Origin of the sequence: Streptomyces sp. MJM8645, from assembly GCF_001625365.1 — a bacterium.
In the GTDB taxonomy this organism is placed as follows: Bacteria; Actinomycetota; Actinomycetes; order Streptomycetales; family Streptomycetaceae; genus Kitasatospora.
In genome coordinates, this window is sequence record NZ_LJJF01000001.1 from 5,325,515 (window position 1) to 5,381,923 (window position 56,409).

At 71.3% G+C, this 56,409-nt stretch carries 54 protein-coding genes (2 of these 54 only partly in view); 35 read left to right on the plus strand and 19 right to left on the minus strand.

Annotation, left to right across the window (positions count from 1 at the left end):
- Together A6F73_RS22870 and A6F73_RS22875 are read left to right on the plus strand one after the other, a co-directional pair.
- A protein-coding gene (locus A6F73_RS22870; protein WP_063349497.1) for a TerD family protein crosses the window boundary here: on the plus strand, positions 1–105 show its 3' end. The gene continues 474 nt to the left of window position 1, outside the view; only the last 105 of its 579 coding nucleotides appear in the window; its start codon lies off the left edge, out of view; the stop codon is at positions 103–105.
- A 266-nt stretch (positions 106–371) separates the two neighbouring features.
- Positions 372–1,352 carry a TerC family protein gene (locus A6F73_RS22875; protein WP_063349498.1) on the plus strand — a complete coding sequence of 327 codons (981 nt, stop codon included), beginning with the start codon at positions 372–374 and terminating at the stop codon, positions 1,350–1,352.
- A 115-nt stretch (positions 1,353–1,467) separates the two neighbouring features.
- Here A6F73_RS22875 and A6F73_RS22880 read toward each other — a convergent pair whose 3' ends face one another.
- Positions 1,468–2,121 carry an MBL fold metallo-hydrolase gene (locus tag A6F73_RS22880; RefSeq protein WP_063349499.1) on the minus strand — a complete coding sequence of 218 codons (654 nt, stop codon included), beginning with the start codon at positions 2,119–2,121 and terminating at the stop codon, positions 1,468–1,470.
- Positions 2,122–2,169: 48 nt separating this feature from the next.
- A complete protein-coding gene (locus tag A6F73_RS22885; protein ID WP_063349500.1) occupies positions 2,170–2,904 on the minus strand; it encodes a maleylpyruvate isomerase family mycothiol-dependent enzyme in 735 nt (244 codons plus the stop codon).
- Positions 2,905–3,172: 268 nt separating this feature from the next.
- Between A6F73_RS22885 and uvrA the strand changes: the two genes are divergently transcribed.
- The 11 genes from uvrA to A6F73_RS22940 all read left to right on the plus strand — a co-directional run bounded on the left by uvrA (position 3,173) and on the right by A6F73_RS22940 (position 16,223).
- Positions 3,173–6,082, plus strand: a complete 2,910-nt coding sequence (gene uvrA / locus A6F73_RS22890) for an excinuclease ABC subunit UvrA (protein ID WP_063349501.1) — start codon at positions 3,173–3,175, stop codon at positions 6,080–6,082.
- A 111-nt stretch (positions 6,083–6,193) separates the two neighbouring features.
- Positions 6,194–6,646 carry a Rieske (2Fe-2S) protein gene (locus A6F73_RS22895; protein ID WP_063349502.1) on the plus strand — a complete coding sequence of 151 codons (453 nt, stop codon included), beginning with the start codon at positions 6,194–6,196 and terminating at the stop codon, positions 6,644–6,646.
- A gap of 96 nt (positions 6,647–6,742) precedes the next feature.
- Complete coding sequence (uvrC, locus tag A6F73_RS22900; RefSeq protein ID WP_063349503.1) at positions 6,743–8,821, plus strand: excinuclease ABC subunit UvrC; 2,079 nt, start codon at positions 6,743–6,745, stop codon at positions 8,819–8,821.
- A 118-nt stretch (positions 8,822–8,939) separates the two neighbouring features.
- Positions 8,940–9,824 carry an RNase adapter RapZ gene (rapZ, locus tag A6F73_RS22905; protein WP_244293473.1) on the plus strand — a complete coding sequence of 295 codons (885 nt, stop codon included), beginning with the start codon at positions 8,940–8,942 and terminating at the stop codon, positions 9,822–9,824.
- Between the two features lie 63 nt (positions 9,825–9,887).
- Entirely contained in the window at positions 9,888–10,985 is a 1,098-nt protein-coding gene (gene yvcK, locus A6F73_RS22910; RefSeq protein ID WP_079136331.1) for a uridine diphosphate-N-acetylglucosamine-binding protein YvcK, read from the plus strand.
- The gene (gene whiA / locus A6F73_RS22915; protein ID WP_063349505.1) at positions 10,976–11,956 is read left to right on the plus strand and encodes a DNA-binding protein WhiA; all 981 of its coding nucleotides are present in this window, start codon (positions 10,976–10,978) and stop codon (positions 11,954–11,956) included. The genes yvcK and whiA overlap by 10 nt, the downstream gene beginning before the upstream one ends.
- Positions 11,957–12,253: 297 nt before the next feature.
- Complete coding sequence (gap, locus tag A6F73_RS22920; RefSeq protein WP_063349506.1) at positions 12,254–13,261, plus strand: type I glyceraldehyde-3-phosphate dehydrogenase; 1,008 nt, start codon at positions 12,254–12,256, stop codon at positions 13,259–13,261.
- A gap of 151 nt (positions 13,262–13,412) precedes the next feature.
- Positions 13,413–14,615, plus strand: coding sequence for a phosphoglycerate kinase (locus A6F73_RS22925; protein WP_063349507.1), 1,203 nt, complete (start codon positions 13,413–13,415; stop codon positions 14,613–14,615).
- 5 nt (positions 14,616–14,620) lie between these two features.
- Entirely contained in the window at positions 14,621–15,406 is a 786-nt protein-coding gene (gene tpiA / locus A6F73_RS22930; RefSeq protein WP_063349508.1) for a triose-phosphate isomerase, read from the plus strand.
- An 87-nt stretch (positions 15,407–15,493) separates the two neighbouring features.
- Entirely contained in the window at positions 15,494–15,730 is a 237-nt protein-coding gene (gene secG / locus A6F73_RS22935) for a preprotein translocase subunit SecG (protein WP_063349509.1), read from the plus strand.
- A 157-nt stretch (positions 15,731–15,887) separates the two neighbouring features.
- A complete protein-coding gene (locus A6F73_RS22940; RefSeq protein ID WP_079135914.1) occupies positions 15,888–16,223 on the plus strand; it encodes an RNA polymerase-binding protein RbpA in 336 nt (111 codons plus the stop codon).
- A gap of 68 nt (positions 16,224–16,291) precedes the next feature.
- Here A6F73_RS22940 and pgl read toward each other — a convergent pair whose 3' ends face one another.
- From pgl to tkt, 5 genes are all read right to left on the minus strand, one after another.
- Positions 16,292–17,080, minus strand: coding sequence for a 6-phosphogluconolactonase (gene pgl / locus A6F73_RS22945; RefSeq protein ID WP_063349511.1), 789 nt, complete (start codon positions 17,078–17,080; stop codon positions 16,292–16,294).
- A complete protein-coding gene (gene opcA, locus A6F73_RS22950) occupies positions 17,077–18,189 on the minus strand; it encodes a glucose-6-phosphate dehydrogenase assembly protein OpcA (protein WP_063349512.1) in 1,113 nt (370 codons plus the stop codon). The genes pgl and opcA overlap by 4 nt, the downstream gene beginning before the upstream one ends.
- The gene (zwf, locus tag A6F73_RS22955; RefSeq protein WP_063349513.1) at positions 18,186–19,742 is read right to left on the minus strand and encodes a glucose-6-phosphate dehydrogenase; all 1,557 of its coding nucleotides are present in this window, start codon (positions 19,740–19,742) and stop codon (positions 18,186–18,188) included. Before zwf ends, opcA begins: the two co-directional genes overlap by 4 nt.
- A 64-nt stretch (positions 19,743–19,806) precedes the next feature.
- Positions 19,807–20,946, minus strand: coding sequence for a transaldolase (gene tal, locus A6F73_RS22960; RefSeq protein WP_063349514.1), 1,140 nt, complete (start codon positions 20,944–20,946; stop codon positions 19,807–19,809).
- A 90-nt stretch (positions 20,947–21,036) separates the two neighbouring features.
- Positions 21,037–23,136 (minus strand): transketolase, encoded by a 2,100-nt coding sequence (gene tkt / locus A6F73_RS22965; protein ID WP_063349515.1) that lies wholly within the window; start codon positions 23,134–23,136, stop codon positions 21,037–21,039.
- Between the two features lie 463 nt (positions 23,137–23,599).
- Here tkt and A6F73_RS22970 point away from each other — a divergent pair, with 463 nt between their 5' ends.
- Positions 23,600–24,547 (plus strand): heme o synthase, encoded by a 948-nt coding sequence (locus A6F73_RS22970; RefSeq protein WP_063349516.1) that lies wholly within the window; start codon positions 23,600–23,602, stop codon positions 24,545–24,547.
- A 54-nt stretch (positions 24,548–24,601) separates the two neighbouring features.
- Here A6F73_RS22970 and A6F73_RS22975 read toward each other — a convergent pair whose 3' ends face one another.
- Positions 24,602–25,243, minus strand: coding sequence for a DUF2461 domain-containing protein (locus A6F73_RS22975; RefSeq protein ID WP_063349517.1), 642 nt, complete (start codon positions 25,241–25,243; stop codon positions 24,602–24,604).
- Between the two features lie 72 nt (positions 25,244–25,315).
- Here A6F73_RS22975 and A6F73_RS22980 point away from each other — a divergent pair, with 72 nt between their 5' ends.
- Positions 25,316–25,654 carry a hypothetical protein gene (locus A6F73_RS22980; RefSeq protein WP_063349518.1) on the plus strand — a complete coding sequence of 113 codons (339 nt, stop codon included), beginning with the start codon at positions 25,316–25,318 and terminating at the stop codon, positions 25,652–25,654.
- Between the two features lie 66 nt (positions 25,655–25,720).
- Here the strand turns inward: A6F73_RS22980 and A6F73_RS22985 are convergent, their stop codons facing one another.
- From A6F73_RS22985 to A6F73_RS22995, 5 genes are all read right to left on the minus strand, one after another.
- Positions 25,721–26,935, minus strand: coding sequence for a methyltransferase domain-containing protein (locus tag A6F73_RS22985; RefSeq protein WP_079135916.1), 1,215 nt, complete (start codon positions 26,933–26,935; stop codon positions 25,721–25,723).
- A complete protein-coding gene (locus tag A6F73_RS44100; protein WP_279634937.1) occupies positions 26,932–27,066 on the minus strand; it encodes a hypothetical protein in 135 nt (44 codons plus the stop codon). Before A6F73_RS44100 ends, A6F73_RS22985 begins: the two co-directional genes overlap by 4 nt.
- Before the next feature lie 72 nt (positions 27,067–27,138).
- Positions 27,139–27,300: a hypothetical protein gene (locus tag A6F73_RS41605; RefSeq protein WP_159398519.1), complete on the minus strand. Its 162-nt coding sequence runs from the start codon at positions 27,298–27,300 to the stop codon at positions 27,139–27,141.
- Complete coding sequence (locus A6F73_RS22990) at positions 27,297–27,695, minus strand: ATP-binding protein (RefSeq protein WP_159398520.1); 399 nt, start codon at positions 27,693–27,695, stop codon at positions 27,297–27,299. Before A6F73_RS22990 ends, A6F73_RS41605 begins: the two co-directional genes overlap by 4 nt.
- Positions 27,696–27,914: 219 nt before the next feature.
- Positions 27,915–28,652, minus strand: coding sequence for a GntR family transcriptional regulator (locus tag A6F73_RS22995; protein ID WP_079135918.1), 738 nt, complete (start codon positions 28,650–28,652; stop codon positions 27,915–27,917).
- A gap of 59 nt (positions 28,653–28,711) precedes the next feature.
- Between A6F73_RS22995 and A6F73_RS23000 the strand changes: the two genes are divergently transcribed.
- Together A6F73_RS23000 and A6F73_RS23010 are read left to right on the plus strand one after the other, a co-directional pair.
- Entirely contained in the window at positions 28,712–29,173 is a 462-nt protein-coding gene (locus tag A6F73_RS23000; RefSeq protein WP_079135919.1) for an NUDIX domain-containing protein, read from the plus strand.
- A gap of 272 nt (positions 29,174–29,445) precedes the next feature.
- Positions 29,446–29,997 carry a GNAT family N-acetyltransferase gene (locus tag A6F73_RS23010; protein WP_244293474.1) on the plus strand — a complete coding sequence of 184 codons (552 nt, stop codon included), beginning with the start codon at positions 29,446–29,448 and terminating at the stop codon, positions 29,995–29,997.
- A 127-nt stretch (positions 29,998–30,124) separates the two neighbouring features.
- Here the strand turns inward: A6F73_RS23010 and A6F73_RS23015 are convergent, their stop codons facing one another.
- Positions 30,125–31,045, minus strand: coding sequence for a COX15/CtaA family protein (locus A6F73_RS23015; RefSeq protein WP_079136332.1), 921 nt, complete (start codon positions 31,043–31,045; stop codon positions 30,125–30,127).
- 269 nt (positions 31,046–31,314) lie between these two features.
- Between A6F73_RS23015 and A6F73_RS23020 the strand changes: the two genes are divergently transcribed.
- Together A6F73_RS23020 and A6F73_RS23025 are read left to right on the plus strand one after the other, a co-directional pair.
- On the plus strand, positions 31,315–32,667 hold the full coding sequence (locus tag A6F73_RS23020; protein WP_063349522.1) for a choice-of-anchor A family protein: 1,353 nt from the start codon (positions 31,315–31,317) through the stop codon (positions 32,665–32,667).
- Between the two features lie 301 nt (positions 32,668–32,968).
- Positions 32,969–33,685 (plus strand): LAETG motif-containing sortase-dependent surface protein, encoded by a 717-nt coding sequence (locus tag A6F73_RS23025; RefSeq protein WP_079135920.1) that lies wholly within the window; start codon positions 32,969–32,971, stop codon positions 33,683–33,685.
- 122 nt (positions 33,686–33,807) lie between these two features.
- Here A6F73_RS23025 and A6F73_RS23030 read toward each other — a convergent pair whose 3' ends face one another.
- Both A6F73_RS23030 and A6F73_RS23035 read right to left on the minus strand, forming a co-directional pair.
- Positions 33,808–34,527 (minus strand): ABC transporter permease, encoded by a 720-nt coding sequence (locus A6F73_RS23030; RefSeq protein ID WP_063351445.1) that lies wholly within the window; start codon positions 34,525–34,527, stop codon positions 33,808–33,810.
- Positions 34,528–34,577: 50 nt separating this feature from the next.
- Entirely contained in the window at positions 34,578–35,504 is a 927-nt protein-coding gene (locus A6F73_RS23035) for an ABC transporter ATP-binding protein (RefSeq protein ID WP_063349523.1), read from the minus strand.
- A 164-nt stretch (positions 35,505–35,668) separates the two neighbouring features.
- Between A6F73_RS23035 and A6F73_RS23040 the strand changes: the two genes are divergently transcribed.
- From A6F73_RS23040 to A6F73_RS23080, 9 genes are all read left to right on the plus strand, one after another.
- Positions 35,669–36,511 (plus strand): helix-turn-helix domain-containing protein, encoded by an 843-nt coding sequence (locus A6F73_RS23040; RefSeq protein ID WP_107452933.1) that lies wholly within the window; start codon positions 35,669–35,671, stop codon positions 36,509–36,511.
- Positions 36,512–36,520: 9 nt separating this feature from the next.
- Positions 36,521–37,936 carry a Fe-S cluster assembly protein SufB gene (sufB, locus tag A6F73_RS23045; protein WP_063349524.1) on the plus strand — a complete coding sequence of 472 codons (1,416 nt, stop codon included), beginning with the start codon at positions 36,521–36,523 and terminating at the stop codon, positions 37,934–37,936.
- A gap of 64 nt (positions 37,937–38,000) precedes the next feature.
- Positions 38,001–39,233, plus strand: a complete 1,233-nt coding sequence (gene sufD, locus A6F73_RS23050; protein WP_063349525.1) for a Fe-S cluster assembly protein SufD — start codon at positions 38,001–38,003, stop codon at positions 39,231–39,233.
- 5 nt (positions 39,234–39,238) lie between these two features.
- Entirely contained in the window at positions 39,239–39,556 is a 318-nt protein-coding gene (locus A6F73_RS23055) for a bifunctional 3-phenylpropionate/cinnamic acid dioxygenase ferredoxin subunit (RefSeq protein ID WP_063349526.1), read from the plus strand.
- A gap of 6 nt (positions 39,557–39,562) precedes the next feature.
- Positions 39,563–40,327 carry a Fe-S cluster assembly ATPase SufC gene (gene sufC, locus A6F73_RS23060; protein ID WP_063349527.1) on the plus strand — a complete coding sequence of 255 codons (765 nt, stop codon included), beginning with the start codon at positions 39,563–39,565 and terminating at the stop codon, positions 40,325–40,327.
- Positions 40,324–41,583 (plus strand): cysteine desulfurase, encoded by a 1,260-nt coding sequence (locus A6F73_RS23065; protein WP_063349528.1) that lies wholly within the window; start codon positions 40,324–40,326, stop codon positions 41,581–41,583. Before sufC ends, A6F73_RS23065 begins: the two co-directional genes overlap by 4 nt.
- Before the next feature lie 16 nt (positions 41,584–41,599).
- The gene (gene sufU / locus A6F73_RS23070; RefSeq protein ID WP_063349529.1) at positions 41,600–42,052 is read left to right on the plus strand and encodes a Fe-S cluster assembly sulfur transfer protein SufU; all 453 of its coding nucleotides are present in this window, start codon (positions 41,600–41,602) and stop codon (positions 42,050–42,052) included.
- A 21-nt stretch (positions 42,053–42,073) separates the two neighbouring features.
- On the plus strand, positions 42,074–42,454 hold the full coding sequence (locus A6F73_RS23075) for a metal-sulfur cluster assembly factor (protein WP_279634938.1): 381 nt from the start codon (positions 42,074–42,076) through the stop codon (positions 42,452–42,454).
- A gap of 125 nt (positions 42,455–42,579) precedes the next feature.
- Positions 42,580–43,239 (plus strand): Uma2 family endonuclease, encoded by a 660-nt coding sequence (locus tag A6F73_RS23080; protein WP_063349530.1) that lies wholly within the window; start codon positions 42,580–42,582, stop codon positions 43,237–43,239.
- Positions 43,240–43,300: 61 nt separating this feature from the next.
- Here the strand turns inward: A6F73_RS23080 and A6F73_RS23085 are convergent, their stop codons facing one another.
- Positions 43,301–44,632, minus strand: coding sequence for an MFS transporter (locus A6F73_RS23085; protein ID WP_079135921.1), 1,332 nt, complete (start codon positions 44,630–44,632; stop codon positions 43,301–43,303).
- Between the two features lie 345 nt (positions 44,633–44,977).
- On the opposite strand from A6F73_RS23085, the gene A6F73_RS41610 reads away from it, so the two are divergent.
- Positions 44,978–46,627, plus strand: coding sequence for a hypothetical protein (locus A6F73_RS41610; RefSeq protein WP_079135922.1), 1,650 nt, complete (start codon positions 44,978–44,980; stop codon positions 46,625–46,627).
- 61 nt (positions 46,628–46,688) lie between these two features.
- Here A6F73_RS41610 and A6F73_RS23095 read toward each other — a convergent pair whose 3' ends face one another.
- Positions 46,689–47,132, minus strand: coding sequence for a VOC family protein (locus A6F73_RS23095; protein WP_063349531.1), 444 nt, complete (start codon positions 47,130–47,132; stop codon positions 46,689–46,691).
- Positions 47,133–47,338: 206 nt separating this feature from the next.
- Here A6F73_RS23095 and A6F73_RS23100 point away from each other — a divergent pair, with 206 nt between their 5' ends.
- Positions 47,339–48,541, plus strand: a complete 1,203-nt coding sequence (locus A6F73_RS23100; protein ID WP_159398521.1) for a hypothetical protein — start codon at positions 47,339–47,341, stop codon at positions 48,539–48,541.
- Positions 48,542–48,805: 264 nt separating this feature from the next.
- Entirely contained in the window at positions 48,806–50,296 is a 1,491-nt protein-coding gene (locus A6F73_RS23105; RefSeq protein WP_063349533.1) for an alkaline phosphatase PhoX, read from the plus strand.
- Positions 50,297–50,326: 30 nt separating this feature from the next.
- On the opposite strand, the gene A6F73_RS23110 is transcribed toward A6F73_RS23105, so the two are convergent.
- Complete coding sequence (locus A6F73_RS23110; protein ID WP_167745872.1) at positions 50,327–51,964, minus strand: helix-turn-helix domain-containing protein; 1,638 nt, start codon at positions 51,962–51,964, stop codon at positions 50,327–50,329.
- 142 nt (positions 51,965–52,106) lie between these two features.
- Between A6F73_RS23110 and A6F73_RS23115 the strand changes: the two genes are divergently transcribed.
- The 4 genes from A6F73_RS23115 to A6F73_RS23130 all read left to right on the plus strand — a co-directional run.
- Complete coding sequence (locus A6F73_RS23115; RefSeq protein ID WP_063349534.1) at positions 52,107–52,703, plus strand: PadR family transcriptional regulator; 597 nt, start codon at positions 52,107–52,109, stop codon at positions 52,701–52,703.
- Positions 52,700–53,965: an FAD-dependent monooxygenase gene (locus A6F73_RS23120; protein ID WP_063349535.1), complete on the plus strand. Its 1,266-nt coding sequence runs from the start codon at positions 52,700–52,702 to the stop codon at positions 53,963–53,965. Before A6F73_RS23115 ends, A6F73_RS23120 begins: the two co-directional genes overlap by 4 nt.
- A gap of 161 nt (positions 53,966–54,126) precedes the next feature.
- Positions 54,127–55,755, plus strand: a complete 1,629-nt coding sequence (gene pruA, locus A6F73_RS23125) for an L-glutamate gamma-semialdehyde dehydrogenase (protein WP_063349536.1) — start codon at positions 54,127–54,129, stop codon at positions 55,753–55,755.
- A 248-nt stretch (positions 55,756–56,003) separates the two neighbouring features.
- A protein-coding gene (locus A6F73_RS23130; RefSeq protein WP_063349537.1) for a proline dehydrogenase family protein crosses the window boundary here: on the plus strand, positions 56,004–56,409 show its 5' portion. 524 nt of this gene lie beyond the right edge of the window; the window shows 406 of its 930 coding nt (coding positions 1–406); the start codon lies at positions 56,004–56,006; the stop codon falls past the right edge of the window.

Genomic DNA, 56,409 nt, shown 5'->3' on the forward strand with positions numbered 1-56,409 from the left:
GTGTTCCGTGACGGGGCCGGCGGCTGGGAGATGCAGGCGATCGGTGCGCCGGCCAAGGGGCGGACCTTCCAGGACCTGCTGCCGGCGATCGAGCCGTACCTCTGACGGCATCCCGGACGGCATCCTGGACGGGCGCCCCGGGCGTCATCTCTGACGGTTCTTTACCTTCTTTACCTTTCCTTGGGCTTCCTGTTACTCTCGATGGCAGCGGAGGGGAGTATTCCCCCGCAGTTGTCCCCGTCATCACGGGCGCCCACGAGCGGCGCCCCGGGGCGCTGGTCCGTGCGGACGCCCCGAGAGCGGGCCCGACGGGCGGAAGAGACCTCCGGCAGTGACGATGACTGTCTCGCCTACCTGCCGGAGGAGCAGTAGTGGACGTTTCCGTAACCATGTGGGTCACCACGATCGGTGTGCTGATCGCACTGATCGTGGCGGACTTCTTCATCGGAGGGCGCAAGCCGCACGAGGTCTCGATCAAGGAGGCCGGGATCTGGACCGCGGTCTGGATCGTGCTGGCGCTGATCTTCGGCGGGTTCCTCTGGTGGCACTCCGGCGCGCAGCCGGCCGGTGAGTTCTTCGCCGGTTACATCACCGAGAAGTCGCTCAGTGTCGACAACCTGTTCGTCTTCATCCTGATCATGGGCAAGTTCGCGGTGCCGAGGATCTACCAGCAGCGCGTGCTGATGTTCGGTGTGATCATCGCGCTGGTGCTGCGGGCGGTCTTCATCGCCGGCGGCGCGGCGCTGGTCACCCAGTTCTCCTGGGTGTTCTTCATCTTCGGCGCCTTCCTGATCTGGACCGCCTGGAAGCTGATCAAGGAGGCCCGGGCCGGCGAGGAGGAGGACGAGTTCGAGGAGAACCGCCTGCTCAAGTCGATCGAGCGGCGATTCCCGTCCACCGACACGTACCACGGCACGAAGTTGTTCATCCGGGAGAACGGCCGCCGGCTGATGACCCCGATGCTGATCGTGATGCTGGCGATCGGCACGACGGACGTGCTGTTCGCGCTGGACTCCATCCCGGCGATCTTCGGCCTGACCCAGGACCCGTACATCGTCTTCACCGCCAACGCCTTCGCCCTGATGGGCCTGCGTCAGCTGTACTTCCTGATCGGCGGCCTGCTGAAGAAGCTGGTCCACCTGTCGTACGGCCTGTCGGTGATCCTCGGCTTCATCGGCGTGAAGCTGGTGCTGCACGCGGCGCACGAGGCGGGCGCGAACGTGCCGGAGATCGGCATCCCGCTCTCGCTGGGCGTCATCGTGGTCGTGCTGGCCGTCACCACGGTGACCAGCCTGATCGCCTCGAAGAAGCAGGAACGGGCCGAGCGCGAGGCCCAGAAGCTGGACGCCTGACCCCCGCGTGACGGCCGAGGCCCCCGCGACCCGGAAAGGGTCGCGGGGGCCTCGTCGTGCCCGGTGCCCGGTGCCCGGTGCCCGGTGCCCGGTGCCCGGTGCCCGGAGGCCGAGGTCACCAGCCGCGCTCGCGCCACTCGTCGAGGTGCGGGCGCTCGGCGCCGAGGGTGGTGTCGCTGCCGTGGCCGGGGTAGACCCAGGCCTCGTCCGGCAGGACGTCGAAGATCTTCGCGTTGACGTCCCGGAAGAGGCTCGTGAAGGCCTCCGCATCGCCCCAGGTGTTGCCGACGCCGCCGGGGAAGAGGCAGTCGCCGGTGAAGACGTGCGGGTGGCCCTGCGGGTCGTCGTAGATCAGTACGATCGCGCCCGGGGTGTGCCCGACCAGGTGCCGGACGGTGAGTTCCACGTCGCCGACCCGCAGCTTGTCGCCGTCCGCGAGCAGCAGCTCGGTGGGCACGTCGACGCCCTCGGCGTCGTGCGCGCCGGCGGCGGTGCGAGCCCCCGTCACGGCGACCACCTCGGCGAGCGCGGCCCAGTGGTCGTGGTGCCGGTGGGTGGTGACGACGGTGGCGAGCTCGTCACCGACGGTCTCCAGCAGCACCGGGGCGTCGGCGGCCGCGTCGATCAGCAGCTGCTCGTCGGTGGCCCGGCAGCGCAGCAGGTAGGCGTTGTTGTCGTACGGGCCGACGGCCACCTTGGTGATGATCAGGTGCGCCAGCTCCCGCACGTCCGGCGGCCCGCCGACCTTGACCGCTCCGTGGTACGTCATGCGTCCGCTCCTCGTCCGGTGAAGGGGTTCAGGATCATCTTCGCGCCGTCAGCCCAGCGGGGGAAGCTGGGGGAGGGCGGTGTCGGGGGTGGTCCGCAGGCCGGCTCCGTCGGAGCGGCCGGAGAGCCAGGCGAGCAGGGAGCGGAGGGGGCCCTGGACGGTGAGGACGGGCTCGCCGGTGCCGATCAGGCCGATGTCCCCGGTGTCCTCGGCGACCAGCTCGACGCCGGGCAGGGCGGTGCCGTGCAGCTTGTTGGCGATCTTGTGGAACTCGGTGACGGCGAAGACCTCCGGCCAGTGCGCGGGGGTGTGGCCGGCGTCCAGGTCGACGTGGTGGTACTCGACCTCGGCGAGGCGCTTCCACGGGAGGTCGTGGGCGGGGAAGACGTAGCCGGTGCGGTGGCGGACCTCGACCGTCCAGGCTTCGGCGGGCAGCAGAGCGGCGGCCGCGGCGAAGCGCTCGCGGGAGTCGCGCAGGTCGGCGAGCTGGACGTCCACCGGGCGGGGCGCGCCCTCCTCGATCTGCCGGTCGCGGGCCTCGGTGCTGGCGTACTGCGGGATGTCGGTGCCGGTGCGGGCGCCGTCCAGCAGGTTGACCAGGGAGTCGGCGTTGCGGGCGAGGTGGGCCAGCACGTGACCGCGGGTCCAGCCGGGCAGGGCGGAGGGCTCGGCGACGGCCTCGGGCTTCAGCTCGGCGACGGTGTGCAGCAGGTGCCGGGTGCTCTCCTCGACCAGGGCCAGGTACTGCGCGGCGGCCTCGGCGGCGGTCTGCGGGTCGGTCATCGGATCGGCCTTCTGTGGGAGACGGCGCGTTGCCCGCGGGGGGCTCCGCTCGTTGACCAGCTGACGCTATCGCCGAATCCGACCGCTGAGCAGGGCCTTTTTCGGTCCGGGTACGGAGGGTTCGAGGGGCGCTCTCACTCGTTCGGGTGGACTCCGCTGGACACGGTCGATATTCGAACGTCTGAGCTAGTAGGCTGGCTGCCGCATCCTGGAAGAAGCACACATCTCCCCGCAAGTCCTCTCGCCCCGGAGAAAGGCGCCAGAAGCAGTGGCCGACCGCCTCATCGTCCGCGGTGCTCGCGAGCACAACCTCAAGAACGTCTCGCTCGACCTGCCCCGCGACTCCCTCATCGTCTTCACGGGCCTCTCCGGCTCCGGCAAGTCCTCGCTCGCCTTCGACACGATCTTCGCCGAGGGCCAGCGCCGCTACGTCGAGTCGCTGTCCTCCTACGCCCGCCAGTTCCTCGGGCAGATGGACAAGCCCGATGTGGACTTCATCGAAGGTCTCTCCCCGGCCGTCTCGATCGATCAGAAGTCCACCAACCGCAACCCCCGTTCGACCGTCGGCACGATCACCGAGGTCTACGACTACCTGCGCCTGCTGTTCGCCCGGATCGGCAAGCCGCACTGCCCGCACTGCGGCCGCCCGATCGCCAAGCAGTCGCCGCAGGCGATCGTCGACAAGGTGCTGGAGCTCGCCGAGGGCACCCGGTTCCAGGTGCTCAGCCCGGTGGTGCGCGAGCGCAAGGGCGAGTTCGTCGACCTCTTCGCCGACCTCCAGTCCAAGGGCTACTCGCGCGCCCGGGTGGACGGCGGGACGATCCAGCTCGCCGAGCCGCCGAAGCTCAAGAAGCAGGAGAAGCACACCGTCGAGGTGGTCATCGACCGCCTGACCGTCAAGGAGAGCGCCAAGCGTCGGCTCACCGACTCGGTGGAGACGGCCCTGCGGCTGTCCGGCGGCATGGTCGTGCTCGACTTCGTCGACCTCGCGGAGGACGACCCGGAGCGCGAGCGGATGTACTCCGAGCACCTCTACTGCCCGTACGACGACGTGTCGTTCGAGGAGCTGGAGCCGCGCTCGTTCTCCTTCAACTCGCCGTTCGGCGCCTGCCCGGACTGCTCGGGCCTGGGCAACCGGATGGAGGTCGACCCGGAGCTGGTCATCCCGGACCCGGAGCGCTCGCTGGAGGAGGGCGCGATCCACCCGTGGTCGGCGGGCCACGCCAAGGAGTACTTCCAGCGCCTGATCGACGCGCTCGCCGGGGAGCTGGGCTTCCGCACCGACATCCCGTGGGCCGGGTTGCCGGCCCGCGCCAAGAAGGCGCTGCTGTACGGGCACAAGCACCAGGTGCAGGTCAGCTACCGCAACCGCTTCGGGCGCGAGCGCTCGTACAGCACCGGCTTCGAGGGCGCCGTCCCGTTCATCCAGCGCCGGCACACCGAGGCGGAGAGCGACAGCAGCCGCGAGCGCTTCGAGGGCTACATGCGCGAGGTACCCTGCCCGACGTGCGAGGGCACCCGGCTCAAGCCGGTGGTGCTCGCGGTCACCGTCGAGGAGAAGTCGATCGCCGACGTCTCGGCGATGTCGATCAGCGACTGCGCCGAGTTCCTGGGCGCGATGAAGCTGAACGACCGGGACAAGCAGATCGCCGAGCGCGTCCTCAAGGAGGTCAACGAGCGGCTGCGCTTCCTGGTCGACGTCGGCCTGGACTACCTCTCGCTGAACCGCGCGGCCGGCACCCTGTCCGGCGGCGAGGCCCAGCGCATCCGGCTGGCCACCCAGATCGGCTCCGGCCTGGTCGGCGTGCTGTACGTGCTGGACGAGCCGTCCATCGGCCTGCACCAGCGGGACAACCACCGGCTGATCGAGACGCTGGTGCGGCTGCGCGACATCGGCAACACGCTGATCGTGGTCGAGCACGACGAGGACACCATCAAGACGGCGGACTGGGTGGTCGACATCGGCCCGGGCGCCGGCGAGCACGGCGGCAAGGTGGTGCACTCCGGCTCGTTGAAGGGACTGCTGTCCAACAAGGAGTCGCTGACCGGCCAGTACCTCTCCGGCAAGCGGTCCATCCCGATCCCGGCGGGCCGCCGCGACCGGGACAAGAAGCGCCAGCTGACCGTCCACGGCGCCCGCGAGCACAACCTCAAGGACGTCACGGTCGGCTTCCCGCTCGGCACCTTCACCGCGATCACCGGCGTCTCCGGCTCCGGCAAGTCGACGCTGGTCAACGACATCCTCTACACCCACCTCGCCCGGGAGCTGAACGGCGCCCGCAGCGTGCCCGGCCGGCACACCCGGATCACCGGCACCGACCTGGTGGACAAGGTGGTGCACGTCGACCAGTCGCCGATCGGGCGCACCCCGCGCTCCAACCCGGCCACCTACACCGGGGTGTTCGACCACGTGCGCCGGCTCTTCGCGGAGACGCAGGAGGCGAAGGTCCGCGGCTACCTGCCCGGCCGGTTCTCCTTCAACGTCAAGGGCGGCCGCTGCGAGAACTGCTCGGGCGACGGCACCATCAAGATCGAGATGAACTTCCTGCCGGACGTCTACGTGCCGTGCGAGGTCTGCCACGGCGCCCGGTACAACCGGGAGACGCTGGAGGTCCACTACAAGGGCAAGTCCATCTCCGAGGTGCTGGACATGCCGATCGAGGAGGCGCTGGCCTTCTTCGAGGCCGTCCCGGCGATCGCCCGGCACCTCAGGACGCTCAACGACGTCGGCCTCGGCTACGTCCGGCTCGGCCAGTCCGCGCCGACGCTGTCCGGCGGCGAGGCGCAGCGCGTCAAGCTCGCCTCCGAGCTGCAGAAGCGCTCCACCGGGCGGACGGTCTACGTGCTGGACGAGCCCACCACCGGCCTGCACTTCGAGGACATCAGCAAGCTGATCAAGGTGCTCAGCGGGCTGGTGGAGAAGGGCAACACGGTGATCGTCATCGAGCACAACCTCGATGTGATCAAGACCGCCGACTGGGTCGTCGACATGGGCCCCGAGGGCGGTTCCGGCGGCGGCATGGTGGTCGCCGAGGGCACCCCGGAGCAGATCGCCGCCGTCCCGGAGAGCCACACCGGCAAGTTCCTCCGGGACATCCTTCCGGGCGAGTTCGCGGACGCCCCGGTCGCCCCGGTGAAGAAGGCGCCGCGCAAGCGCGCCGCCGCGGCGAAGAAGTAGCGAAGAGGGAGCAGCGGCCCGCTCCGCCGCCCCACCCACGGGGGCGGCGGAGCGGGTGCCGCATAGACTTCCGTGGTCCCTCGTAGGAAGCCGAACCGCAGGAGCGCACCGATGTCAGAGGCCCCCGAGACCAGCCCCGCCACCTCCCGCCGCACCGTGCTCTGCGGCGCCGCCGCCGTACTGGCGGCCGGCGGCACCGTGGCGATCGCCGGCTGCGGTCCCTCCTCGGGTTCCTCGGGCTCCTCCGGCGCCGGCAGCGCGGCCAAGACCCCGGTGGACCTCGGCCCGGCCTCGGAGGTGCCGGAGGGCGGCGGCAAGGTCTTCCGCAACCAGAAGATCGTCGTGACCCAACCGACCGCGGGGGAGTACAAGGCCTTCAGCGCCGTCTGCACCCACGCCGGCTGCGTCGTCGACCAGGTGAAGAGCCAGCAGATCCAGTGCCCCTGCCACGGCAGCCGGTTCGCCATCGCCGACGGCGCCGTCCAGGACGGCCCGGCCCCCCGGCCGCTGCCCGCTTACGCCGTCACGGTCGACGGCGGGAACCTCAAGGTGACCCCGAGCTGAAGCAGTTGATCTCCACCCAGTCGATCTCGGCCCAGCCGGTCCCCGCCCGGTTGATCTCCCCTTCGCGGCCCCGGCTCCACTCGGTACGGTGGACCCATGGCTGACCCGAGCACCTACCGCCCGGCGCCGGGCGCGATCCCGACCTCACCGGGCGTCTACAAGTTCCGTGACGCCCACGGGCGGGTCATCTACGTCGGCAAGGCCAAGAGCCTGCGGCCGCGCCTGTCGTCCTACTTCCAGGACCTGGCCGGCCTGCACCCGCGCACCGCGACCATGGTCACCACCGCGGCCTCGGTGGAGTGGACGGTGGTGGCCACCGAGGTCGAGGCGCTCCAGCTGGAGTACTCCTGGATCAAGGAGTTCGACCCGCGGTTCAACGTCAAGTACCGCGACGACAAGAGCTATCCGGAACTCGCCGTCACCCTCAACGAGGAGTACCCGCGGGTCCAGGTGATGCGCGGGGCGCACAAGAAGGGCGTGCGCTACTTCGGCCCGTACGGGCACGCCTGGGCGATCCGCGAGACGGTCGACCTGCTGCTGCGCGTCTTCCCCGTCCGCACCTGCTCCAACGGCGTGTTCAAGCGTGCCCGGCAGGTCGGCCGGCCCTGCCTGCTCGGCTACATCGGCAAGTGCGCCGCGCCCTGCGTCGGCAAGGTCTCGCCGGACGAACACCGGGCGCTGGCCGAGGACTTCTGCGACTTCATGGCCGGGCGCACCGGCAACTACCTGCGCCGGCTGGAAGAGCAGATGCGGGAGGCCGCCGAGGAGATGGAGTACGAGAAGGCGGCCCGGCTGCGGGACGACATCGGCGCCCTCAAGCGCGCGATGGAGAAGAACGCCATCGTGCTCGCCGACGCCACCGACGCCGACCTGCTGGCCGTCGCCGAGGACGAACTGGAGGCCGCCGTCCAGATCTTCCACGTCCGCGGCGGCCGGGTGCGCGGCCAGCGCGGCTGGGTCACCGACAAGGTCGAGGACGTCGACACCGCCGGCCTGGTCGAGCACGCCCTCCAGCAGCTCTACGGCGGCGCCGGCCCGGACGAGCGCAACGAGACCGTCCCGCGCGAGGTGCTCGTCCCCGCGCTGCCCGAGCCGTCCGGTCCGGTCCGGGACTGGCTGAGCGGCCTGCGCGGCAGCCAGGTCGACCTGCGGATCCCGCAACGCGGCGACAAGAAGGACCTGATGGCCACCGTGCAGCGCAACGCCCAGCAGGCGCTGGCACTGCACAAGACCAAGCGCGCCTCCGACCTCACCACCCGCAGCCGCGCCCTGCAGGAGATCGCCGACGCGCTGGAGCTGGACTCGGTGCCGCTGCGCATCGAGTGCTTCGACATCTCCCACCTCCAGGGCGAGGACGTGGTCGCCTCGATGGTCGTCTTCGAGGACGGCCTGGCCCGCAAGAGCGAGTACCGGCGCTTCCAGATCAAGGGCTTCGAGGGCCAGGACGACGTCCGCTCGATGCACGAGGTGATCGGCCGGCGCTTCCGCCGCTACCTCCAGGAGCGCGAGCAGACCGGCGAGTGGGTCGTCCCCGAGGCCGACGACCCGGGCGCCGCCGCCGACGGCACCGGGGCCCCGGCCGGCCCGATCGACCCGGAGACGGGCCGCCCGCGCCGCTTCGCCTACCCGCCCCAACTGCTGGTCGTGGACGGCGGCCAGCCGCAGGTCGCCGCCGCCAAGCGCGCCCTGGACGAACTCGGCATCGACGACGTCGCGCTGTGCGGCCTGGCCAAGCGGCTGGAGGAGGTCTGGCTGCCCGGCGAGGACGACCCGGTCGTGCTGCCGCGCTCCAGCGAGGGCCTCTACCTGCTCCAGCGGGTCCGCGACGAGGCCCACCGCTTCGCGATCACCTACCAGCGCAGCAAGCGTTCCAAGCGACTCACCGCCGGGGAACTGGACTCCGTCCCGGGCCTCGGCGAGACTCGCCGCCAGGCGCTGCTCAAGCACTTCGGCTCGCTGAAGAGGCTCCGGGCCGCCACCGTCGACGAACTCTGCGCCGTACCCGGCATCGGACGCCGCACGGCGGAGACTGTTGCGGCGGCGTTGTCCTCCCGTACACCCGTCGCACCAGCGGTGAACACCGCCACCGGCGAGATCATCGAGGACGGGGCCGAACCGGCCGCCGAGCCGGTGGCCGCAGCATCCCAGACCGCACCATCCCAGGAGACGCCATGACGGCCGACGCCGACCGTCAGACGACGCGCCCAGCCCCCGCCCGCCTGTCCGGGCAGGGGAAGGGTGGTCGCGCCGTGCGCGTTCTCCCCAGCAGAAAGACCGAGAGCGGGGAACCGAAGTGACCGTGTCAGACGTGGCCGAGAACGCGCCGGAGCTGGTGATCATCTCCGGCATGTCCGGAGCCGGCCGCTCCACCGCCGCGAAGTGCCTGGAGGACCTGGGCTGGTTCGTGGTGGACAACCTGCCACCGGCCCTGATCCCGACCATGGTCGACCTGGGCGCCCGCTCCCAGGGCAACGTCGCCCGGATCGGCGTGGTCGTGGACGTCCGGGGCCGCCAGTTCTTCGACGACCTGCTCACCTCCCTCGACGAGTTGGAGAAGCGCGGCGTCCGGCTCAGCGTGGTCTTCCTGGACTCCTCCGACGACGCGTTGGTCCGCCGCTTCGAGAGCGTGCGCCGCCCGCACCCGCTGCAGGCCGACGGCCGGATCGTCGACGGCATCGCCCAGGAGCGCGACCTGCTGCGCGACCTGCGCGGCGAGGCCGACCTGGTGATCGACACCTCCAACCTCAACGTGCACCAGCTGCGCGCCAAGTTGGACGCCCAGTTCGCCGACCACGACGAGCCCGAGCTGCGCGCCACCGTGATGTCCTTCGGCTTCAAGTACGGCCTGCCGGTCGACGCCGACCTGGTGGTGGACTGCCGCTTCCTGCCCAACCCGCACTGGGTGCCCGAGCTGCGCGCCCGTACCGGCACCGACGCGGACGTCGCCGACTACGTGTTCCAGCAGCCCGGCGCCAACGAGTTCCTGGACGGCTACGCCGATCTCCTGCGCATCATCACCGAGGGGTACCGCCGCGAGGGGAAGCGCTACATGACGCTTGCCGTAGGCTGCACCGGTGGCAAGCACCGCAGCGTCGCGATGTCCGAGCGCCTGACCAAGCGTCTCGTCGCCGACGGAGTGGAGACGGTGCTCGTCCACCGTGACATGGGACGGGAGTGACCGCCGCCTCCTAGCCGGGCCGCCGGCGGGGCCGGTGGCCGCGGCGAGGAACGCGAGGTGAGTGTGGCGGGATATGTGCCCGGGCGGCAGCCGCAGAACAGGAGTGCCGACCGGGCGGGTGGCCCGGCCCGGCCGCCGGTCCCGAGCCGGCCGCGCAGCAGCCCCGCCCGGGCCAACCCGGCCCCCCGGATCACCGCGCTCGGCGGCGGCCAGGGCCTGTCCGCCTCGCTCTCCGCGCTGCGCCGGCTCACCAGCGACCTGACCGCCGTGGTCACCGTCGCCGACGACGGCGGCTCCAGCGGCCGGCTCCGCACCGAGCTGGGCGTGCTGCCCCCCGGCGACCTGCGCAAGGCGCTGGCCGCGCTGTGCGGGGACGACGACTGGGGGCGCACCTGGTCCGAGGTGATCCAGCAGCGTTTCACCGGCACCGGTGAGCTGGGCGGCCACGCGGTCGGCAACCTGCTGATCGTCGCGCTCTGGGAGAAGCTCGGCGACCCGGTGGCCGCCCTGGACTGGGTCGGCCGGCTGCTGAACGTCCAGGGTCGGGTGCTGCCGATGTCGGCGGTGCCGCTGGACATCGAGGCGACCGTGCGCGGCCACGACCCGGAGCGCCCCGGCGAGCTGTCGGCCGTCCGCGGCCAGGCCGACGTCGCGGTCACGCCCGGCACCGTGCAGTCGATCCGGCTGCTGCCGGACGGGCCGCCGGCCGTCCCGGAGGCGGTCACCGCCGTCCGGGAGGCGGACTGGGTGGTGCTCGGGCCCGGCTCCTGGTTCACCAGCGTGCTGCCGCACCTGCTGGTGCCGGAGCTGGCCAAGGCGCTCACCGAGACCCGCGCCCGCCGCCTGCTCACCCTGAACCTGGCCCCGCAGCCCGGCGAGACCGAGGGCTTCACCCCGCAGCGCCACCTGGAGGTCATCGCTGACCACGCCCCGGGCCTCGCGGTGGATGCGATCCTGGTGGACGAGCGGGCCGTCACCGGCGGCGCCTTCGGCCAGGCGGACCTGGCCGGTCTGGAGAAGGCCGCCGAGCGGATGGGCGCAGCCCTGGTCCTGGGCCGGGTGGCCCGCACCGACGGCACCCCGCGACACGACCCGGAGCTGTTGGCCGCCGCGTACGACCGGATTTTCCGGACACATGGAAGGATCGGGCCATGGCGATGACTCCAGCGGTGAAGGACGAGATCAGCCGGCTCCCGGTCACCAGGGCCTGCTGCCGCAAGGCGGAGGTGTCGGCGATCCTGCGGTTCGCGGGCGGGCTGCACATCGTGAGCGGCCGGATCGTGATCGAGGCGGAGCTGGACACCGGCGCGGCGGCGCGGCGGCTGCGCAAGGACCTGCTGGAGATCTTCGGACACTCCTCCGACCTCGTGGTGATGGCCCCCGGCGGACTGCGGCGCGGCAGCCGCTTCGTCGTCCGGGTGGTCAAGGACGGCGAACTGCTCGCGCGCCAGACCGGCCTCGTGGACGGCCGGGGCCGGCCGATCCGGGGGCTGCCCCCGGCGGTCGTCTCCGGGGCCACCTGCGACGCCGAGGCGGCCTGGCGCGGGGCCTTCCTGGCGCACGGCTCGCTCACCGAGCCGGGCCGCTCCTCCTCGCTGGAGATCACCTGCCCCGGCTCCGAGGCCGCCCTCGCCCTGGTCGGCGCGGCCCGCCGGCTCGGCATCCCGGCCAAGGCCCGTGAGGTGCGCGGCGTGGACCGGGTGGTGATCCGCGACGGCGACGCGATCGGCGCGCTGCTGACCCGGCTCGGCGCGCACGAGTCGGTGCTCGCCTGGGAGGAGCGCCGGATGCGGCGCGAGGTCCGGGCCACCGCCAACCGCCTGGCCAACTTCGACGACGCCAACCTGCGCCGCTCGGCCCGCGCCGCGGTGGCGGCCGGCGCCCGGGTGGCGCGGGCGCTGGAGATCCTCGGCGAGGAGGTGCCCGAGCACCTGGCCGCGGCCGGCCAGCTGCGGATGCAGCACAAGCAGGCCTCGCTGGAGGAGCTGGGCGCGCTCGCCGACCCGCCGCTGACCAAGGACGCGGTGGCCGGCCGGATCCGCCGCCTGCTGGCGATGGCCGACAAGCGGGCCTCCGAGCTCGGCCTGCCGAGCACCGAGGCCAACCTCACCGACGAGATGGCGATGAACTGACCGCACCAAGTGGCTGTTCCGCGGCCGGTGTCCGGATTCCGGGCACCGGCCGCCGCCGTGTCCGGACGGGATACCCGGACGCGCCCGGTGTGCGCAAATTGGTAGAGACCACTGGCCGGGACCAACTGCCCTGACCGCCAAGGACGGTCGGCCTGATTTCGCGCCACGCCAGGTCGTCGCACGTGGCGCGATGTGCCCTCCCAGGCCTGGGAGGGGTAGGGTCATAGGCGGTCGGGGACTTCCCAAATCTCACCCCCGTCGGCTTAGCTCCGGCGTACCTAACGAGGAGATCGGTTCGTGACGATCCGGGTAGGCATCAACGGATTCGGCCGCATCGGCCGCAACTTCTTCCGCGCGGTCAAGGCGCAGGGCGCGGACATCGAGATCGTCGGTGTCAACGACCTCACTGACACGAAGACCCTGGCTCACCTGCTCAAGTACGACACCACCCTGGGCACCTTCCCGGGCGAGGTCTCGCACACCGAGGACAGCATCACCGTCGACGGCAAGACCTTCCAGGTCAGCGCCGAGCGTGACCCCGCCAACCTGCCGTGGGCCGCCCTGGGCGCCGACATCGTCGTCGAGTCCACCGGCATCTTCACCAAGGCCGAGGCCGCGAAGAAGCACCTCGCCGCCGGCGCGAAGAAGGTCATCATCTCGGCGCCCGCGAGCGACGAGGACGTCACCATCGTCCTGGGCGTCAACGAGGACAAGTACGACGCCGCCAACCACTCGATCATCTCCAACGCCTCCTGCACCACCAACTGCGTGGCGCCGATGGCCAAGGTGCTGCACGAGAACTTCGGCATCGTCAAGGGCCTGATGACGACCGTCCACGCGTTCACCAACGACCAGGTGACCCTGGACTTCCCGCACAAGGACCTGCGCCGCGCCCGTGCCGCGTCGCAGAACATCATCCCGACCTCGACCGGTGCCGCCAAGGCGACCGCCCTGGTCCTGCCGGAGCTGAAGGGCAAGCTGGACGGCACCTCGCTGCGCGTCCCGGTCCCGACCGGCTCCATCACCGACCTGGTCGTCACCCTGGAGCGCGAGGTGACCAAGGACGAGGTCAACGCCGCCTTCCAGAAGGCCTCGCAGGAGGGCCCGCTCAAGGGCATCCTGACCTACACCGAGGACCCGATCGTCTCCTCGGACATCGTCAACGACCCGGCCTCCTGCATCTTCGACTCCCAGCTCACCATGGTCCAGGGCAACCAGGTCAAGGTGCTCGGCTGGTACGACAACGAGTGGGGCTACTCGAACCGCCTCGTCAACCTGACCTCCCTCGTCGGCGGCCAGCTCTGACGCAGCGGGAGCTGACGTGATGTAGGGGCGAGGGCCCGGCTGGCGCACTGTGCCGACCGGGCCCTCGCTCTGCGCACCAGGACTTTCCCAGGCGGCCCCTGCGCCGTGCCGCCTCTGCGCATCAACCATCTCCCCAGGAGAGCCAATCCCCGTGAAGACCATCGAAGACCTCGACGTCGCCGGCAAGCGCGTGTTCGTCCGTGCCGACCTGAACGTCCCGCTGGACGGCACCACGATCACCGACGACGGCCGGATCCGTGCCGTCGCCCCGACCATCGCCAAGCTCGTCGCGCGCGGCGCCCGGGTCGTCGTCGCCTCCCACCTCGGCCGCCCGAAGGGTGCGCCGGACCCGAAGTTCTCGCTGGCCCCGGCGGCCGTGCGCCTCGGCGAGATCCTCGGCAAGAACGTCGCCTTCGCCACCGACACCGTGGGCGAGAGCGCCGCGTCCACCGTGGCCGCGCTGGGCGACGGCGAGGTCGCGCTGCTGGAGAACCTGCGCTTCAACGCCGGCGAGACCAGCAAGGACGACGCCGAGCGCAAGGCCTTCGCCGAGCAGCTGGCCGCCCTCGCGGACCTGTATGTCGGCGACGGCTTCGGCGCCGTGCACCGCAAGCACGCCTCGGTCTACGACCTGCCCGGCCTGCTGCCGCACGCGGCCGGCGACCTGATCGCCACCGAGGTCGGTGTGCTCAAGAAGCTCACCGAGGAGGTCGCGCGCCCGTACGTGGTCGTGCTCGGCGGTGCCAAGGTCTCCGACAAGCTCGGCGTGATCGACAACCTGCTGAAGAAGGCCGACCGGATCCTGATCGGCGGCGGCATGGCGTACACCTTCCTCAAGGCCAAGGGCCACGAGGTCGGCATCTCGCTGCTGCAGGAGGACCAGATCCCGGTCGTCCTGGACTACCTGAAGCGCGCCGAGGCGACGGGCGTCGAGTTCGTCCTGCCGGTGGACGTCCTGGTGTCGGCGGAGTTCCCCGACCTCAAGACCAAGGCCCCGGCCAACCCCTCGCTCGTCGCCGCGGACGCGATCCCGGCCGACCAGGAGGGCCTGGACATCGGCCCGAAGACCCGCGAGCTGTACGCGGCGAAGCTGGCCGACGCGGGCACCGTGTTCTGGAACGGCCCGATGGGTGTCTTCGAGCACCCGGACTACGCGAACGGCACCAAGGCCGTGGCCCAGGCGCTGCTCGACAGCGACGCGTTCACCGTGGTCGGTGGCGGCGACTCCGCCGCGGCCGTCCGCATCCTGGGCTTCGACGAGAACGCATTCGGACACATCTCGACCGGCGGTGGCGCCAGCCTCGAGTACCTGGAGGGCAAGACCCTCCCCGGTCTCGCCGCCCTGGAAGGCTGAAAGCAATGACTGAGCGTCTCCCGCTGATGGCGGGCAACTGGAAGATGAACCTCAACCACCTTGAGGCCATCCAGCACACCCAGAAGCTGGCCTTCGCGCTGGCCGACAAGGACTACGCGGCCGTCGAGGTCGCCGTCCTGGTGCCGTTCACCGACCTGCGTTCGGTGCAGACCCTGGTCGACGGCGACAAGCTGAAGATCAAGTACGGCTCGCAGGACATCTCGCAGCACGACTCCGGTGCCTACACCGGCGAGGTCTCCGGCCCGATGCTGGCCAAGCTGAAGTGCACCTTCGCGGTGATCGGCCACTCGGAGCGCCGCCAGTACCACGGTGAGGACGAGGCGATCGTCAACACCAAGGTCAAGGCCGCCTACCGGGCCGGGATCACCCCGATCCTGTGCATCGGCGAGCCGCTGGACGTCCGCAAGGCCGGCACCCACGTCGAGCACACCCTCGCCCAGCTGGACGGCGCCCTGGCGGACATCCCGGCCCACCAGGCCGAGTCCATCGTGGTCGCCTACGAGCCGGTCTGGGCGATCGGCACCGGCGAGGTGGCCACCCCGGAGGACGCGCAGGAGGTCTGCGCCGCCATCCGCAGGCGGATCGCCGAGCTGTACGACGCCGAGCTGGCCGACAAGGTCCGCGTGCTGTACGGCGGTTCGGTGAAGTCGTCGAGCGCGGCCGGCCTGATGGCCAAGCCCGACATCGACGGCGGCCTGATCGGCGGTGCCTCGCTGGACGCCGACGAGTTCGTCAAGATCGTGCGCTACCGTGAGCAGGCAGTAGGCTAACGCCGCTGCAGCAACGTAGGCTTTGGGGCCGGACCGCCGTCAGCGGTCCGGCCCCGTCGCCGAAGATACGAGAGAGTTGGTCCCGTCGTGGTTCTCGGGTTCTCGATTGCCCTGATCATCTTCAGTCTGCTGATGATCCTGCTGGTGCTGCTGCACAAGGGGAAGGGCGGCGGCCTGTCGGACATGTTCGGTGGCGGCGCGATGTCCACCGGCGGCGGCTCGGCGGTGGCCGAGCGCAACCTGGACCGCATCACGATCGTGGTCGGTCTCGCCTGGTTCGCCTGCATCATCGTGCTGGGCCTGGTGCTGAAGTACAAGAGCTGACGTAACCCTGACGCCCCGTCGCCCGAGCGCCTATCCTGGGACGGTCGGGGGCGGAGGCGATGGCGGTGGACGCTTAACTCCTGCTTACACTAGGACGACTTTCGCCACCGACGCGCACCGCGGAGGGTCGGCGCACCAGCACGCAGGGAGTCAGACCGTGGCAAGTGGCAACGCCATCCGTGGCAGCAGGGTCGGAGCGGGCCCGATGGGCGAGGCGGAGCGCGGCGAGTCCGCCCCGCGCAACCGGATCACCTTCTGGTGTGCCAACAAGCACGAGACCCGGCCGAGCTTCGCCGCCGAGGCCGTCATCCCGGACACCTGGGACTGCCCGCGGTGCGGATTCCCGGCCGGTCAGGACGAGCACAACCCGCCCGCGCCCTCGCGCAACGAGCCGTACAAGACCCACCTCGCCTACGTCCGCGAGCGGCGCACCGACGCCGACGGCGAGGCGATCCTCGCCGAGGCGCTGGCCAAGCTGCGCGGCGAGATCTGACCCGGACGACAGACAGCGAAGGGCGCCACCGTCGAGGACGGTGGCGCCCTTGTGCGTTGCCGGGCCCGTTACGCCGAGGCCGGCGGGTACAGCTGGGGCGGGATCTGCTCCGCCGCGGCCCGGTCCAGCAGCCACAGGGTGCGGCTGCGGCCGTACGCGCCGGAGGCGGGCGCCTGGAGCTCGCCGGGGCCGGACAGGGCCATCGCGACCGCGTCCGCCTTGTCCGCGCCGGCCGCCAGCAGCCAGACCTCGCGGGCCGCCCGGATCGCCGGGAGGGTGAGCGAGACCCGGGTCGGCGGGGGCTTGGGGGCCCCGCGCACGCCGATCACGGTCAGCTCCGTCTCCCGCACGCCCGGGTGCTCGGGGAAGAGCGAGGCGACGTGGGTGTCCGGGCCGACGCCGAGCAGCAGCACGTCGAAGGCCGGGACGCCGAGCCGGTCGCCCGGGCCGGACGCCTTCACCAACTCCTCCGCGTAGCGGGCGGCGGCGGCCTCCACGTCGGAGCCGTCCGCACCGTCCGAGGCGGGCATCTCGTGCACCCGCGCCGGGTCGAGCGGGACGGAGTCCAGCAGCTCGGCGCGGGCCTGGACGGCGTTGCGGTCCGGGTCCCCGGCGGGGACGAAGCGCTCGTCGCCCCACCAGAGGTCCAGCCGCGCCCAGTCGACCGCGTCGCGCGCCGGGGAGGCGGCGATCGCGGCCAGCAGGGCGTTGCCGTTGCGCCCGCCGGTGAGCACCACCGAGGCGGTGCCGCGGGCGGCCTGGGCGTCCACGATCCGGGTGATCAGCCGGGCCGCGGCCGCCTGGGCCATCAGCTCCTTGTCCCGGTGGACGACCAGCTGCGGGGTCGCGTTGGTCATGCGCTCCCCTTGGCGGCGCGCTTGGCGGGCTTCTTGGCGGGAGCCTTCTCGGCGTCCTCGGGCACGTCCTCGGACGCGGCCTCGGACGCGACCTTGGCGGTCACCCGGGCGGGGTTGGCCACCGCGGCCTCGGCGACCGCCGCGCGGGCGACCCGCTCGGCCGCCGCCGTCTCGGCGGTGTCCGGCTCGCGCAGCCGGTCGACGGGCGTGCGCACGGCCGTCGCGTAGATGTCGTCCGGGTCGAGCCGGCGCAGCTCCTCGGCGATCAGCTCCGAGGTCTCGCGCCGCTTGAGCGCCACCTGGCGGTCCGGGGAGCCGGCCATGGAGAGCGTGCCCATCAGGCCGTCCGGGCGGTCCAGGGTGATGTCGCCGTCCTTGGTGCGCAGGTGCACCGCGGTGATGCCGGGGCCGCCGGTGACGACCCGCTCGACCGGCACGTGCAGCCGGTTGTGCAGCCAGAGGCCGAGCAGTTCGACGCTGGGGTTGTAGGACTCGCCCTCGACCACCGCGGAGGTGATCGTGACCGGCCGCTGGTCCAGCGCGGCGGCCAGCATCGAGCGCCAGCCGGTGATCCGGGTCCAGGCCAGGTCGGTGTCGCCCGGGGTGTAGCTCTGGGCCCGCTGGGCGAGCTGGCCGACCGGGGACTCGGCGGTGACGGCGTCGGTGATCCGGCGCTGGGCGAGCGCGCCCAGCGGGTCCTGCGCCGGGTGCAGCGGCGCGTTGTCGGGCCACCAGACGACGACCGGGGCGTCCGGGAGCAGCAGCGGCAGGACCACCGACTGGGCGTGCGCGGCGAGTTCGCCGTGCATGCGCAGGATGACCGTCTCTCCCGAGCCGGCATCGGTGCCGACCAGGATCTCGGCGTCCAGCCGGGTCTCGGCGCGGGCCCGGGGCGAGCGCCCGGCGCGCTTGATCACCGCGAGGGTGCGCGAGGGGTGCTCGCGGGAGGCGTCGTTGGCGGCCTTGAGGGCGTCGTACGCGCTGCCCTCGTCGGTCACGATCACCAGGGTGAGCACCATGCCGGCGGCGGTGGAGCCACTGGCCCGGCGCGCCTCCATCAGCGCGGCGTTGATCTTGCTGGACGTCGTGTTGGTGAGGTCGATCTTCATGGCCGGCGCCAGCTCCTGCCGTCTCGTGCGAGCATCTCGTCCGCCTCGGCCGGGCCCCAGGTCCCCGCGGAGTACTGGGCGGGCTTGCCGTGGGTGTCCCAGTACTTCTCGATCGGGTCGAGGATCTGCCAGGAGAGCTCGACCTCCTGGTGACGCGGGAACAGGTTGGCGTCGCCGAGCAGCACATCGAGGATGAGCCGCTCGTACGCCTCCGGGCTGGACTCGGTGAAGGACTCGCCGTAGGCGAAGTCCATCGTGACGTCCCGGACCTCGAAGGAGGTGCCCGGCACCTTGGAGCCGAACCGCACCGTCACGCCCTCGTCCGGCTGGACCCGGATGACCAGGGCGTTCTGCCCCAGCTCCTCGGTCGCGTAGGAGTCGAACGGCAGGTACGGGGCGCGCTGGAAGACCACCGCGATCTCGGTGACCCGGCGGCCCAGCCGCTTGCCGGTGCGCAGGTAGAACGGGACGCCCGCCCAGCGGCGGTTGTTGATCTCCAGCTTGATCGCCGCGTAGGTGTCGGTCTTGGAGTCCGGGTCGATGCCGTCCTCGTCCAGGTAGCCGACCACCTCCTCGCCGCCCTGCCAGCCGGCCGCGTACTGGCCGCGCACGGTGTGCCGGCCGAGGTCGGCCGGGAGCTTGACGGCGCTGAGCACCTTGAGCTTCTCGGCGACCAGCGCCTTCGGGTGGAAGGACGCCGGCTCCTCGATGGCGGTGAGCGCCATCAGCTGGAGCAGGTGGTTCTGGATGACGTCGCGGGCGGAGCCGATGCCGTCGTAGTAGCCGGCCCGGCCGCCGATGCCGATGTCCTCGGCCATGGTGATCTGCACGTGGTCGACGTACGACCGGTTCCAGATCGGCTCGAACATCTGGTTGGCGAAGCGCAGCGCCAGGATGTTCTGGACCGTCTCCTTGCCCAGGTAGTGGTCGATCCGGAAGACCTCGTCCCGGGGGAAGACCTCGTGGACGATCCGGTTCAGCTCCTGGGCGCTCTCCAGGTCGTGGCCGAAGGGCTTCTCGATGACCGCGCGGCGCCACGAGCCCTGCGGGGGGTCGGCCAGGCCGTGCTTCTTGAGCTGCTGGACGACGGTCGGGAAGAACTTCGGCGGGACGGACAGGTAGAAGGCGAAGTTGCCGCCGGTGCCCTGCGCCTTGTCCAGCTCGATGATGGTCTCGCGGAGCTTGTCGAAGGCGTCGTCGTCGTCGAAGGTGCCGTGGACGAAGCGCATGCCCTTGGCGAGCTGCTGCCAGACCTCCTCCCGGAACGGGGTGCGGGCGTGCTCCTTGACCGCGTCGTGGACCTCCTTGGCGAAGTCCTCGTCGTCCCACTCGCGCCGGGCGAAGCCGACGAGAGAGAAGCCCGGCGGCAGCAGACCGCGGTTGGCCAGGTCGTAGATGGCCGGCATGAGCTTCTTGCGGGACAGGTCGCCGGTGACTCCGAAGATGACCAGACCGGACGGCCCCGCGATGCGCGGGAGCCGTCGGTCGGCCGGGTCACGAAGCGGGTTGACGGGGGCCGGCGGGAGATCGTCCGCGTCCGACTCCGAGGTCAACTCGGGGAAATCAGTGCTCACTTGTTGGGCTCCGCTTTCGTGCGCTGGCTGTGTGAGCGAACGGTCACTTCTCGCCGGCGAAGGAGGCGAGCGAGGCGGTGACGGTGTCGAGCAGCTCGTTCCAGGACTGCTCGAACTTCTCCACGCCCTCGTCCTCCAGCACCTGGACCACGTCGTCGTAGTCCACGCCGGCGGCGGCGATGGCGTCCATCACGGCCTTGGCGTCGGCGTAGTTGGGGACGATGGTGCCGCCGGTGACCACACCGTGGTCGGCGGTGGCCTCCAGGGTGGCCTCGGGCATGGTGTTGACCGTGCCGGGGGCGACCAGCTCGGTGACGTACAGGGTGTCCGGCAGGGCCGGGTCCTTGACACCGGTGGAGGCCCACAGCGGGCGCTGCGGCTTGGCGCCGGCGGCCTCCAGCGAACGCCAGCGGGCGCTGCCGGCGGACTTGCCGTCGACCGAGCCGAAGACCTCCTCGTACGCCTGGTAGGCGAGGCGGGCGTTGGCCAGGGCGGCCTTGGAGCGCAGGTCCCGGGCGTCGCCGCCGATCTTCTCCAGGCGCTTGTCGATCTCGGTGTCCACGCGGGAGACGAAGAAGGAGGCGACCGACTCGATCTGGGAGAGGTCCAGGCCCTTGGCCTTGGCGGCCTCCAGGCCGGTCAGGTAGGCGTCGATGACGGCCTTGTAGCGCTCCAGCGAGAAGATCAGCGTGACGTTGACGCTGATGCCCCGGCCGATCACCTCGGCGATCGCGGGCAGGCCGGCCTTGGTGGCGGGGATCTTGATGAAGACGTTCGGGCGGTCGACCAGCCACCACAGCTGCTTGGCCTCGGCCACGGTGGCCGCGGTCTCGTGCGCCAGGCGCGGGTCGACCTCGATGGACACCCGGCCGTCGCGGCCGTTGGAGGCGTCGTAGACCGGGCGCAGCACGTCGGCCGCGTCACGCACGTCCGAGGTGGTGATCATGCGGACGGCCTCGTCGGTGGTGACCTTGCGGACGGCGAGGTCGCGCAGCTGGCCGTCGTAGGAGTCGTCGCCGCCGCCGATGGCCTTCTGGAAGATGGTCGGGTTGGTGGTCACACCCACCACGTGCTTGTTCTGCACCAGCTCGGCGAGGTTGCCGGTGTTCAGCCGCTTGCGGCTGAGGTCGTCCAGCCAGATCGCCACGCCTTCGTCGCTGAGGCGCTTCAGTGCGTCAGTCATGGTGCTTCAGTCCTTTTTTCTTCTGCTTCGTGGGGTAGTCAGAGGGGGCCGTGCGCCCGCGTGCGGGCGGGCGCACGGCCCAAGGGGGCGTCAGCGGTTGACGGCCTCAAGGGAACGGAGGGCGTTGTGGGCCTCGGCCACCACGCGCTCGGCGGTCAGGCCGAACTCCTCGAAGAGCACCTTGTAGTCGGCGGAGGCGCCGAAGTGCTCCAGCGAGACGATCCGGCCGTGGTCGCCGACCAGCTCGCGCCAGCCCTGGCCGATGCCGGCCTCGACCGACACCCGGGCCTTGACCGACGGCGGCAGCACACTGTCACGGTAGGCCTGGTCCTGCTCCTGGAACCACTCGAAGGACGGCACCGAGACCACCCGGGTGGCGATGCCCTCGGCCTCCAGCACCTCGCGGGCCTTGACGGCCAGCTGGACCTCGGAGCCGGTGCCCAGCAGGATCACCTGCGGGTCGCCGCTGGAGGCCTCGGCCAGGATGTAGCCGCCCTTCGCGGTGCCCTCGGCGGAGCCGAAGACCTCGCGGTCGAAGGTCGGGACGTTCTGGCGGGTGAGCGCCAGGCCGACCGGGCCCGGGTGGGTGGTCTGGCGCTCGATCACGGTGCGCCAGGCGACGGCCGTCTCGTTGGCGTCGGCCGGGCGGACCATGGACAGGCCCGGGATGGCGCGCAGCGAGGCCATGTGCTCGACCGGCTGGTGGGTCGGGCCGTCCTCGCCGAGGCCGATCGAGTCGTGCGTCCAGACGTAGGTGACCGGCAGCTTCATCAGCGCGGCCAGGCGCACGGCCGGGCGCATGTAGTCGGCGAAGACCAGGAAGGTGCCGCCGTACACGCGGGTCTTGCCGTGCAGCGCGATGCCGTTCATGGTCGAGCCCATGGCGTGCTCGCGGATGCCGAAGTGGATCGTCCGGCCGTACGGGCTGGCGCTCTTCAGCGGGTTGCCCTCGGGGAGGAACGAGCTGTCCTCGTCGATCGTGGTGAGGTTGGACTCGGCGAGGTCGGCCGAGCCGCCCCACAGCTCCGGGATGACCGCGCCGAGCGCCTTGAGGGTCTCGCCGGAGGCCTTGCGGGTGGCGACGTCCTTGCCGGCCGGGAAGACCGGGACGGTCTTCTTCCAGCCCTCGGGCAGCTCGCCGGCCTGGATGCGGTCGAACTCGGCGGCGCGCTGCGGGTCGGCGGCGCGCCAGGCCTCCAGGGACTGCTCCCACTCGGCGTGGGCGGCCTTGCCGCGCTTGATGACCTCGCGGGCGTGCTCGATCACCTTGTCGGAGACCTCGAAGGTCTTCTCCGGGTCGAAGCCCAGGACCTTCTTGGTGGCGGCGATCTCGGCGGCGCCGAGCGCGGAGCCGTGCGCCTTGGCGGTGTTCTGGGCGTCCGGGGCCGGCCAGGCGATGATCGTGCGCATCGCGATGATCGACGGACGGGTGGTCTCGGCCTTGGCCGCGGCCAGCGCGTCGGCCAGGACGGCCACGTCGATGTCGCCGTTGGCCTTCGGGGCGACCCGCTGGACGTGCCAGCCGTACGCCTCGTAGCGCTTGAGGACGTCCTCGGAGAAGGCGGTCTCGGTGTCGCCCTCGATCGAGATGTGGTTGTCGTCGTACAGGGCGACCAGGTTGCCCAGCTTCTGGTGGCCGGCCAGCGAGGAGGCCTCGGCGGAGATGCCCTCCTCCAGGTCGCCGTCCGAGACGATGGCCCAGATGGTGTGGTCGAAGGGGGACTCGCCGGCGGCGGCGTCCGGGTCGAACAGGCCGCGCTCGTAGCGGGCGGCCATCGCCATGCCCACCGCGTTGGCGATGCCCTGGCCGAGCGGGCCGGTGGTGGTCTCCACGCCCGCGGTGTGGCCGTGCTCCGGGTGGCCCGGGGTGCGGCTGCCCGCGACGCGGAAGGCCTTGAGGTCGTCCAGCTCCAGGCCGTAGCCCGACAGGTACAGCTGGGTGTAGAGGGTCAGGCTCGTGTGCCCGGGGGACAGCACGAACCGGTCGCGGCCGACCCACGAGGGGTCGGTCGGGTCGTGGCGCAGGAAACGCTGGAAGATCAGGTACGCCGCGGGGGCCAGCGACATGGCCGTCCCGGGGTGTCCGTTGCCGACCTTCTGGACGGCGTCCATGGCCAGGACCCGCGCTGTGTCAACCGTGCGCTCATCCAGTTCGGACCACTCGAATGCGTTCGTCGGCGTCGTGCTCACCCTGTCTCAGGGCTCCTTCCGTTGTGAAGAGTGACCCCGTGAAAGGGGACCGGGTCGGCCACGGCGCTGTGGTCTCGACGCTGGGTGGTGCCGGTCACGGAGGGTAGATCCCGCTTCTGCGTGCGAGCCTACCGTCCGGCCCGGGGCTCACCCTCCGTGCTGGGACAACCAGGAAATCCGTATGGTGATTCCCACCAGGGCGGCCTGCCTGATTTTGTCCCAGACTCTCCTGTTTTACGGCACCCTGCCGCCCCGGTGGTCAGGACGGGTTGCGGCGGCGCGCCGGAACGGCTTCGTGGCTTCACCCAGTCGGTTCACCCGGGGGTGTGCCATCGGCCTCGCCGGGGGACCCCGGAGCCGGATGGGATATATGGAGCGTCTAAGGTGGCGTGGTACGCGCAGAGCGGACGATTTGGGACCCTTCGTTCCTGTGGACGCCTGCGAGGATTCATCTTCAGTTGGGGTGTTAGTGACCGCCGTCGAAACCCGTCCCGCCGGGGTCACCGGGGCGACTCCTGCGCACCGGCCCATCGGGGCCCGTGTCGGCGCCTTCGTCGCACTGACCAAGCCACGGATCATCGAACTGCTGCTGATGAGCACGGTGCCGGTGATGTTCCTCGCCCAACAGGGCGTCCCGAACATGCTGCTGGTGCTGAAGGTCGTGGTCGGCGGCTACCTCTCGGCGGGCGGCGCCAACGCCCTCAACATGTACATCGACCGCGACATCGACGCGGTGATGACCCGCACCGAGCGCCGGCCGATCGTCACCGGGATGGTGTCGCCGCGCGAGGCGCTGGTGTTCGGCATCGTCCTCGCGATCGTCTCGACCCTGCTGCTGGGCTTCGGCGTCAACTGGCTCTCCTCCGGACTGGCGCTCGGCGCGCTGCTGTTCTACGTGTTCGTCTACACGCTGGGGCTCAAGCGGCGCACCTCGCAGAACATCGTCTGGGGCGGCATCGCCGGCTGCATGCCGGTGCTGATCGGCTGGTCCTCCGTCACCAACTCGCTGTCCTGGGCGGCGGTCGCGCTGTTCCTGGTGGTGTTCTTCTGGACGCCGCCGCACACCTGGGTGCTCTCGATGAAGGTGCGCGAGGACTACGAGCGGGCCGGCGTGCCGATGCTGCCGGTGGTCAAGGGCAACGTCGCCGTCGGCAAGCAGGTCGTCGCCTACTCCTGGGTGATGGTGGCGACCTCGCTGGCAGTGTGGCCGCTGGGGCACATGAGCTGGCTGTACCCCGTCACCGCGGTGCTGCTCGGCGGGTTCTGGCTACGCGAGGCGCACGCGCTGTACGGCCGGGCCAAGGCCGGGGTGGTGGGCGCGAAGCTGAAGGAGATGCGGCTGTTCCACTGGTCGATCACCTACCTGTCGCTGCTGTTCGTGGTGTGCGCGATCGACCCGTTCGTGAAGTAAGGCCTGTCCGACGTCGAAGAGCCCCGGTCCGGTGGACCGGGGCTCTTCGCGTTCTCACCGCGCCGGCAGCTCGGACGGGCCGACGTAGTCGTCCAGCCAGTCCCGGAGCGGCTGGGAGGCGCGCAGGAAGGCGGTGATCCGGGTGTGGGCGCCGCGGGTGCCGAGCCACTTCTCGGGCGCCCACTCCTGCCAGGCGACCAGGCCCTTGTGGCGCAGCAGCTCGATCCTCGGGTGGTCCTTGGGGAAGCCGCGCGGAGCGGTCTTGAGGGAGTCCCGGCCGTGCACCCGGGGGCCGTCCTGCTCCACCGCGGCAATCACCCGCTCCAGCTCGGCGCCGCTGACGTCCTCGGCGACGGCGGCGCGGTAGCGGTCCAACTGGTCGGGGGCGAGCTGGTACATCCCGTTGCCGCAGGCCAGGCCGTCGGCGGAGAGCTGGACGTAGCCGCCGGTCTCCAGGTGGGCGCCGATGTGTGTCTTGTACGGAGACTTGTCGGCGCTGAACCGGACGTCGCGGTTGGGACGGAAGATCTTCCCGGGCCCGAACTCCGGCTCCAGCTCGGCGAGCAGCAGCTCCATCGGGGTCCGCACGTCGTCGTCGTACTGCTCCTTGTGGGCCTGCCAGAAGGTCTTGGAATTGTCGGCTTCGAGGTGCTCGTAGAAGTCGAGCGCCTCGGCCGGCCAGCCGGAGAAGGTCACGCCTCCAGTATGTGGCCCGGTGCACAGGGCGCTCCCGTCGCCAGCACGACTACCGGTGGGTAGCATGCGGGCATGAGCAGCGCAGAGACCGCCACCGCCGCCGCGCCGGACGCCCGTACCGAGCGCCGCGCCAAGCGCATCGCCAAGCACCTCAGCAGCTTCGCCCGCCAACACGGGGGCGGCGCCGACGCGGTCGTCGAGTACGTCGGCGCCGTGGCCACCCGGATCGTGGTGGTCGGCGCGGACGGCGCCTGGGGCGACCAGGTGGCCCCGAGCTACGCCGTCGGCCGCCGCGCCGCCGAACTGGCCGGGCTGACCCTGCACGACGACTTCGAGGGCGAGCTGGCCCTCAAAGTGAAGACCGGCCCGTACGAGTGGAAGCGGATGGCCGGCATCCAGCTCGGCGGCTGATCACTTCGGCGCCCACGGCAACGGCCCGGTTCCCCTAGGCGGGGGAGCCGGGCCGTTGCCGTGGGCTCACCGGGGCAGCTCCTCGCGGTCGAGCACCCGGACGGGTTGGGCGGGTCGGTCCAGCCAGGCCCACTGCCTCTCCTCGGTGACGGTGAGCCCGAAGCGCTGGGGTGTCGGGCGGTCATGCTCCTCCCACCAGCGGTGGGCGGCTTCGATTTCGTCCCAGAGCCGACGAGGGCCGTGCTGCCAGACGGTGAAGCGTTCGCCCTGTTCGCCGTCGTGATCGACGGCGGCCCAGGAACGGGCATCGGTGGTGGCGACCCAGAGCCGGGCGGCGACGCCGTCGACGCCCGGCTCGTCCTCCCAGGCGGTCCACACGTCGCCCAGCCGCAGGCCGAGGGCGAACCGGGCCTCCCAGTGGTCGCCCGTGATGTTCCACGGTGGCAGCGTGGTTTCGGATTCCTTCGGTACGTGGTCGTCGCGGACGACATCGCGGAAGATCCGCAGGTCCTGCCGCTGGTTGCGCATCAGCATGAACGCGGAGTGAGGGCTGAAGCGTCCCTGAGCCAGGTCGCGTTCGACGGTGAGCTTGAGCAGCCCCCAGCAGAGCAGGGGGGTGTCCCAGGGGGTGAGGACGATGCCTCCGGGCCGGGTCTGCTCGATCCAGGCCCAGAGCACGCGGCGGACCGAACAGGTGGAGACGATCCGGTCGTACGGCTGACGTCGGGGCCGGCCCAGGGAGCCGTCTCCGCAGATCAGGTCCACGTCCAGGCCCGCCGCGTTCAGGGACGCCCACGCCTGCTCGGAGACCTCGGAGTCGATCTCGATCGAGGTGACGTGTCCGGAGCCGAGGCGGTGAGCGAGCAGGGCCGCGTTCCAACCGGTGCCGGTGCCGATCTCCAGGACGTTCATTCCGGGCTGGACGTCGAGGTCGCGGAGCATGCGGACGACGATCGAGGGGGCGGAGGCGGAGGAGGAGGGCCAAACGTCGGCCGGGTCGGGCGGATCGGCCGATGCCTGGCCGTCGTTGACCTGGGTGACGACGGGGGCGTCGGCGTAGGCCGCCTCGAACCAGCGCTGGTGGTCGGTCGAGAGGTTGCAGGGCTCGTAGCCGCCCCGGTCGTCCTCCAGCCAGATCCGCTCGGGGAGGAAGTGATGGCGCGGGACCGCCTTGATCGCCTCTTGCCACTCGCGGGGGACCGGGCCGCCGAGCGCTTCGCCGACGGTCCGGAGCAGGCCGCGCACGGCGGCCTGCTCCGGTCGATGCACAAGGTCCGTCACTTGTCGCCCTCGTCCTTCTTGTGCTTCGGGTCGGGCGCCGGGTTCTGTCCGTCGGGGGACGGCTTGCTCGTGCCGGGGTCCTTCTTTCCGCCGTGCTTGCCGCCGCTGGGCTTGTCGGTTCCCCAACCCATGCTTCCTCCTTGAGCGTCGATGAGCGTTGGTGATCCCGTCCGCGACGCCGGGCCGGCGCCGCGGACGGGAGTTCAGTGGGAGTGGTTGATCAGCACCAGGGCTGCGGCGATGACGTGCAGTCCGGCAGCGGCGGACACCCCGTAGGCGGCCCAGACCCGCGTGAGGTCGGGGACGGAGAGTGGAATCGGCGTTTCGTCGGAGGCGCAACTCTCCTCCGGCGGTCGCGGGTTCACCGGGGGATCGGCGCGGGCGCCACAAGGTCGGCGTGGACGACCTTCCCGAACGGGAGGAGCGTGACGCCCCAGCGGCCGCGAGTGAGCCGGTGGACCATCGCCAGGCCCCGGCCGGACGTGGCGTCCGGCCCGGCCTGGACCATCACGGGCATCGAGCGGGAACCGTCACCGACGAGGATGCGGACGATCCGGTCGGTCGGACGGCGAACGCCGACGAGAATGCGGGTCTGGCAGCAGGTCTTGAAGGAGTTGGTGACCAACTCGCTGACGATCATGGCGGCGTCGTCCACCAGGTCGCCCAGGCCCCATTCCCGCAGCGTCGCCGCGACGAACCGGCGGGCAGCTCCCACCGACTCCGGCAGGTAGGGCAGCAACAGCTCCGCTGCCGTCGACACCGACATTGAGTTGGTGTCGGGAGTCGCGCGACTCTCCGTCGAAGCGTGCTGCATGGGAACTTCCAGGACGTCGGCTTCGAACACGACCATCTCCTCTAAATGAGGTGTTTCCATGCACTCATGTACATGAGTGACGAGTAGAAGAGTGCCCGGCTCCTGTGCATGAGTCAACCCGTCGCGGGAGGAATCTCGCGACGGGTTGAGGGAGTTGATCGTTAGTCAGTCATGCGCGGGAAAGCGATAGTCGAGAACGAACTGGTCGGCCGCCATGACGGTGTCGCACACCTCCACCACGCGGCCATCCGCAGTGATGGCATCGCGAACGAGATGGATCACCGGCGCACCGGGGCTCAGGGTGAGCGCTTTGGTCTCCGGCTTGGTCGCGAGTCTGGCCCGTACGGACTCGGTGAACTCGACGAGGGAGTGGCCGTGTTCTTCGAGGCGGGCGTAGATGCCGCCGCCACCGGGGTTCTCGGCGAAAACCTCAGGGATGTCCTTGACCACGTCCCACGGCAGGTATGACGTGGCCTCCTCGGTGGGCACCCCATCTCGGAAGTACCGGCGTTTGCGGGCCAGTACCTGGGTGCCGGCGGGAAGTCCCAAGCGATCGGCGATCTCGGGAGGTGCTGCTGTGGGGCCCACGAACAGCACGGTCACGGACGGGATGCCGCCGGAGGTCTCTGTCTCTGCGAGGTATGCGGCCTTGCCGGCGTTGCGATGGGCGCGGCGGAATCGGTCCGCAGACTTGCGCTGAACCGGCGGGCGGGAGCGGACGAACGAGCCTCGGCCATGGTGCGTCTCGATGAGCTGAGTCGTTCGGAGTTCGGCGATGGCCTTGCGAACTGTCCCGGATGCGACTCCGTACCGCTGCATGAGCTCGGCCTCGCTGGGCACGGTCGCACCGGGAGCGAGAACGCCCGACTTGATCTGCGCGGCAAGATCAGCCGCGATCTGCAGCTACTTCGTCGTGGCCGACGAGGCCACCTCACTACTCGCCATAGTCCTTCAGGGCTCCTATCCTCCTGCACATGAGTAACAGCGCCGGGAAGTTCCAGTCAACGCCGCTCCACTCGGTGTCCGTCGCGGGGGTGGTGGTGCGGGAGGACGGCCGGGTGCTGGCGATTTGCCGGGCTGACAACGGGGCTTGGGAACCTCCGGGTGGCGTGCTGGAACTGGGCGAGGCCATCGAGGACGGCGTGCGACGCGAGGTCTACGAGGAGACCGGGGTCAAGGTCACCGTCGAGCGGCTGACCGGCGTGTACAAGAACGTAAGCCGAGGGATCGTCGCCTTCGTCTTCCGCTGTCGAACGGAGAGCGGTGCCGGGCGGCCCTCGGACGAGTCGGTCGAGGTCGACTGGCTCACCCCGGCCGAGGTCTCCGACCGCATGGCCGAGGTCTATGCCGTACGCGTCCTGGATGCGCTTCGGGACGACACAGCGCCGAGTATCCGAACCCACGACGGCCGACACGTGCTGTGACAGTAAGACGAAGGCCCCCATCCGAGGATGGGGGCCTTTGACGACGTTCAGACCTTGGAGGTCTCGGGGGTCCGGGGGGCAGGGGTTGCAGTCGGGACCTCTTCGACCTCGTGTACGCGCAGGGCGAAGGGAATGACCTCGGCCAGGTTGGCGGACCGGTTGCGTTCGGTGGTGTCGTTGGCGGCCCGGGTTGATACGGCGATGGCGCGAGACTGCGTTGAGGAACTTCGATCGCTCGGGGTTTCGGCCCGGAAACAGAGGACGGTGTGACGGTGGCGGTTCGGCTGTTGGACGGCGAGCAGACGGTCGAGCTGGAGGGCCAGTTGAAGGAGGTGTTCTCGGAGGCGTTCGCGGAAGCCCCCTACGGCGAGGGGCCGACCGATGTGGGGCGGGCGTTTCGCCGGTTCCGCTCGCAGGCGCGTCGGCGGGGGTTCCGGGCGGCCATCGCCTTCGACGGCGACACCGTTGTCGGGATGGCGTACGGCTACCCGCTGTCGGCGAACACCGGATGGTGGGACACCCTGATCGATCCCGTGCCCGAGGACCTCAGGCATGAGGACGGGCAGCGCACGTTCGGTCTCTTCGAGCTGGCGGTTCGGCCCCGGTGGCGCCGCCAGGGCGTCGCCGCCCGCATGCATCGCGCCCTCATCGAGGGCATCGACAGCGCCCGGGTGATGCTGAACACCCGGCCGGAGGCGACTGCCGCCCAGGCGTCCTACCGAGCGTGGGGCTACAGGCGCGTCGGTTCGGCGATCCCGTGGGACGGCGCGGCTCGGCACGACGTGATGGTCCTCGACCTGATCCACCCGGTGGTGCGAGCGTGACGCCACTCCACTCGGTGTCCGTCGCGGGGGGGGGGGGCACGTCGCCGAGTGTCCGGAGCCACGACGGGCGGCGGTTGTTGTGACACGTCGAAGGCCCCCATCCGAGGATGGGGGCCTTCGACGATGCTCAGACGGTGGCAGCCTGTGGGGTCTGGGTGGGGAGCTGGTCGGCGATGTCCTGGGCCTCGCGGGTGCGCAGGGCGAGGGGGATGCGGAGGGCGGCGATCCAGGTGAGGGTGGCGCCGAGCATGTGGAGGCCGACCATCAGCTCGGGGGCGTCGGTGAAGTACTGGATGAAGCCGAGGACGCCCTGGAGGAGCAGGACCGCCAGCAGTTCCTTGGTGCGGGCCTTCGCCGCCGGCGGGGCCTTGATGGCGGCGAAGACGAAGATCATCGCGATGGTCAGGCCGACCGAGACGAACGCGAGGTCGGCGTGGAACTGGGCCAGCCTGTCGTAGTCGATCGGGATCCGGGGGACGATCTTGTTGTCCTTCGGCGTGCCCGGGTGGTGGCCGGCGCCGGTGACCAGGGTGCCGGCTGCGACCAGCAGGCCGACGACCAGGACCAGCACGTAGGAGAGCTGGTGGATGGGGCGGGCCACGCTGAGCTTCGGGGCTCCGTCGCCCTCCTTGGAGCGCTCCCACATCAGCAGGGCAACCCAGACCAGCGCCATCGCGGCGATCATGTGCAGCGCGACGGTGTAGGGGTTCAGGCCGGTCAGCACGGTGATGCCGCCGAGCACGGCGTTGCTCATCACCAGCCAGAACTGCGCCCAGCCGAGCTTGGTCATGCTGTGCCGCCAGGGGCGGTGGCAGCGGGCGGCCAGGATGGCCCAGCCGACGGCGGCGCTCAGTACGTAGGTGAGCATCCGGTTGGTGAACTCGACGACGCCGTGGAAGCCCATCTCGGCGGTCGGGGTCAGGCTGTCGGCGGTGCAGCGGGGCCACGTCGTACAGCCGAGGCCGGAGGCGGTGAGGCGGACGGCGCCGCCGGTGACGACGATCACCACGCTCATCACCAGCGCGGCGAACGCAGCGCGCCGGACCATCACGGCGGACGGCTGCCAGCGGTCGGCGAGCAGGGAGAAGGGATTAGGCACGGGGCCAATCGTAGGCGGCCTTACAGGGGATCTTGGGGCGGGGCGCGAGCGTGACCCGGGCGCGGGGGTTACCCGGGGTCGGGTGGGTGCAAAACGGACTCTTCGGTCAAGGCGGTCATTGGTCTTGACCAATCACCTGTGAGGCCGAAAGAGTGCGGATTGGTCCATACCTTTTTTCGGACCTCTCCCACTCCTCCCGCACAAGCGGAGACCTGCACATGCGCATACCCACGTCCGCCGCCGCGCTCGCAGTCGGCGGCTCGCTCGCACTGGCCGGCCTGATCGCCCCCGCCGCCGCCCACGCCGCCGACCCCGGCCAGGAGTGCCGCAGCCTCGGGGTCGCCAACCTCTACGGCGAGTTCATCGAGGGCGACGACACCCACACCCCCGACGCCGAGGGCGCCGTCGCGGTGGGCGGCAACGCCGACTTCACCGGCGGCTTCTCGGTCGGCCAGGAGCTGACCCCCGCCGAGGTCGACGCCCTGCCCGGCAAGAACGCGCTGGTGGTCGCCGGCCGCATCACCGGCCACAACACCCAGGTGATGAAGGGCAACGGCGTCTACGGCTCCAAGGCCGACGGCGCCGTCGTCCAGGCCCACCAGGGCGCCATCGCCCAGGGCGCCTCCCCGATCGACTTCAAGGCCGAGTTCGCCAAGCTGCGCGCCGCCTCCACCGCGCTGGCCGCCGCGCCGCAGGCCGCCGGCGCCACCGTCCAGGCCGACGGCGCCAAGCTCACGTTCACCGGCGGCGACGCGAAGTACAACAGCTTCACCGTCGACGCCGCGAAGCTCCAGGGCGCCAAGGACGTCTTCCTCAAGGTGCCGGCCGGCTCCGTCACCGTGGTCACCGTGACCGGCGGCTCGTACGACATGGCGGCCGCCGGGACCACCGGCTTCCACCTGTGGGACGAGGCCAAGGCGTCCTTCGTCCTGGACGACAAGCTGCAGAGCGCGGCCGGCGGGGCGATCCGCGCCAAGCTGCTGTGGAACTTCCCCACCGCGACCAAGGTGGTCAAGAGCAGCAAGGCCGCCTGGGCCGGCACCGTGCTGGCGCCCAGCGCCGCCTTCGACCTCGGCAGCGGCGGCCCGGTCAACGGTTCGGTCATCGCGGCCTCGCTGACCGGCAAGGGCGGCGCGGAGACGCACCACTACCCGTTCGCCGGCTGCCTGCCCGGTGTCGTCGTCCCGACGCCGTCCACCACGCCCACCGCGCCCACCGTGCCGCCGGTGGTGCCGAGCGGGACGCCGTCGGCCTCCACCACGCCCGGGACGCCCGGCACCTCGGCCACCCCCGGGACCTCGGCGAGCCCCTCGGCCACGCCCTCCGCCCCGGTGAGCGGCAAGCCGAGCGCGGGTGCCTCGGCCAGCCCGTCGGCCACCGCCTCGGCGGGTGTGCCGGCCGCCTCGGCCTCGGCCTCGGCGAGCCCGTCCGCCCAGGCGAACGCGGGCGGCAACCTCGCGCACACCGGCTCCGGGCCCGTCGTGCCGCTGGCGATCGCCGGCGCGGTGGTGCTCGCGGCCGGTGGCGCGATCGTGGTCGTCACCCGGCGTCGGGCGGCCAAGAAGGCCTGATGGTTTCGCCGGTCGACCGGTGCTGCGCCCTCGGTGATTGAACCTGATCACCGGGGGCGCACGTATTTCAGTCAGGTGACGAAGTTCATTCAAGTTTGCCGAATCCGCGTTCCGCGAGGTGGCAGCTGTGATGGGCTGGTCATACACATCAGACGACGGACCAACAGACGAAATTCGGTCGTACGGCGGGGTGTGGAGAGGTGCGGGAGTGCCGGTAGAGTCCCCCGGACAGTCGTAGCGGGCCACCGCGAAACCTTCAACACGCCTGCTGCGCAAGACCGTTCTGAGGGGAACAGCGTAAATGGCGCGACAGCAGCGGCACATGCGGATCGGCGCGGCGGCACTCGCCGGGACGGCGGCGGCCGGAATTCTCCTGCCTCTGGCGCTGGCAACCAACGCCTCGGCGCACGTGCCGAGTTGGTCGGTGACCTGCGACAAGATCGTGATCGATCTGATCAACTACAGCCCCAAGCCCGACGTGAAGAACACCGTCAGCCTCACCATCGACGGCGAGAAGGTCCTGGATGCCAAGGCCTTCCCCGCGGAGTTCCACGGCACCTTCCCGGTGAAGGACCACACAGCCCCCGTCAAGGCGAACCTCGTGGTGAACACGACGGAGACCCCCAACGAAAAGGGCTGGAACATCAACGAGACCAAGACGATCGAGCCGTGCCACACGCCGACTCCGACGCCGACTCCCACCCCCACGCCCACCAAGACCCCGACCCCGACCCCGACACCCACCCCGACGCCGTCGCAGACCACGACTCCGACGCCGACTCCCACGCCGACGCCCACCAAGACCCCGGCCCCGTCGGCCTCGCCCACCGCGAGCAAGACCGCGACCCCGACCCCGACTGTGACCCCGGTCCCGACGCCCACCACCAGTGGCCCGGCGCTCGCCCAGACCGGTAGCAACGACGCCACCCCGATGATCGCGGCGGCCGGCGGCGGCGTGCTGCTGGTCGGTGGCGCGCTCGTCCTGCTGGCCCGCAAGCGTCGCGGCAGCCAGAGCTGACGTTCCGTCGGTGACGTGAGACCGCCCCCCGGCCGAAGCGGCCGGGGGGCGGTTCCCGTGTGGGGCGGCCTCACATGCGGTGCGGCCTCATGCACGGAGCGGTTCACGTGCGGGGCCGGGGGCTACTCCCAGCGGAAGAAGCGGGCCGCGGCGGCCAGCCCGAGGACGGCCCAGCCGGCCAGGATGCCGAGGTCGGACCAGGGCACCCCGGCGCCGTGCTGGAGGACCGACCGCAGGCCGTCCGAGAGCGCCGAGATCGGCAGCAGCTCCAGCACCGACTGCACGGCCGAGGGGAACTTGCTCAGCGGCACGATCACCCCGCCGGCCAGCAGCAGCAGGATGAACACCAGGTTGGCGGCGGCCAGTGTGGCCTCCGCCTTGAGCGTGCCGGCCATCAGCAGGCCGAGGCCGGAGAAGGCCGCGGTGCCGAGCACCAGCAGCGCGACGACCGTCAGCGGGTTGCCCTGCGGGGACCAGCCGAGCGCCAGTGCGATCACCGACAGCAGCGCGACCTGCAGCGCCTCGGTGACCAGCACGCAGCCGGTCTTGGCGGTCAGCAGTGCCCAGCGCGGGAGCGGGCTGGCGCCGAGCCGCTTCAGCACGCCGTAGCGGCGCTCGAAGCCGGTGGCGATGGCCTGCCCGGTGAAGGCGGTGGACATCACGGCCAGCGCGAGCAGGCCGGGGGCCAGGAAGTCGACCCGCTTGCCGGGGCCGTCCACCGCGACGATGTCCACGGCCGAGAACAGCACCAGCAGCACGGTCGGGATGACCACGGTGAGCAGCAGCTGCTCGCCGTTGCGCAGCAGCATCCTGGTCTCGAAGGCGGTCTGGGCGAGCAGCATCCGGCCGACCGGGGCCGCGCCGGGCTTGGGGGAGTAGTCGGTGGTGGTACTCACGAGCGCAGGTCCCGTCCGGTCAGGTCGAGGAAGACGTCTTCGAGGCTGCGGCGCTGGACGGACAGCCGTTCGGGCAGGACTCCGGAGGCCGCGCACCAGCCGGTGACGGTGGCCACCAGCTGCGGGTCGACGGGCGCCTCGACGCGGTAGCTGCCGGGGGTGGTCTCGGTGGCGGCGGCGCCCTCGGGCAGTTCCTTCAGCAGCGGGCCGAGGTCGAGCCCGGGCGGGCCGTCGAAGCGCAGGGCGTTCTCGGCGCCGCCGCGGCACAGCTCCTCGGGGCTTCCGGTGGCGATCACCCGGCCGCGGTCGATGACGGCGACCTGGTCGGCGAGCTGTTCGGCCTCGTCCATGTGGTGGGTGGTGACGACCACGGTGACGCCGTCCCGGCGCAGGTCGCGGACCAGCTCCCAGGTGGCGCGCCGGGCCTGCGGGTCGAGGCCGGCGGTGGGCTCGTCCAGGAAGACCAGCTCGGGGCGGCCGACCACGGCCATGGCCAGGGCGAGCCGCTGCTGCTGGCCGCCGGACAGGCGCCGGTAGGCGGTGCGGCCGCAGGAGCCGAGGCCGAGCCGCTCGACCAGCGCGTCGACGTCCAGCGGGTGGGCGTGCAGCGCGGCGGTGTGGCGCAGCATCTCGACGGCGCGCGCGCCCGCGTACACGCCGCCCGATTGGAGCATGACGCCGATCCGGGGGCGCAGCGCGGCGTTCTGGGCGACCGGGTCGAGGCCGAGGACGCGGACGGTGCCGGCGTCGGGGCGGCGGTAGCCCTCGCAGGTCTCGATGGTGGTGGTCTTGCCGGCGCCGTTGGGGCCGAGGACGGCGGTGATCGCGCCGCGTGCGATGGTGAGGTCGAGGCCGTCCACCGCGGGCTTGTCGCCGTAGTGCTTGACCAGCCCGGCGATCTTCACCGCGGGTTCGGAGTGCATACCGGCGAGTGTAAGAGGCCCCGACGCCGGGCCCGGACGGCGCCCTCGATGATCGTTTTCGCAGGTCAGGTAAGGCTTACCTGCGTGACAGATGACACGAGTGAGGCCTGCATCACGGCTTGTCCTGTCGGAAGTAATTACGCAACACTGGTGTTGTGAAAAACATGCGCGAGCACGCCACGCCCCAGGAGGCCGAGTCGGCCCCCGGGTGCGACGTGCCCGTGACGGCGGCCGAGGTGCTGCTGGAGGGCCACCGCGCCACCCGGGACCGGGTCGCCCGGTCGATCCTCGACCACGGCCCCTCCTCCGCCGCCGACCTGGCGAGCCGGCTCGGCCTCACCGCCGCCGCCGTCCGCCGCCACCTGGACGGGCTGGCCGCCGCCGGCCTGGTCGAGTCCCGCGAGCAGCGGGTCTACGGCAGCCGTGGCCGGGGCCGTCCGGCCAAGGTCTTCGCCCTCACCGACGGCGGCCGGGACGCTTTCTACCAGGCGTACGACCAGCTCGCCGCCGACGCGCTGCGCTGGATCTCCGACTCGGTCGGCGGCGGCAAGGCGGGCGAGGAGGCGGTCGCCGCCTTCGCCCGGGCCCGGTTCGGCAAGCAGGGCGAGAAGTACCTGGAGCTCCTGCGGCTGGCCGAGGCGGGGGAGCGCACCGAGGCGCTCGCCCAGGCGCTGAGCGCGGACGGGTACGCTGCCACGGTGCGGCGGGTCCCGCCGGCCGTGGCGAAGGCCCCGGCGGGCGCCCAGCTCTGCCAGCACCACTGCCCGGTCGCGCACATCGCCGAGCAGTTCCCGCAGCTCTGCGAGGCGGAGACCGAGGTCTTCTCGCAGCTGCTGGGCACCCATGTGCAACGGCTGGCCACCATCGCCCACGGCGACGGGGTCTGCACCACCTATGTGCCGGCACCCGGTGCCGCATCGTCGCCTGCCCGGCGTTCCGCGGGCCGCGGCTCCGATGCAGTGCCGACTGCCGGTACGTCCACCGAAGATTCAGCGTCCGCGCGTTAGGAAGCTCGCATGACTGACACCGTTTCGCACCCCGAGCTCGAGGGCCTGGGCACCTACGAGTACGGCTGGGCCGACCCGGACACCGCCGGTGCCGCGGCCAAGCGCGGGCTCAGCGAGGAGGTCGTCCGCGACATCTCCGCGAAGAAGAACGAGTCCGAGTGGATGCTGAACCTGCGTCTCAAGGGCCTGAAGCTGTTCGGCAAGAAGCCCATGCCGACCTGGGGCTCCGACCTCTCCGGCATCGACTTCGACAACATCAAGTACTTCGTCCGCTCCACTGAGAAGCAGGCCGAGTCCTGGGAGGACCTGCCCGCGGACATCAAGGCCACCTACGACAGGCTGGGCATCCCGGAGGCCGAGAAGCAGCGCCTGGTCGCCGGTGTCGCCGCCCAGTACGAGTCCGAGGTCGTCTACCACCAGATCCGCGAGGACCTGGAGGAGCAGGGCGTCCTGTTCCTGGACACCGACACCGCGCTGCGCGAGCACCCGGAGATCTTCAAGGAGTACTTCGGCACCGTCATCCCGGCCGGCGACAACAAGTTCGCCGCGCTGAACACGGCGGTGTGGTCCGGCGGCTCGTTCATCTACGTGCCCAAGGGCGTCCACGTCGACATCCCGCTCCAGGCCTACTTCCGGATCAACACCGAGAACATGGGCCAGTTCGAGCGGACGCTGATCATCGTCGACGAGGACGCGTACGTCCACTACGTCGAGGGCTGCACTGCGCCGATCTACTCCTCCGACTCGCTGCACTCCGCGGTCGTGGAGATCATCGTCAAGAAGGGCGGCCGCTGCCGCTACACGACCATCCAGAACTGGTCGAACAACGTCTACAACCTGGTCACCAAGCGCGCCGTGGCGTACGAGGGCGCGACCATGGAGTGGGTCGACGGCAACATCGGCTCCAAGGTCACCATGAAGTACCCGGCCGTCTACCTGATGGGCGAGCACGCCAAGGGCGAGACCCTGTCGATCGCCTTCGCGGGCGAGGGCCAGCACCAGGACGCCGGCGCCAAGATGGTGCACATGGCGCCGAACACCTCCTCCAACATCGTCTCCAAGTCGGTGGCGCGCGGCGGCGGCCGGACCTCCTACCGCGGTCTGATCGAGATCGGCGAGGGCTCCAAGGGCGCCAAGTCCAACGTGCTGTGCGACGCGCTGCTGGTGGACACCATCTCCCGCTCGGACACCTACCCGTACGTGGACGTCCGCGAGGACGACGTGTCCATGGGCCACGAGGCGACGGTCTCCAAGGTCAGCGAGGACCAGCTGTTCTACCTGATGAGCCGGGGCATGACCGAGTTCGAGGCGATGGCGATGATCGTCCGCGGCTTCGTCGAGCCGATCGCGCGCGAGCTGCCGATGGAGTACGCGCTGGAGCTCAACCGGCTGATCGAGCTGCAGATGGAGGGCGCGGTCGGCTGACGTCCAGCCGCTGACCGCCCACCGACTTTTCGAGCTTTTCGAGGAAGAGAGCACTACGACAGCCATGGCTGACGTCAACACCACCACCGGCTCCACCACCGCCGGGTCGATCGAGGTCGGCACCGCCGGCGCCGGCGCCCAGCTCGCCGGCCCCGGCACCGGCCGCGCCACCGTCCAGCAGCCGATCGACGCCCGGGTCGCCGTCAAGCCCTCGTTCGAGGTCGGCGACTTCCCGGTGCCCACCGGCCGCGAGGAGGACTGGCGGTTCACCCCGATGCACCGCCTGGGCGGCCTGCACGACGGCACCGCCGCCGAGGCGGCCAAGGGCGAGGACAAGGTCGAGCTGAGCCTGCCGGACGGCGTCACCGCCGAGACCGTCGGCCGCGACGACGCCCGCCTGGGCAAGGCCGGCAAGCCCGTCGACCGGGTCGCCGCGCAGGCGTTCAGCGCCTTCGAGCAGGCGCTCGTCGTCACTGTCCCCCAGGACGCGGTGCTCACCGAGCCGGTCAAGATCGACGTGCACGGCGAGGGCGGCACCCGCTTCGCCCACGTGGTGGTCGACGTCAAGCCGTTCGCCGAGGCCGTCGTGGTGATCAACCACACCGGTACCGGCACCCGGGCCGCCAACGTCGAGCTGCTCGTCGGCGACGGCGCCAAGCTCACCTTCGTCTCCGTCCAGGACTGGGACCGCAACGCCGTCCACGTCGCCCAGCAGACCGCGCTGGTCGGCCGGGACGCCTCGCTGAAGTCCGTGGTCGTCACCTTCGGCGGCGACGTCGTCCGGATCCACCCGCGGGTCAACTACGCCGGGCCCGGCGGCGAGGCCGAGCTGTTCGGCCTCTACTTCGCCGACGCCGGCCAGCACCTGGAGCACCGTCTGGTCATCGACCACGACACCCCGCACTGCCGCTCCAACGTGGTCTACAAGGGCGCGCTGCAGGGCCAGGACGCCCACGCCGTCTGGGTCGGCGACGTGCTGATCCGCGCCGCCGCCGAGGGCACCGACACCTACGAGCTCAACCGCAACCTGGTGCTCACCGACGGCGCCCGGGTCGACTCGATCCCCAACCTGGAGATCGAGACCGGCGAGATCGTCGGCGCCGGCCACGCCTCCGCGACCGGCCGCTTCGACGACGAGCAGCTGTTCTACCTGCGGTCCCGCGGCATCCCGGCCGACGAGGCCCGCCGCCTGGTGGTCCGCGGCTTCTTCGCCGAACTCGTCCAGCAGATCGGCGTCGCCGAGATCCAGGACCAGCTGATGGAGAAGATCGAGGCCGAGCTGGAAGCGGCGGTCTGATCCAGATGACCTTCCTCCGTGCCTGCGCGCTGAGCGACCTCCAGGAGGACGTGCCCAAGCGCGTGGACCTCAACGGCGTGCCGGTCTCCGTCGTCCGCACCGACGAGGGGGTGTTCGCGATCAACGACACCTGCTCGCACGCGAACGTCTCGCTCTCCGAGGGCGAGGTCGAGGACTGCATGATCGAGTGCTGGCTGCACGGCTCCAGCTTCGACCTGCGCACCGGCAAGCCCTCCGGCCTGCCCGCCACCAAGCCGGTCGCTGTCTACCCCGTAAAGATCGAAGGGGACGATGTGCTCGTCTCCGTCAACCAGGAGTCCTGAGTACCCATGGCAACGCTTGAAATCCGCGACCTGCACGTCTCCGTCGAGGCCGAGAACGGCCCGCGCGAGATCCTCAAGGGCGTCGACCTGACCGTGAAGCAGGGCGAGACCCACGCGATCATGGGTCCGAACGGCTCCGGCAAGTCCACCCTGGCCTACTCGCTCGCCGGCCACCCCAAGTACACCGTCACCGGCGGCTCGGTGCTGCTGGACGGCGAGGACGTCCTGGAGATGTCCGTCGACGAGCGCGCCAAGGCCGGCGTCTTCCTGGCCATGCAGTACCCCGTCGAGGTCCCCGGCGTCTCGGTGAGCAACTTCCTGCGCACCGCCGCCACCGCCGTCCGCGGCGAGGCCCCCAAGCTGCGTCTGTGGGTGAAGGAGGTCAAGGAGGCGATGGCCGCCCTCCAGATGGACCCGGCCTTCGCCGAGCGCAACGTCAACGAGGGCTTCTCCGGCGGCGAGAAGAAGCGCCACGAGATCCTCCAGCTGGAGCTCCTCAAGCCGAAGATCGCGATCCTCGACGAGACCGACTCCGGCCTGGACGTCGACGCGCTGCGGATCGTCTCCGAGGGCATCAACCGGGTCCGCTCGACCGGCGAGGTCGGCACCCTGCTGGTGACCCACTACACCCGCATCCTGCGGTACATCAAGCCCGACTACGTCCACGTCTTCGCGGGCGGCCGCATCGTCGAGTCCGGCGGTGCCGAGCTGGCCGACAAGCTGGAGAACGAGGGCTACGAGGCGTATGTGAAGGGGGGCGCGTCCGCGTGACGCATCCGTTCACGGGTCTGCTCGACACCGACGCGATCCGCAAGGACTTCCCCATCCTGCAGCGCGTGCTGCACGAGGAGAAGCCGCTCGTCTACCTGGACAACGCGGCCACCTCGCAGAAGCCGCGCCAGGTGCTGGAAGCCCTGACCGCCTACTACGAGCGGCACAACGCCAACGTCCACCGCGGCGTGCACGTGCTCGCCGAAGAGGCCACGGCGCTCTACGAGGGCGCGCGGGACAAGGTCGCGGCCTTCGTCAACGCACCCAGCCGCAACGAGGTGATCTTCACCAAGAACGCCTCCGAGTCGCTCAACCTCGTTGCCAACATGCTCGGTTGGGCCGACGAGCCGTACCGGGTGGACGCCGACTCCGAGATCGTTATCACGGAGATGGAGCACCACTCCAACATCGTTCCGTGGCAGCTGCTGTCGCAGCGCACCGGCGCGAAGCTGAAGTGGTTCGGGCTCACCGACGAGGGCCGGCTCGACCTCTCCAACATCGACGAGCTGATCACCGAGAAGACCAAGGTGGTCTCCTTCACCCTGGTCTCCAACCTGCTCGGCACCGTCAACCCGGTCGAGACGATCGTCCGCAAGGCCCAGTCGGTCGGCGCGCTGGTCGTCATCGACGCCTCGCAGGCCGCCCCGCACATGGTGCTGGACGTCCAGGCGCTGGAAGCCGACTTCGTCGCCTTCACCGGTCACAAGATGCTCGCCCCGACCGGCATCGGCGTGCTCTGGGGCCGCCAGGAGCTGCTGGAGGACCTCCCGCCGTTCCTCGGCGGCGGCGAGATGATCGAGACCGTCACCATGGGCTCGTCCACCTACGCCCCGGCGCCGCACAAGTTCGAGGCCGGCACCCCGCCGATCGCCCAGGCGGTCGGGCTCGGTGCGGCCATCGACTACCTGTCGGACATCGGCATGGAGAAGATCGCCGCGCACGAGCACGCGATCACCGCGTACGCGGTCGAGCGCCTGCTGGAGGTCCCCGACCTGCGGATCATCGGCCCGCGCACGGCCGTCGACCGCGGCGCCGCGATCTCCTTCACCCTCGGCGACATCCACCCGCACGACGTGGGCCAGGTGCTGGACGAGCAGGGCATCGCCGTGCGCGTCGGCCACCACTGCGCGCGGCCGGTCTGCCTGCGGTACGGAATTCCGGCGACCACGCGGGCGTCGTTCTACCTGTACTCGACGCCGGGCGAGGTCGACGCGCTGATCGACGGCCTGCACCACGTCCGGAACTTCTTCGGCTGACGGGACTGGGCAGGACATGAAGCTCGACTCGATGTACCAGGACATCATCCTGGACCACTACCGCAACCCCCACGGCAAGGGGCTGCGGGACGGCGACGCCGAGGTGCACCACGTCAACCCGACCTGCGGTGACGAGATCACCCTGCGGGTGCGGCTCGACGGCTCGACCGTCGCCGACGTCTCGTACGAGTCCCAGGGCTGCTCGATCAGCCAGGCCAGCGCCTCGGTGCTGAACGACCTGGTCGTGGGCAAGACCGTCGGCGAGGCGCAGACCGTCCAGGAAGCCTTCCTGGAGCTGATGCAGAGCAAGGGCCAGGGCGAGGGCGACGAGGAGGTGCTGGAGGACGCGGTCGCGTTCGCCGGCGTCTCCAAGTACCCCGCCCGGGTCAAGTGCGCCCTGCTCAGCTGGATGGCCTGGAAGGACGCCACCGCCCAGGCGCTCGCCCAGCACCCCGCCGTGAACGACTGACCCGCAGAGGAGGACAGAACAATGAGTGACGAAACCCCCTCCGCTGCGGAGGAGCAGCCGAACGGCGTCGTCATCGTCGGCACCACCGCCGGCACCGTGTCCGTGGAGGACCTGACCGAGGCCCTGATGGACGTCGTCGACCCCGAACTGGGCATCGACGTCGTCAACCTGGGCCTGATCTACGGCATCCACATCGACGAGTCCGACGTGGCCACCATCGACATGACGCTCACCTCGGCGGCCTGCCCGCTGACCGACGTCATCGAGGACCAGGCCAAGACCGCCACCGACGGCCTGGTCCAGGACCTGCGCATCAACTGGGTCTGGATGCCGCCGTGGGGCCCCGACAAGATCACCGACGACGGCCGCGACCAGCTCCGCGCCCTGGGCTTCAACGTCTGACGGACGGCCCTTTCGTCAACTCGCTGCCGCGCAAACCTCTCCTTCGGGGGAAAGGTTTGCGCGGCAGTGGTATATCTGCCAGCGGGCGGCCAGGCTGGAGCCGCGACCTCGGAGGGAGCGAAGTCATGTCGGTAGTTGCGTTCGCGCAGTTGCTTCTGCCTGACTCGCCGTACGCCATGTGGGTCCGGGGAGAACTCGGCGAGTATCTCCGGCTCCCGGATGACGGCACGCGGGTTGAGGTGATCGGAGGGGAGATCGTTGTGTCACCAGCCCCGGTGTACCTCCATGAGGGGATCCTCACGGACATTCAGGAGTCGGTGCTGGCAGGCAAAATCGCTGACGCGAAGTTCCAATGGCGCGCCGTCCGGACGGTCAACCTGGACCTGGTCGAGGTCGAGGGCGGTTACATCCCGGACATGGTGATCGTGCGCAGGGACGTCGATGCAGAGAAGCGGGCCAAGGATGTGTTGTACGTCCACCCGGCCGATCTTGAGCTGGTGGTGGAGGTGACCTCCGCGTCCAATGCGCGCCATGACCGGCGCCCCATGTTCGGTCGACAAGTGAAGCCCACCAAATGGAGTGGTTACGCACGCACCGGGATCCCGTACTACCTGTTGGTCGACCGTGACCCGCGGCAGCCCGGCGTCACCTTGTTCGGCGAGCCGGACCGAGGCGAGGGGACCTACCAGGTGCTGGGTCAGTGGAAGTTCGGCGAGCCAGTTCGGTTGCCCAAGCCCTTTGATCTTGAGATCAACACCGATGACTGGGCCCCTTGGGCTGAGTAGCCCTGTACGAACGCCGCCCGGGACGAATGGTCGTCCCGGGCGGCGGTGTTTTTGGGGCTGGTCAGGACTGCTTGGGTTTGCGGGCGACGGCTATCGCGAGGGCCGTGCAGAGGGCGGCGGCGATGGCGGCGAAGCCGCTGACGGCGGGGAGGAGGCCGTAGTGCTGGACCAGGGCGCCGACGGCGACGATGGGGAGGGAGCTGCCGAGGTAGACGATGATCCACAGGGAGCTGAGCTCGGAGCCCCGGCGTTCCGGGTTCATCGCGGCGACGGCGGTGGTGAAGAGGGAGCGGAAGGCCACGCCCTGGCAGATGCCGCCGAGGACGCTGCCGATGAACAGCAGGGCCGGGGTCTCGGTGTACTGGGCGGCGACGACCAGGGCGAGGCCGGCGGCGAGACCGCCCATGCCGAGGGCGATGACCAGGCGGTCGGAGGTGGGCGGGACGAGGAGCTGGGCCAGTGCGGACGAGCCGAGCAGCAGGGCGGCCACGATCGCGCCGGTCAGGTGCGAGGAGGTGTGCAGCAGCTTGGCGGAGAAGGCCGGGGCGAGCGCCAGGTAGACGCCGAACACCGCGTACGAGATGAAGCCGGCCGAGGCGGCGAGCAGGAACTCGCGGCGGCCGGTGCGGGGCAGGGCGAGCCGGCGGGGGCGCAGGTGGGTCGGGGTGGTGATGCGGGGCGGGGTGGCCGGCGGGCGGTTGCGGCCGGGCATCCGCGGGTGGACGAGGGCCAGCGGTACGCAGAGCGCCAGCAGGGCGATGGCGTGCAGCAGGAAGGGCGTCAGCAGCGGGTCCGTGCCGTTGGCGAGCAGGGCGCCGACCACCGGGCCGAGCGCGACGCCGCCGGCGGAGCAGGCCAGGGTGAGCTTGGCGGCGAGCGTCGGGTGGTCGGGCAGCAGGTCGCCGAGGGCGGCCCCGGCGGCGCCGGTGGAGAGGCCGACGGCGATGCCCTGGACGGCCCGGCCAGCGGCGAGCTGCCAGAAGCTGCCCGAGGTGGCGAACACGACGTCGCCGGCGGCGGCCAGGGCGACGGCGGGCAGGATCAGGGCGCGGCGGCCGAGGTGGTCGGACCAGTGGCCGACCACGGCGAGCACGGGGACCAGCGCGAACACGTAGATCGTGAAGAGGATCGTGGTGTCGAGCGGGCCGAGGCCGAGGCGCTGCTGGAGGAGCGGGTAGATCGGCGTCGCCAGGTTGGCACCGATCAGCATCAGCAGCAGGGCGGCGGCGACCAGGCCGACGCGGACACCGCGCAGCGCGTTCCAGCGGCTGACCGCGGCGAGCTGGAGCTGGGCGCGGGGCGCGAGCTCCAGGGGAAGCAGGGCCTCCGAGAGTCGGCGTCCGTCGAGCTGCGCGGTGCGCAGGCCGGAGCCGGCGGGGGAGAGGTCCGCCATGTAAGGGATCTCCTGTGGCAGGGCACCACCGGGTCGGCGGGGTGTGCCGGCGCGCCCGTCCTGAGGCGCTGTGGTGGTGGCCGAGGTGCGGGGCTCCCTGGTGGAGCGGGTGAGCTGAGTGGGCCCCTCCTGCCCGGTGTCGGGCGGGGAGGGCGAAGGGCTTCATTGCCCGGTGGCCCGCGCGGGGTGTGCACGGTGCCAATGCGAAGGATAAAGGGTGGGCGCACGGTTGCGGCGCGCGCCCCTTGAGGCCGGGCATCGGGGGTGCCCGGCCTATACGCTGAGGTGGTGGATCGGGACGCTGAGCTGATAGGCGGACCGCTGGCTGAGGGAGAACGCACAACGATGGCCGGACGACGTCGGAAGAACGCCGGGGCTTCGCCGGGAGAGAGTGCGGTCGAGCCGGTTCTGCCCGCCGACCTGGAGCTTCAGGACCTCTACGGGGCGTTCGCCGCGCACGGGCTGGACGACGAGGACCTGGACGACGCGGCGGTCCTGGTACCGCCGGTGAAGCTGCCCGCCGAGGAGGAGCTGGCCGCCCTGGCGAAGGCCGTGCCGATGTTCGGGTACGCGCTGGCGCTGGCCCGCTGGGCCGCCCCGCACCGGGTGGTGGACGAGTTCGGCGACCTGGTGGAGGAGGACCGGGCGCCGGCGGCGCAGCTGCTGGGCCTGGCGCCCGCCGAGGGGGAGGTGCCGGAGGAGGCGGAGGTCGAGGCGATGCGGGCCTGGTCGCTGGCCTGTGACCTGGACCTGGTGGAGATCGGGACGACGGCGGCCGGTGAGCACGTCGCCGTGCCGGGCCCGGATCTGGAGCCCGCCGAGGAGGGTGACCCGGAGACCGTCCTGGAGCTGTGGCTGACCGCCGCCGGGATCGTCCGGGAGCTGGCCGTGGAGGCCGACTCGCTGCCGGAGGAGGAGGCCGTGCGGGCCGCCGAGGGCGGGGAGGCCGGGGAGGCCGTGGAGGGCGGTGAGGAGGACGAGGACGCCCTGAGCGAGGTCGAGGAGGCCCGGGACGCCGCCGCCGAGCTGTTGGACGAGGCGTTGCAGGTGCTGTACGAGACCACCGCCTTCGCCGATCCGGGCAACGAGACCGTGCCGCTGGGCGTGCTGGCCGCGCTGCTGGTGGTGCCGGAGGGCGAGGAGCCGAGCGAGGAGCTGCTGGGCGACATCACCGATGTGATGGTCGCACTGGACCCGATGCTGGGCGACCTGGCCGAGCTGGGCCTGCTGGAGTACCGGCCGATCGACCCGGAGCTGTTCGACGAGGAGGAGGGCCCGGAGGGCGAGGAGCCCGCCCTCGTCGGCGAGGCGCCGCTGGACGATGAGGAGTCGGCGCGCTTCGGGCTCGTCCGGCTCACCCCGCTCGGCCAGTACGGCATCCGGCAGTGGCTGCTGGAGGACGGCTACGACGCGCCGCTGGTCGGCGAGCTGGCCCAGGGCGACGCGGCCGAGCTGCTGCGCGCGGTGTGCGAGGCCGCCAACGTGCTGCCGGACGAGGAGCTGCGGGTCTGGATCACCGGCCGGGAGCCGGTGGCGGCGGCGCGCGAGCTGCTGGCGGCGGCGCGCGGCGACGACGCGTACGCCCCGATGCGGCGGATGCTCGGCGTCTCGGCGCTGAACATGCTGGGCGCGGCCGCCGAGCCCGCCGTGCGCGACGTGCTGGACGACCCCGAGCTGGGCGGCGCCGCCCGGGCCTGGCTGACCTCGAAGGGAGCGACGGACGTGCCGGTACCGGAGCGGACGATGGCACTGTGGACGGTGGTCGACACCTTCGCCGCCCAGCTGCTGGACAGCGGCGGCGACGCCGAACTGCTGCGCGAGCTGATCGCGGACCTGCCGGTGACCGGCAACCCTGCGTCCTACTTCGGCGAGCTCTGGCGGGTCGACCACCCGTACACGGCGGACGTCCTGGAGGCCGTCGGGGAGCTGCACCTGGACCGGGCGGTGGCCAAGGAGGCGCGCAAGGCGGCCTTCAAGGCGCGGTCCAAGGGCTGACGGGCCGACGGGGGGGCTTCGGGGGGCCGACGGGGCTTCGACGGGCTGATGGGCCGGCGGGTCAGGGGAGATCGAGGGAGCCGTCCTCGGCGAAGGGGAAGAACGGGTTGTGGGCCAGCTCCCAGAGGTGGCCGTCCGGGTCCTCGAAGTAGCCGGAGTAGCCGCCCCAGCTGGTCGGGACCGGCGGCTTGACCACCACGGCGCCGGCCTCGACCGCCGTCTTCAACGCGGCGTCCACCAGCGCGGGGGACTCCAGGTTCACCGCGAGGGTGACGCCGCGGAAGGCGGGCTCACCGGTGGCGGGCACGCCCGCGTCGGCGGCCAGCTCCTCGGTGGGGAAGAGGCCGAGCGCCGAGTCGGCGGTGCGGAACCAGACGATCTCCGGACTGGAGGCGGAGGACCGCCGCCAGCCCAGGTCCTCGTAGAAGCGGGCGCTGCGGTCGAGGTCGGAGACCCCGAGGGTGACGATGCTGATCCGGGCCGGGAAGCTGCTGTCTGCTGTCATGCCGCCAGGGTAGGGAGGGCGGCTGACAACCGCGCGTCCTGACACGGCCGGTGCCGGCCGGCAACCAGCAGTCCTGACACGGCCCGGGCCCGTTGGCGGCCGGGCGTCCCGACGCGGCCTGCGCCGGTGCCCGGTACCCGAGCTGATGACCCGGCAGGTCCCGGGCACTAAGGTGGCGTCGGCGGTGCGGGCGCGAGGACTCGGGGGTGCGGCACAGGATGATGCGGGAGAGTGGCGGCAGGCCCCCGGAGTGGAACGTCGGGCGGACGGACCCTGCGCGCGTCCCGGACCCGAGGAGCAAGGAGGAGCGTCTCGCCGCGGTGGAGGACTTCTCCCGCCGGACGGTGGCCGCGGCCGACTTCCCGGTGTACGGCGTGGTCGCGGGGCTGTCGCGTGGGGGCGGCGGGACGGGCGGCTGGGGCGAGGCGCTGGCCGCCTTCGAGACCTCCGGTGGCGAACTCGCCTGGGTCGAGGTGCAGTCCGGCGACTGGAGCTCGGTGGCCGGCCCGTACGTCAGCGTGCGTACCTACCGGCCGGACGCGGAGCGCGGCGAGGACCTGCCCGAGCTGGAGGACGTGGTCGAGGACGAACGGGACCGGGTCTACGACCACCTGGGGGTCGACGAGGGCGACGGGCCGGGCCGGGTGCGGGCGTTGCGTGAGTGGATCACCGTGGACGGCGAGCCGTACCCGGTGGAGGTGCACGAGGACCGGCCGGTGCTCTGGCCAGGCGCATCGGCCGCCGACGGGGCCGCATCGGTCTGGGCCGGGCGGCTGCGGATCGGCGGGCTGACCGTGACGGTGTGCGGGCGCGGGGTGCCGCCCGGCGGCGTGGAGCTCGGCGGGATCGCGGACTTCGAGCCGTACCTGCGCGGCCGGGCCGAGCTGCTGGGCGAGCTGGCCGCCCGGCGGGCCCGGCAGGTCCCGGTGGAGGAGCGTGAACTGCCGCCCGCCGTCGGGCTGGAGGCGCACCGGGAGCTGATCGCGCAGAGCGTCGCCGCGTCCGCCGCCGTCGAGGCGCAGGTCCGGGCCGGGCGGACGCCGCGGCGCCCGCGCGGGGACGCCTACGAGGTGCGCTGGGAGGTGGCGGTGCGCCAGCAGATGCGGCTCGCCACCGAGAACCGGGAGGAGGCGGTGACGGCGCTGACCGCGATGGTCAACCACCTCAACCGGCTTGCCCGGCACACGCATTGGCTGATCGGCACGCCGGAGGGCGGGGCGGCCGTCGAGGAGGTCGTCCGGTACACGGTGTTCGCCAGTGAGGTGGCGAGCCTGCCGGCGCAGCGGGCCTGGGAGCAGCTCTGGCGGGAGCGGCGGGGCGGCGGGCCGGAGGTCTGGGAGGAGCACCGGCTCGCCGAGCAGCTGTGGCTGTCGGCCTGGGAGCAGTGGCGGACGACGCGGTCGGGGTGACCCTCGGCGGGGCGTCGTGGGTCGGGGTGGCCCTCGGCGGGGCGCCGTGGGTCGGGGTGGCCCTCGGCGGGGCGTCGCAGGCAAAGCGGAGGTCATGTGTCGGTCATCGGTTGGCAAATGGCCGCCTGGGCGTGAGGTGGGCGTCATGCCTGGTTCATCCCCGCGGCGGAGTCTGCTGGGCGTCGACGCCCCGTCTCGACGCCCCGCCCGCCGGGCACCGGGCCCGCCCCCGGTCCGGCGGCCGATTCCTCAGGAGTTGCTGCCATGCCGCTGTCCCGCCGGGACTTCGTCAACCGTTCCACCCTCGTCGGGGCCGGCGTGCTGATCGCCGGCAGCGCGGAGGCGCTGGCCAGCGCCCCGGGCGCGATCGCCGCCCCAGCCGGCGGCGAGCTGCCGGCCGCGTCCGCGGCGGGTGACACCGGTGCGGTGCGCGCCGCCATCGGCTACGGCCCGCTGGTGCAGGACCCGGCCGGGCTGCTGTCGCTGCCCAAGGGCTTCGCGTACAAGGTCGTCAACCGCGCCGGCGTCACCCGGCTGCGCACCGGCGAGTTCACCCCGAGCAACCACGACGGCACCTCCGCCTTCGAGGACGAGCGCGGCGGCAACCTGCTCGTCACCAACCACGAGCTGCGCGGACCCCGGGCGAACTGGCCGAACCCGGTGCCGCTGACCGAGGGCCACGTCTACGACCCGGGCGCGGCCGGCGGCTGCACCATCGTGCACGCCAAGCGGAACGGCTCGGTCGAGCAGTGGGTCGGCATCGCCGGCACCTCCACCAACTGCGCGGGCGGCGTGACCCCGTGGGGCACCTGGCTGTCCGGCGAGGAGACCGAGGACAAGGCCGGCCAGAACGGCATGACCAAGGACCACGGCTACATCTTCGAGGTCGACCCGTTCGACGACGACTACAACCGCGACCCGCAGCCGGTGAAGGCCTTCGGCCGGTACGCGCACGAGGCCGTCGTGGTGGACCCGAAGCGCGGCCACGTCTACCTGACCGAGGACGCCTCGAACCCCAACGGCCTGCTGTTCCGCTGGACCCCGCCGGCCGGCTTCAAGCACGGCCGCTACAAGCTGCGCGCGCTGGCCGCCGACGCCGGCGTGCTGGAGGCCTTCAAGGTCTTCGACGCCCAGGGCAAGTTCGTCGACGACCTCTCCCGCGCCACCAAGGTCGGCACCACCTACGGCGCGGACTGGGTCAAGGTCCAGGACCGCGACGCCAGGACCGTCTCGGTCCGCAAGCAGTTCAAGGAGGGCGAGGTCACCCGGGCCCGCAAGCTGGAGGGCATGTGGTGGGGTGACGGCGGCTTCTACTTCGTCTCCAGCTTCGCCCGCTCGGAGAGCCCGGTGCAGCACGACGGCCAGGTCTGGTTCTACAACCCGGCCCGCCGCACCATCACCCTGAAGGTGCTGCTCGGCGTCAACACCGACGTGCTCGGCGACCACGACAACTACGACGGCCCGGACAACATCACCGTGTCGCCGTACGGCGGCGTGGTCATCGCCGAGGACGGCGAGGGCGTGCAGCACCTGTTCGGCGCCACCGAGGACGGGCTGACCTACCCGATCGCGCGCAACGAGCTGAACATCGGCAGCGCGGCCAAGCCCGAGTTCAGCGAGTTCACCGGGGTGACCTTCTCGGACGACGGCAAGACCCTCTTCGCCAACATCCAGGAGCCGGGCATCCAGCTGGCCATCACCGGCCCGTGGCACCGGCTGAACGAGCACAAGCGCGGCCAGGGCTACGGCGAGTGACGTAGCGGGTGTCGAAGGGGCTGCCCGCGGTCATTCGTCCGCGGGCAGCCTCAGTTGCAGCATCGCCAGCAGGCGCTGCTGCGGCTGGGCGAGGTCGATGCCGGTCAACTGCTCGGCGCGGCGCACCCGGTAGCGCAGGGTGTTGGGGTGGATGTGCAGGGCGTCCGCGGCGACCCGGACCTCGCCGAGCGCGTCCAGCCAGGCCAGCACCGACTCGGCGAGCCGGGTGCCGTGCCGGCGGTCGTACGCGGCGAGCGCGGTGAGCCGGGGGTCGCGCAGGCCGGAGCGCTCCTGGAGCAGCGCGAGCATCTCGCTGACCAGCACCTCGGCCTGGACGTCGATCAGCGCCGCCACGTCGAGGTCCACCCCGCCGCGGCTCATCGCGTCCAGGATGCGGTCCGCCTGCGCGCGGGAGTCCGGCACCTGGGCCAGGCCGTCCACGGTCGAGCCGATCGCGGCGCGCAGCGGGACGCCGAGGTGCTCCCGGGCGGCAGCCACCACCTCGTCCGCCCAGCCGCGCACGGTGGCCATCGGCAGGCCGGGCGGGAGTTCGGGCAGCAGCACGTACACCCGGGACTCGATCGGGGCGAGCAGGGCGGTGCGGTGCCGGGCGGCGGTGTGCACCGAGATCAGGCCGGTGACGTCGGAGCGGTGCAGCGCCTCGGTGGTGTGCGCGCCGTAGGCGAGCACGGTGGCCGGGCGGCGCAGGTCCAGACCCAGGTGGGTGGCGAGCGACTGCGGGCCGGTGGAGCCCTCCAGCAGGCCGGTGAGCAGCGTCCGGGTGAGCCGCATGTCGGCGGACAACTCGCGTCGGCGGCGCATCAGTTGGGCGGCGGCCACCCGGGCGGCGCCGACCAGGGCCTGATCGGCGAGCGGCGCCAGCGGCTGCGCCCCCTCCTGCACCCAGATGGTGCCGAGCGGCTGCGCCCCGGCCCGGATGCCGATCGCCAGGCGGCGGCGCAGGCCGAGTTCGGGGTGCGGTTCGACCGCGATCGGGGCGTCCGAGGTGCGCAGGTGCTGGAAGATGCCCCACTCGCGGAGCTTGGACAGGTACGGCTCGGGGCCCTGCCAGCCGAGGATGGAGAGTCGGCGCAGGTCGTCGACCTCGTCCGAGTCGGAGGAGCGGGAGTACGCCAGCACCCGGCTGGAGGTGTCCTCGATCGAGACGATGCCGTTGGTGAGCACGGCGACCGTCTGAGCGAGGGAGAAGAGGTCGCCCGCGTTGGGTTCGGGGGCGCCGGGGGTGTCCGGGGCGTCCGGGCCGGCGATGATCGCGCGGGCCAGCGAGTCGAGGTGCTCCCAGCGGGTCTCGCGGCGCACCGAGAGCAGGGCGACGCCCGCCTCGGTGGCGGCCTCGCGCAGTGCGTCCGCCTGGCCGGGGCCGTCCAGCTTGACCGCGACCGCCGCGGCGCCGGCCCGTCCGGCGGCGCGCAGGGCGGGGAGGGCGGCGCGGCCGCGGGCGCCGATCGCGAGGACGAGTTCGCCGGGGGCAGCGGTCGGCGGGTCCTCCGGGTCGAGGATCGCGACGTCGCGGACCGGGACGTCCAGGCCCTGCGGGGCGGCCTGGAGTTCGACCAGGGGTTCGCCGAGGGACATCAGCAGCTGGCGGAGCGGGAGGCCGGAGGTGGGCGGGAGTCCGGGGGAGCCTGGGAGGCCGGGGGTCGTCATCGGGCCTCCTTCATCCGCTCGGACAATGCCGTGTGGTTGATTTTAGCCGGGCGGACAGAGTCGCGGCCCGGCTTTCGTAAATAGTTGACTCTGACTATTCAGGAGTGGATAGTCAGTACTGACCAAGAGATGAGGACGTCTCGTGGCGAAGCGACGCAAGGTGTCGAACCCGCTGGCCCTCGCGGTCCTGGCCGAACTCGTGGCCGGGCCGATGCACCCGTACGAGATGGGGCGCCGGCTCAAGGAGCACGGCAAGGACCGCAACATCAAGTACAACCGCAGCTCGCTGTACATGGTCGTGGAGCAGCTGCGGAAGGCCGGGTTCGTCGCCGAACAGGAGACCGTCCGCGACACCCAGCGACCGGAGCGCACCGTCTACGCCGTCACCCCCGAGGGCCGGGCGGAGCTCACCGACTGGATGCGCGAACTCGTCGCCGAACCGCAGCACGAGTACCCCGCGTTCGGGGTCGCGCTGTCGCTGCTCATGGTGGTCCCGCCGGCCGAGGCCGTGGAACTGCTGGAACAGCGGCGGGCCGCGCTGGCCGCCGAGGTGGCGGGCATCCGGGCGGCCCTGCGGAAGGCCTCGGACGACGGCGTGGCCTGGATCTTCCTGATCGAGGAGGAGCACCGGGTCGGCGCGCTGGAGGCCGAGGGCCGCTTCGTCGAGCACCTCGTCGGTCGACTCAAGGAGCCGGAGTTCATCCGGACCTGGCACGAGATCTTCGGGAGTCTGGAATGAGTACGAGCAACGGGGAGAAGAGGGCCCTCGTCATCGGCGGCGGCATCGCCGGGCCGGTGACGGCACTGGCCCTGCGCAAGGCCGGCGTCGAAGCCGTCGTCTTCGAGGCCTACGAGTCCTCCGCCGAGGGCATCGGCGGCACCTTCATGATCGCCCCCAACGGGCTCGACGCCCTGGCGACCGTCGGGCTCGGGGCGGAGGTCGGCGCGATCGGACAGCCGATCGGCCCGATGCTGATCGAGGACGGCCGGGGCGGCGTGCTGGCCGAGTTCGCCGGCCTCCCCGACCTGCCGCCCGGCCGGGTCATGCGCCGCGCCGAACTGTACGAGGTGCTCCAGCGGCGGCTGCGCGAGAGCGGCATCGAAGTCCGCTACGGCAAACGGCTGGTCGGCGCCGAGGAGGGCGCCGACGGCATCACCGCCCGCTTCGCCGACGGCGACACCGCCACCGGCGACCTGCTGATCGGCACCGACGGCACCCGCTCCACCGTCCGCACCCTGATCGACCCGGCCGCACCCGGCGCGCAGTACACCGGCCTGCTCGGCGTCGGCGGCTACAGCCCGCACCGGCTGCCCGGCCGGGCCGGACGCGGCGAGACCATGCACTTCGCCAACGGCGCCCGCGCCTTCTTCGGCTACTGGGGGCTGCCGGACGGCGCCGGGACGGCCTGGTTCAGCAACATCCCGCAGCCCGAACAGCTGACCGCCGAGCAGGTCCGCGCCGTCAGCCCGGAGGAGTGGCTGCGCCGGGTCCGCGACCTGCACGCCGACGACCTGCCCGCCCGGGACGTGCTGCGCGAGGCCGCCGCCGACACCGTCGAGGTCTTCCCGCGGCTGGAGATCATGCCGTCCGTCCCGCACTGGTACCGCGGCCGGATGGTGCTGGTCGGCGACAGCGCGCACGCCCCCTCCAACAGCTCCGGCCAGGGCGTCTCGCTGGCCGTCGAGAGCGCCGTCGAACTCGCCCGCTGCCTGCGGGACCTGCCCGACCACACCGCCGCCTTCGCCGCCTACGAGGCGCTGCGCCGGCCCCGGGTCGAGAAGATCGCCGCCAACGCGGCGCGCACCAACAACCAGAAGTCCTCCGGGCCGGTCGGCCGGGCGCTGTTCCGGCTGCTCGCGCCGATCGCGATGCGGACCTTCCTGAGCCCGGAGAAGATGCTCCGCCCGGTGCACGGCCACCGGATCGACTGGGACCGGCCGGCGCTCCCGGTGGCCTCCGGCGCGACGGGCCGTCAACGGCGCGCCGTGACCGCGCCGTGACTGCGCCGTGACCCCTTCGTCGGGCCGGACAACGCCGTACGGGGGAATTTAGCCGCCCGGCCAATCAAGTGGCCCCAGGGGCAGGAATAGCGTTCGTGCTGTGGCCGACGTGCGACCCACGCCGGCATCCCCCCGCATCAACGAAGGAGAGCGTGCGCTCTATGGACGCTGTGACCCAGGTCCCCGCGCCGGTGAACGAGCCGGTCCACAGCTACGCCCCGGGCAGCCCGGAACGGGCCCGTCTGGAGGCCAAGCTGAAGGAGCTGGGCGGCCAGGAGCCGGTCCAGCTGACCATGACGATCAACGGTGAGCACCGCATGGGCGGCGGCGCCGAGATCCACGTCGTCCAGCCGCACAACCACGCGGCGAGGCTCGGCACCCTGCGCAACGCCACCCAGGCCGACGCGCAGGAGGCCATCGACACTGCCCTGGCCGCGGCCCCGGCCTGGCAGGCGCTCTCCTTCGACTCCCGCGCCGCGATCTTCCTCAAGGCCGCCGACCTGCTGGCCGGCCCCTGGCGCGAGACCCTGGCCGCCGCCACCATGCTCGGCCAGTCCAAGACCGCCCAGCAGGCCGAGATCGACACGCCCTGCGAGCTGGTCGACTTCCTGCGCTTCAACGTGCACTTCGCCCGCCAGATCATGGCCGAGCAGCCGATCTCCTCGGACGGCGTGTGGAACCGCAGCGACCACCGCCCGCTGGAGGGCTTCGTCTACGCGATCACCCCGTTCAACTTCACCGCGATCGCCGGCAACCTGCCGACCGCGCCCGCGCTGATGGGCAACGTGGTGCTCTGGAAGCCGTCCCCGACCCAGCAGTACTCCGCGCACCTGCTGATGCAGCTGCTGGAGGAGGCCGGCCTGCCCAAGGGCGTCATCAACATGGTGACCGGCGACGGCTTGGACGTCTCCGCCGTGGCGCTCAAGCACCCGGCGCTGGCCGGCATCCACTTCACCGGCTCCACCGCCACCTTCCAGCACCTGTGGCGCTCCGTCGGCGAGAACATCGCCGGCTACCGCACCTACCCGCGGATCGTCGGCGAGACCGGCGGCAAGGACTTCCTGGTCGCCCACCCGTCCGCCGACCCGGCCGTGCTGAAGACCGCGATGACCCGCGGCGCCTTCGAGTTCCAGGGCCAGAAGTGCTCGGCGCTCTCCCGCGCCTACGTCCCGGCCTCGATCTGGGCCGGCCTCAAGGACGAGTTCGCCGCCGAGGTCGAGGGCCTCACCATGGGCGACGTCACCGACCTGGCGAACTTCATGTCCGCCGTCATCGACGACCGCGCCTTCGCCAAGAACAAGGCCGCCATCGACCGCGCCCAGGCCGACCCCGCGGTCGAGGTCCTGGCCGGCGGCACCTACGACGACTCGGTCGGCTACTTCGTCCGCCCGACCGTCCTCGTCTGCGAGGACCCGGCGTCCGAGTACTTCCGCGAGGAGTACTTCGGCCCGATCCTCGCCGTGCACGTCTACCAGGACGACAAGTACGACGAGATGCTGGCCCAGATGGAGTCGGCCTCCGCCTACGGCCTGACCGGCGCGATCATCGCCCAGGACCGCGCGGCCGCCCAGGACGCCATGCACAAGCTGCGCTTCGCGGCCGGCAACTTCTACATCAACGACAAGCCGACCGGCGCCGTCGTCGGCCAGCAGCCCTTCGGCGGCGGCCGGGCCTCCGGCACCAACGACAAGGCCGGTGCCAAGCAGAACCTGGCGCGGTGGACCTCGACCCGCTCGGTCAAGGAGACCTTCGTCCCGCCGACGGACTACCGCTACCCGCACATGGGCTGAGTGCCTCTCCCGACCGTTCCGGTCGCCTGACCGTCTCGGTCACGTGGCCGCGCCGGTCACCTGACCGTTCCGGTCGCCTGACCACTGCGGTCACCCGACCGCTCCGGTCGCCTGACCATTCCGGTCACCCGCGACGCCCGGCCCCGCAGCCGGGCGTCGCCCGCCGGGGCGGCGGTGCCACGTACCCGCCGCCCGCCGCCCCGGCCCCCCTTCTGCCACCCTTAGAAGCACCAGCTCCAGGAGTCACGATGCTCCGTTCCGCCCTTCTCGCGGCCTCCCGGTCGCCGCAGGTCCGCACCGTGGTCGAGAAGTTCCCGCCGACCCACGCGATAGTCGAGCGCTTCGTCGCCGGTGACGTCCTCGACGACGCCGTCACCGCCACCGACGACCTGATCGCCACCGGCCGCAAGGTCACCCTCGACCACCTCGGCGAGGACACCCAGGACGCCGCCCAGGCCGCCGGCACCGCCGAGGCCTACGAGCACCTGCTCACGGCGCTCAAGGAGACCGGCCTCGCGGCCGGCGCCGAGGTGTCGGTCAAGCTGTCGGCCGTCGGCCAGTTCCTCCCGGTGGACGGCGAGAAGATCGCGCTGGAGAACGCCCGCCGCATCTGCGAGGCCGCCGCCGACGCCGGCACCACGGTGACCCTCGACA

What these genes read in the sequence shown, in the direction of transcription:
- A6F73_RS22880 (WP_063349499.1), bottom strand. Translation starts at nt 2,121, where the DNA reads ATGACGTACCACGGAGCGGTCAAGGTCGGCGGGCCGCCGGACGTGCGG.
- A6F73_RS22885 (WP_063349500.1), bottom strand. Translation starts at nt 2,904, where the DNA reads ATGACCGACCCGCAGACCGCCGCCGAGGCCGCCGCGCAGTACCTGGCC.
- A6F73_RS22895 (WP_063349502.1), top strand. Translation starts at nt 6,194, where the DNA reads ATGTCAGAGGCCCCCGAGACCAGCCCCGCCACCTCCCGCCGCACCGTG.
- uvrC (WP_063349503.1), top strand. Translation starts at nt 6,743, where the DNA reads ATGGCTGACCCGAGCACCTACCGCCCGGCGCCGGGCGCGATCCCGACC.
- whiA (WP_063349505.1), top strand. Translation starts at nt 10,976, where the DNA reads ATGGCGATGACTCCAGCGGTGAAGGACGAGATCAGCCGGCTCCCGGTC.
- tpiA (WP_063349508.1), top strand. Translation starts at nt 14,621, where the DNA reads ATGACTGAGCGTCTCCCGCTGATGGCGGGCAACTGGAAGATGAACCTC.
- pgl (WP_063349511.1), bottom strand. Translation starts at nt 17,080, where the DNA reads ATGACCAACGCGACCCCGCAGCTGGTCGTCCACCGGGACAAGGAGCTG.
- opcA (WP_063349512.1), bottom strand. Translation starts at nt 18,189, where the DNA reads ATGAAGATCGACCTCACCAACACGACGTCCAGCAAGATCAACGCCGCG.
- tal (WP_063349514.1), bottom strand. Translation starts at nt 20,946, where the DNA reads ATGACTGACGCACTGAAGCGCCTCAGCGACGAAGGCGTGGCGATCTGG.
- A6F73_RS22980 (WP_063349518.1), top strand. Translation starts at nt 25,316, where the DNA reads ATGAGCAGCGCAGAGACCGCCACCGCCGCCGCGCCGGACGCCCGTACC.
- A6F73_RS44100 (WP_279634937.1), bottom strand. Translation starts at nt 27,066, where the DNA reads ATGGGTTGGGGAACCGACAAGCCCAGCGGCGGCAAGCACGGCGGAAAG.
- A6F73_RS23015 (WP_079136332.1), bottom strand. Translation starts at nt 31,045, where the DNA reads ATGGTCCGGCGCGCTGCGTTCGCCGCGCTGGTGATGAGCGTGGTGATC.
- A6F73_RS23020 (WP_063349522.1), top strand. Translation starts at nt 31,315, where the DNA reads ATGCGCATACCCACGTCCGCCGCCGCGCTCGCAGTCGGCGGCTCGCTC.
- A6F73_RS23025 (WP_079135920.1), top strand. Translation starts at nt 32,969, where the DNA reads ATGGCGCGACAGCAGCGGCACATGCGGATCGGCGCGGCGGCACTCGCC.
- A6F73_RS23030 (WP_063351445.1), bottom strand. Translation starts at nt 34,527, where the DNA reads ATGCTGCTCGCCCAGACCGCCTTCGAGACCAGGATGCTGCTGCGCAAC.
- A6F73_RS23035 (WP_063349523.1), bottom strand. Translation starts at nt 35,504, where the DNA reads ATGCACTCCGAACCCGCGGTGAAGATCGCCGGGCTGGTCAAGCACTAC.
- A6F73_RS23040 (WP_107452933.1), top strand. Translation starts at nt 35,669, where the DNA reads ATGCGCGAGCACGCCACGCCCCAGGAGGCCGAGTCGGCCCCCGGGTGC.
- sufB (WP_063349524.1), top strand. Translation starts at nt 36,521, where the DNA reads ATGACTGACACCGTTTCGCACCCCGAGCTCGAGGGCCTGGGCACCTAC.
- sufD (WP_063349525.1), top strand. Translation starts at nt 38,001, where the DNA reads ATGGCTGACGTCAACACCACCACCGGCTCCACCACCGCCGGGTCGATC.
- A6F73_RS23055 (WP_063349526.1), top strand. Translation starts at nt 39,239, where the DNA reads ATGACCTTCCTCCGTGCCTGCGCGCTGAGCGACCTCCAGGAGGACGTG.
- sufC (WP_063349527.1), top strand. Translation starts at nt 39,563, where the DNA reads ATGGCAACGCTTGAAATCCGCGACCTGCACGTCTCCGTCGAGGCCGAG.
- sufU (WP_063349529.1), top strand. Translation starts at nt 41,600, where the DNA reads ATGAAGCTCGACTCGATGTACCAGGACATCATCCTGGACCACTACCGC.
- A6F73_RS23075 (WP_279634938.1), top strand. Translation starts at nt 42,074, where the DNA reads ATGAGTGACGAAACCCCCTCCGCTGCGGAGGAGCAGCCGAACGGCGTC.
- A6F73_RS23080 (WP_063349530.1), top strand. Translation starts at nt 42,580, where the DNA reads ATGTCGGTAGTTGCGTTCGCGCAGTTGCTTCTGCCTGACTCGCCGTAC.
- A6F73_RS23085 (WP_079135921.1), bottom strand. Translation starts at nt 44,632, where the DNA reads ATGGCGGACCTCTCCCCCGCCGGCTCCGGCCTGCGCACCGCGCAGCTC.
- A6F73_RS41610 (WP_079135922.1), top strand. Translation starts at nt 44,978, where the DNA reads ATGGCCGGACGACGTCGGAAGAACGCCGGGGCTTCGCCGGGAGAGAGT.
- A6F73_RS23095 (WP_063349531.1), bottom strand. Translation starts at nt 47,132, where the DNA reads ATGACAGCAGACAGCAGCTTCCCGGCCCGGATCAGCATCGTCACCCTC.
- A6F73_RS23105 (WP_063349533.1), top strand. Translation starts at nt 48,806, where the DNA reads ATGCCGCTGTCCCGCCGGGACTTCGTCAACCGTTCCACCCTCGTCGGG.
- A6F73_RS23110 (WP_167745872.1), bottom strand. Translation starts at nt 51,964, where the DNA reads ATGACGACCCCCGGCCTCCCAGGCTCCCCCGGACTCCCGCCCACCTCC.
- A6F73_RS23120 (WP_063349535.1), top strand. Translation starts at nt 52,700, where the DNA reads ATGAGTACGAGCAACGGGGAGAAGAGGGCCCTCGTCATCGGCGGCGGC.
- pruA (WP_063349536.1), top strand. Translation starts at nt 54,127, where the DNA reads ATGGACGCTGTGACCCAGGTCCCCGCGCCGGTGAACGAGCCGGTCCAC.